The organism is Arthrobacter arabinosi, from assembly GCF_054511115.1.
Genome location: NZ_JBTNDF010000002.1, coordinates 1 through 56,103, shown reverse-complemented (window position 1 = coordinate 56,103; position 56,103 = coordinate 1). Strand labels below are relative to the sequence as shown.

The 56,103-nt window shown below is 67.8% G+C and carries 57 protein-coding genes and 1 pseudogene (1 of these 58 only partly in view); 39 read left to right on the top strand and 19 right to left on the bottom strand.

Annotated elements, in window-relative coordinates:
- The 4 genes from ACX80P_RS04480 to ACX80P_RS04465 form a co-directional block, all read left to right on the top strand.
- Nucleotides 1-76, top strand: the 3' end of a protein-coding gene (locus ACX80P_RS04480; RefSeq protein ID WP_459276855.1) for a CG2302 family histidine operon protein. Its footprint begins 80 nt before the window's first position; only the last 76 of its 156 coding nucleotides appear in the window; the start codon falls outside the window, past its left edge; its stop codon occupies nucleotides 74-76.
- Between the two features lie 92 nt (nucleotides 77-168).
- Complete coding sequence (gene priA, locus ACX80P_RS04475; protein ID WP_459276854.1) at nucleotides 169-927, top strand: bifunctional 1-(5-phosphoribosyl)-5-((5-phosphoribosylamino)methylideneamino)imidazole-4-carboxamide isomerase/phosphoribosylanthranilate isomerase PriA; 759 nt, start codon at nucleotides 169-171, stop codon at nucleotides 925-927.
- Entirely contained in the window at nucleotides 924-1,778 is an 855-nt protein-coding gene (locus tag ACX80P_RS04470) for an SseB family protein (protein ID WP_459276853.1), read from the top strand. Before priA ends, ACX80P_RS04470 begins: the two co-directional genes overlap by 4 nt.
- Nucleotides 1,779-1,805: 27 nt before the next feature.
- The gene (locus ACX80P_RS04465; protein WP_459276852.1) at nucleotides 1,806-3,107 is read left to right on the top strand and encodes an MFS transporter; all 1,302 of its coding nucleotides are present in this window, start codon (nucleotides 1,806-1,808) and stop codon (nucleotides 3,105-3,107) included.
- A 95-nt stretch (nucleotides 3,108-3,202) separates the two neighbouring features.
- Here the strand turns inward: ACX80P_RS04465 and ACX80P_RS04460 are convergent, their stop codons facing one another.
- Complete coding sequence (locus tag ACX80P_RS04460) at nucleotides 3,203-3,655, bottom strand: DUF1844 domain-containing protein (protein ID WP_459276851.1); 453 nt, start codon at nucleotides 3,653-3,655, stop codon at nucleotides 3,203-3,205.
- Nucleotides 3,656-3,988: 333 nt separating this feature from the next.
- Between ACX80P_RS04460 and infC the strand changes: the two genes are divergently transcribed.
- The 4 genes from infC (at nucleotide 3,989) to ACX80P_RS04440 (ending at nucleotide 6,826) form a co-directional block, all read left to right on the top strand.
- Nucleotides 3,989-5,059: a translation initiation factor IF-3 gene (infC, locus tag ACX80P_RS04455; protein WP_459276850.1), complete on the top strand. Its 1,071-nt coding sequence runs from the start codon at nucleotides 3,989-3,991 to the stop codon at nucleotides 5,057-5,059.
- Nucleotides 5,060-5,161: 102 nt separating this feature from the next.
- A complete protein-coding gene (rpmI, locus tag ACX80P_RS04450) occupies nucleotides 5,162-5,356 on the top strand; it encodes a 50S ribosomal protein L35 (RefSeq protein WP_459276849.1) in 195 nt (64 codons plus the stop codon).
- Nucleotides 5,357-5,446: 90 nt separating this feature from the next.
- On the top strand, nucleotides 5,447-5,836 hold the full coding sequence (rplT, locus tag ACX80P_RS04445) for a 50S ribosomal protein L20 (protein ID WP_043447574.1): 390 nt from the start codon (nucleotides 5,447-5,449) through the stop codon (nucleotides 5,834-5,836).
- 45 nt (nucleotides 5,837-5,881) lie between these two features.
- Entirely contained in the window at nucleotides 5,882-6,826 is a 945-nt protein-coding gene (locus ACX80P_RS04440; protein WP_459277488.1) for a TrmH family RNA methyltransferase, read from the top strand.
- On the opposite strand, the gene ACX80P_RS04435 is transcribed toward ACX80P_RS04440, so the two are convergent.
- Complete coding sequence (locus tag ACX80P_RS04435; protein WP_459276848.1) at nucleotides 6,800-8,080, bottom strand: MFS transporter; 1,281 nt, start codon at nucleotides 8,078-8,080, stop codon at nucleotides 6,800-6,802. The two genes, ACX80P_RS04440 and ACX80P_RS04435, sit on opposite strands and share 27 nt — an antisense overlap.
- Here ACX80P_RS04435 and ACX80P_RS04430 point away from each other — a divergent pair.
- Nucleotides 8,079-8,330 (top strand): hypothetical protein, encoded by a 252-nt coding sequence (locus tag ACX80P_RS04430; RefSeq protein ID WP_459276847.1) that lies wholly within the window; start codon nucleotides 8,079-8,081, stop codon nucleotides 8,328-8,330. The genes ACX80P_RS04435 and ACX80P_RS04430 overlap by 2 nt on opposite strands.
- Entirely contained in the window at nucleotides 8,327-8,782 is a 456-nt protein-coding gene (locus tag ACX80P_RS04425; protein ID WP_459276846.1) for a (deoxy)nucleoside triphosphate pyrophosphohydrolase, read from the top strand. Before ACX80P_RS04430 ends, ACX80P_RS04425 begins: the two co-directional genes overlap by 4 nt.
- An 89-nt stretch (nucleotides 8,783-8,871) precedes the next feature.
- Here ACX80P_RS04425 and ACX80P_RS04420 read toward each other — a convergent pair whose 3' ends face one another.
- The gene (locus ACX80P_RS04420; RefSeq protein WP_459276845.1) at nucleotides 8,872-9,930 is read right to left on the bottom strand and encodes an Rv2578c family radical SAM protein; all 1,059 of its coding nucleotides are present in this window, start codon (nucleotides 9,928-9,930) and stop codon (nucleotides 8,872-8,874) included.
- Between the two features lie 67 nt (nucleotides 9,931-9,997).
- Between ACX80P_RS04420 and pcp the strand changes: the two genes are divergently transcribed.
- Nucleotides 9,998-10,636 (top strand): pyroglutamyl-peptidase I, encoded by a 639-nt coding sequence (pcp, locus tag ACX80P_RS04415; RefSeq protein WP_459276844.1) that lies wholly within the window; start codon nucleotides 9,998-10,000, stop codon nucleotides 10,634-10,636.
- A 6-nt stretch (nucleotides 10,637-10,642) separates the two neighbouring features.
- On the opposite strand, the gene ACX80P_RS04410 is transcribed toward pcp, so the two are convergent.
- Nucleotides 10,643-11,137, bottom strand: a complete 495-nt coding sequence (locus ACX80P_RS04410) for an eCIS core domain-containing protein (RefSeq protein WP_459276843.1) — start codon at nucleotides 11,135-11,137, stop codon at nucleotides 10,643-10,645.
- A gap of 159 nt (nucleotides 11,138-11,296) precedes the next feature.
- Here ACX80P_RS04410 and pheS point away from each other — a divergent pair, with 159 nt between their 5' ends.
- The 4 genes from pheS to ACX80P_RS04390 all read left to right on the top strand — a co-directional run bounded on the left by pheS (nucleotide 11,297) and on the right by ACX80P_RS04390 (nucleotide 19,068).
- Complete coding sequence (gene pheS / locus ACX80P_RS04405) at nucleotides 11,297-12,379, top strand: phenylalanine--tRNA ligase subunit alpha (RefSeq protein WP_459276842.1); 1,083 nt, start codon at nucleotides 11,297-11,299, stop codon at nucleotides 12,377-12,379.
- On the top strand, nucleotides 12,380-14,923 hold the full coding sequence (pheT, locus tag ACX80P_RS04400; protein WP_459276841.1) for a phenylalanine--tRNA ligase subunit beta: 2,544 nt from the start codon (nucleotides 12,380-12,382) through the stop codon (nucleotides 14,921-14,923).
- 1,197 nt (nucleotides 14,924-16,120) lie between these two features.
- Nucleotides 16,121-18,010, top strand: a complete 1,890-nt coding sequence (locus ACX80P_RS04395; RefSeq protein ID WP_459276840.1) for a hypothetical protein — start codon at nucleotides 16,121-16,123, stop codon at nucleotides 18,008-18,010.
- Between the two features lie 299 nt (nucleotides 18,011-18,309).
- A complete protein-coding gene (locus ACX80P_RS04390; protein ID WP_459276839.1) occupies nucleotides 18,310-19,068 on the top strand; it encodes a phosphotransferase in 759 nt (252 codons plus the stop codon).
- Nucleotides 19,069-19,109: 41 nt separating this feature from the next.
- Here ACX80P_RS04390 and ACX80P_RS04385 read toward each other — a convergent pair whose 3' ends face one another.
- Complete coding sequence (locus tag ACX80P_RS04385; RefSeq protein ID WP_459276838.1) at nucleotides 19,110-19,721, bottom strand: hypothetical protein; 612 nt, start codon at nucleotides 19,719-19,721, stop codon at nucleotides 19,110-19,112.
- A 57-nt stretch (nucleotides 19,722-19,778) separates the two neighbouring features.
- Nucleotides 19,779-20,105 (bottom strand): hypothetical protein, encoded by a 327-nt coding sequence (locus ACX80P_RS04380; protein ID WP_459276837.1) that lies wholly within the window; start codon nucleotides 20,103-20,105, stop codon nucleotides 19,779-19,781.
- A gap of 60 nt (nucleotides 20,106-20,165) precedes the next feature.
- On the opposite strand from ACX80P_RS04380, the gene ACX80P_RS04375 reads away from it, so the two are divergent.
- A complete protein-coding gene (locus tag ACX80P_RS04375; protein WP_459276836.1) occupies nucleotides 20,166-20,444 on the top strand; it encodes a DUF7336 domain-containing protein in 279 nt (92 codons plus the stop codon).
- Nucleotides 20,445-20,525: 81 nt separating this feature from the next.
- On the opposite strand, the gene ACX80P_RS04370 is transcribed toward ACX80P_RS04375, so the two are convergent.
- From ACX80P_RS04370 to ACX80P_RS04350, 5 genes and pseudogenes are all read right to left on the bottom strand, one after another.
- Entirely contained in the window at nucleotides 20,526-20,843 is a 318-nt protein-coding gene (locus ACX80P_RS04370) for a hypothetical protein (RefSeq protein ID WP_459276835.1), read from the bottom strand.
- Nucleotides 20,844-21,175: 332 nt separating this feature from the next.
- Entirely contained in the window at nucleotides 21,176-21,475 is a 300-nt protein-coding gene (locus ACX80P_RS04365; protein ID WP_459276834.1) for a hypothetical protein, read from the bottom strand.
- A 632-nt stretch (nucleotides 21,476-22,107) separates the two neighbouring features.
- Nucleotides 22,108-23,220 (bottom strand): annotated as a pseudogene (locus ACX80P_RS04360) (IS3 family transposase).
- A 379-nt stretch (nucleotides 23,221-23,599) separates the two neighbouring features.
- A complete protein-coding gene (locus ACX80P_RS04355) occupies nucleotides 23,600-24,109 on the bottom strand; it encodes a P-loop nucleotide/nucleoside kinase family protein (RefSeq protein WP_459276833.1) in 510 nt (169 codons plus the stop codon).
- 108 nt (nucleotides 24,110-24,217) lie between these two features.
- The gene (locus tag ACX80P_RS04350; protein ID WP_459276832.1) at nucleotides 24,218-24,706 is read right to left on the bottom strand and encodes a hypothetical protein; all 489 of its coding nucleotides are present in this window, start codon (nucleotides 24,704-24,706) and stop codon (nucleotides 24,218-24,220) included.
- Between the two features lie 1,394 nt (nucleotides 24,707-26,100).
- Between ACX80P_RS04350 and ACX80P_RS04345 the strand changes: the two genes are divergently transcribed.
- Together ACX80P_RS04345 and ACX80P_RS04340 are read left to right on the top strand one after the other, a co-directional pair.
- Nucleotides 26,101-26,304 carry a hypothetical protein gene (locus ACX80P_RS04345; RefSeq protein WP_459276831.1) on the top strand — a complete coding sequence of 68 codons (204 nt, stop codon included), beginning with the start codon at nucleotides 26,101-26,103 and terminating at the stop codon, nucleotides 26,302-26,304.
- Between the two features lie 53 nt (nucleotides 26,305-26,357).
- Entirely contained in the window at nucleotides 26,358-26,558 is a 201-nt protein-coding gene (locus ACX80P_RS04340) for a hypothetical protein (RefSeq protein WP_459276830.1), read from the top strand.
- Nucleotides 26,559-26,667: 109 nt separating this feature from the next.
- Here the strand turns inward: ACX80P_RS04340 and ACX80P_RS04335 are convergent, their stop codons facing one another.
- Both ACX80P_RS04335 and ACX80P_RS04330 read right to left on the bottom strand, forming a co-directional pair.
- A complete protein-coding gene (locus ACX80P_RS04335) occupies nucleotides 26,668-26,916 on the bottom strand; it encodes a hypothetical protein (RefSeq protein WP_459276829.1) in 249 nt (82 codons plus the stop codon).
- Between the two features lie 28 nt (nucleotides 26,917-26,944).
- Nucleotides 26,945-27,136, bottom strand: coding sequence for a hypothetical protein (locus tag ACX80P_RS04330; protein ID WP_459276828.1), 192 nt, complete (start codon nucleotides 27,134-27,136; stop codon nucleotides 26,945-26,947).
- Between the two features lie 468 nt (nucleotides 27,137-27,604).
- Here ACX80P_RS04330 and ACX80P_RS04325 point away from each other — a divergent pair, with 468 nt between their 5' ends.
- The 4 genes from ACX80P_RS04325 (at nucleotide 27,605) to ACX80P_RS04310 (ending at nucleotide 30,610) form a co-directional block, all read left to right on the top strand.
- Nucleotides 27,605-27,958: a hypothetical protein gene (locus ACX80P_RS04325; protein WP_459276827.1), complete on the top strand. Its 354-nt coding sequence runs from the start codon at nucleotides 27,605-27,607 to the stop codon at nucleotides 27,956-27,958.
- Nucleotides 27,959-28,460: 502 nt separating this feature from the next.
- A complete protein-coding gene (locus ACX80P_RS04320; RefSeq protein WP_459276826.1) occupies nucleotides 28,461-29,378 on the top strand; it encodes a pyridoxal-phosphate dependent enzyme in 918 nt (305 codons plus the stop codon).
- Between the two features lie 109 nt (nucleotides 29,379-29,487).
- Nucleotides 29,488-30,075: a GNAT family N-acetyltransferase gene (locus tag ACX80P_RS04315; RefSeq protein WP_459276825.1), complete on the top strand. Its 588-nt coding sequence runs from the start codon at nucleotides 29,488-29,490 to the stop codon at nucleotides 30,073-30,075.
- A 343-nt stretch (nucleotides 30,076-30,418) separates the two neighbouring features.
- Nucleotides 30,419-30,610, top strand: coding sequence for a hypothetical protein (locus ACX80P_RS04310; protein WP_459276824.1), 192 nt, complete (start codon nucleotides 30,419-30,421; stop codon nucleotides 30,608-30,610).
- Nucleotides 30,611-30,743: 133 nt separating this feature from the next.
- Here ACX80P_RS04310 and ACX80P_RS04305 read toward each other — a convergent pair whose 3' ends face one another.
- Nucleotides 30,744-31,709 (bottom strand): quinone oxidoreductase family protein, encoded by a 966-nt coding sequence (locus tag ACX80P_RS04305; RefSeq protein ID WP_459276823.1) that lies wholly within the window; start codon nucleotides 31,707-31,709, stop codon nucleotides 30,744-30,746.
- 885 nt (nucleotides 31,710-32,594) lie between these two features.
- Between ACX80P_RS04305 and ACX80P_RS04300 the strand changes: the two genes are divergently transcribed.
- The 3 genes from ACX80P_RS04300 (at nucleotide 32,595) to ACX80P_RS04290 (ending at nucleotide 33,482) form a co-directional block, all read left to right on the top strand.
- Nucleotides 32,595-32,750, top strand: a complete 156-nt coding sequence (locus ACX80P_RS04300) for a hypothetical protein (RefSeq protein WP_459276822.1) — start codon at nucleotides 32,595-32,597, stop codon at nucleotides 32,748-32,750.
- A gap of 170 nt (nucleotides 32,751-32,920) precedes the next feature.
- The gene (locus ACX80P_RS04295; RefSeq protein WP_459276821.1) at nucleotides 32,921-33,322 is read left to right on the top strand and encodes a VOC family protein; all 402 of its coding nucleotides are present in this window, start codon (nucleotides 32,921-32,923) and stop codon (nucleotides 33,320-33,322) included.
- Between the two features lie 31 nt (nucleotides 33,323-33,353).
- The gene (locus ACX80P_RS04290) at nucleotides 33,354-33,482 is read left to right on the top strand and encodes a hypothetical protein (RefSeq protein WP_459276820.1); all 129 of its coding nucleotides are present in this window, start codon (nucleotides 33,354-33,356) and stop codon (nucleotides 33,480-33,482) included.
- Nucleotides 33,483-33,506: 24 nt separating this feature from the next.
- Here the strand turns inward: ACX80P_RS04290 and ACX80P_RS04285 are convergent, their stop codons facing one another.
- The gene (locus ACX80P_RS04285) at nucleotides 33,507-34,475 is read right to left on the bottom strand and encodes a bactofilin family protein (protein ID WP_459276819.1); all 969 of its coding nucleotides are present in this window, start codon (nucleotides 34,473-34,475) and stop codon (nucleotides 33,507-33,509) included.
- Complete coding sequence (locus tag ACX80P_RS04280; RefSeq protein ID WP_459276818.1) at nucleotides 34,472-35,800, bottom strand: hypothetical protein; 1,329 nt, start codon at nucleotides 35,798-35,800, stop codon at nucleotides 34,472-34,474. The genes ACX80P_RS04285 and ACX80P_RS04280 overlap by 4 nt, the downstream gene beginning before the upstream one ends.
- 172 nt (nucleotides 35,801-35,972) lie before the next feature.
- Between ACX80P_RS04280 and argC the strand changes: the two genes are divergently transcribed.
- The 9 genes from argC (at nucleotide 35,973) to ACX80P_RS04235 (ending at nucleotide 45,643) form a co-directional block, all read left to right on the top strand.
- On the top strand, nucleotides 35,973-37,004 hold the full coding sequence (argC, locus tag ACX80P_RS04275) for an N-acetyl-gamma-glutamyl-phosphate reductase (protein ID WP_459276817.1): 1,032 nt from the start codon (nucleotides 35,973-35,975) through the stop codon (nucleotides 37,002-37,004).
- Nucleotides 37,001-38,170, top strand: a complete 1,170-nt coding sequence (gene argJ / locus ACX80P_RS04270) for a bifunctional glutamate N-acetyltransferase/amino-acid acetyltransferase ArgJ (RefSeq protein ID WP_459276816.1) — start codon at nucleotides 37,001-37,003, stop codon at nucleotides 38,168-38,170. Before argC ends, argJ begins: the two co-directional genes overlap by 4 nt.
- Nucleotides 38,171-38,181: 11 nt before the next feature.
- Entirely contained in the window at nucleotides 38,182-39,162 is a 981-nt protein-coding gene (gene argB, locus ACX80P_RS04265; protein ID WP_459276815.1) for an acetylglutamate kinase, read from the top strand.
- On the top strand, nucleotides 39,159-40,439 hold the full coding sequence (locus ACX80P_RS04260; RefSeq protein WP_459276814.1) for an acetylornithine transaminase: 1,281 nt from the start codon (nucleotides 39,159-39,161) through the stop codon (nucleotides 40,437-40,439). Before argB ends, ACX80P_RS04260 begins: the two co-directional genes overlap by 4 nt.
- On the top strand, nucleotides 40,436-41,401 hold the full coding sequence (gene argF / locus ACX80P_RS04255) for an ornithine carbamoyltransferase (protein WP_459276813.1): 966 nt from the start codon (nucleotides 40,436-40,438) through the stop codon (nucleotides 41,399-41,401). Before ACX80P_RS04260 ends, argF begins: the two co-directional genes overlap by 4 nt.
- Complete coding sequence (locus ACX80P_RS04250; protein ID WP_459276812.1) at nucleotides 41,398-41,937, top strand: arginine repressor; 540 nt, start codon at nucleotides 41,398-41,400, stop codon at nucleotides 41,935-41,937. Before argF ends, ACX80P_RS04250 begins: the two co-directional genes overlap by 4 nt.
- A gap of 96 nt (nucleotides 41,938-42,033) precedes the next feature.
- Complete coding sequence (locus tag ACX80P_RS04245) at nucleotides 42,034-43,236, top strand: argininosuccinate synthase (protein WP_459276811.1); 1,203 nt, start codon at nucleotides 42,034-42,036, stop codon at nucleotides 43,234-43,236.
- Complete coding sequence (argH, locus tag ACX80P_RS04240) at nucleotides 43,236-44,672, top strand: argininosuccinate lyase (RefSeq protein WP_459276810.1); 1,437 nt, start codon at nucleotides 43,236-43,238, stop codon at nucleotides 44,670-44,672. The genes ACX80P_RS04245 and argH overlap by 1 nt, the downstream gene beginning before the upstream one ends.
- Before the next feature lie 293 nt (nucleotides 44,673-44,965).
- Nucleotides 44,966-45,643, top strand: a complete 678-nt coding sequence (locus tag ACX80P_RS04235) for an NADPH-dependent F420 reductase (RefSeq protein WP_459276809.1) — start codon at nucleotides 44,966-44,968, stop codon at nucleotides 45,641-45,643.
- A gap of 31 nt (nucleotides 45,644-45,674) precedes the next feature.
- Here the strand turns inward: ACX80P_RS04235 and ACX80P_RS04230 are convergent, their stop codons facing one another.
- On the bottom strand, nucleotides 45,675-46,571 hold the full coding sequence (locus tag ACX80P_RS04230) for a class I SAM-dependent methyltransferase (protein WP_459276808.1): 897 nt from the start codon (nucleotides 46,569-46,571) through the stop codon (nucleotides 45,675-45,677).
- Between the two features lie 116 nt (nucleotides 46,572-46,687).
- On the opposite strand from ACX80P_RS04230, the gene ACX80P_RS04225 reads away from it, so the two are divergent.
- Complete coding sequence (locus ACX80P_RS04225; RefSeq protein ID WP_459276807.1) at nucleotides 46,688-48,595, top strand: ABC transporter ATP-binding protein; 1,908 nt, start codon at nucleotides 46,688-46,690, stop codon at nucleotides 48,593-48,595.
- A gap of 16 nt (nucleotides 48,596-48,611) precedes the next feature.
- Here ACX80P_RS04225 and ACX80P_RS04220 read toward each other — a convergent pair whose 3' ends face one another.
- Together ACX80P_RS04220 and ACX80P_RS04215 are read right to left on the bottom strand one after the other, a co-directional pair.
- Nucleotides 48,612-49,148 (bottom strand): methylated-DNA--[protein]-cysteine S-methyltransferase, encoded by a 537-nt coding sequence (locus ACX80P_RS04220; protein WP_459276806.1) that lies wholly within the window; start codon nucleotides 49,146-49,148, stop codon nucleotides 48,612-48,614.
- A 46-nt stretch (nucleotides 49,149-49,194) separates the two neighbouring features.
- Nucleotides 49,195-50,706, bottom strand: coding sequence for an AlkA N-terminal domain-containing protein (locus tag ACX80P_RS04215; protein WP_459276805.1), 1,512 nt, complete (start codon nucleotides 50,704-50,706; stop codon nucleotides 49,195-49,197).
- Between the two features lie 92 nt (nucleotides 50,707-50,798).
- Here ACX80P_RS04215 and ACX80P_RS04210 point away from each other — a divergent pair, with 92 nt between their 5' ends.
- From ACX80P_RS04210 to tyrS, 4 genes are read left to right on the top strand one after another with little or no spacing between them, the layout of a single operon-like run.
- The gene (locus ACX80P_RS04210) at nucleotides 50,799-51,443 is read left to right on the top strand and encodes a DNA-3-methyladenine glycosylase (RefSeq protein WP_459276804.1); all 645 of its coding nucleotides are present in this window, start codon (nucleotides 50,799-50,801) and stop codon (nucleotides 51,441-51,443) included.
- Nucleotides 51,444-51,454: 11 nt separating this feature from the next.
- The gene (locus ACX80P_RS04205; protein WP_459277487.1) at nucleotides 51,455-52,021 is read left to right on the top strand and encodes an adenine phosphoribosyltransferase; all 567 of its coding nucleotides are present in this window, start codon (nucleotides 51,455-51,457) and stop codon (nucleotides 52,019-52,021) included.
- Nucleotides 52,022-52,072: 51 nt separating this feature from the next.
- Nucleotides 52,073-54,325 (top strand): HelD family protein, encoded by a 2,253-nt coding sequence (locus ACX80P_RS04200; RefSeq protein WP_459276803.1) that lies wholly within the window; start codon nucleotides 52,073-52,075, stop codon nucleotides 54,323-54,325.
- Nucleotides 54,326-54,337: 12 nt separating this feature from the next.
- The gene (gene tyrS / locus ACX80P_RS04195; RefSeq protein WP_459276802.1) at nucleotides 54,338-55,660 is read left to right on the top strand and encodes a tyrosine--tRNA ligase; all 1,323 of its coding nucleotides are present in this window, start codon (nucleotides 54,338-54,340) and stop codon (nucleotides 55,658-55,660) included.
- Nucleotides 55,661-56,103 lie beyond the last annotated feature (443 nt).

The following is a 56,103-nucleotide window of genomic DNA, read 5'->3' as shown; positions in this document are numbered from 1 at the left end:
CTGGGTGTGGATCGCCTTCCTCGCCCTCGCCGGACTGTCGCTCGTGGCCGCCTACCTGTTCACGCTGACCGACTGAACCGGCGCGGTCAGCCCCCTCCGCCTCTCCCACCGCCTCTCCACCGCTCCTCCACCGCGGCCCCGCCGCCCGTACGAAAGCAGCCAGCAGACATGAGCCCCTTCGCCGAATCTCCCACCCTCGAGCTCCTTCCTGCCGTCGACGTCGCCGACGGCCAGGCCGTCCGCCTGGTGCAGGGCGAGGCGGGCAGCGAGACCGGCTACGGGGACCCCGTGGACGCCGCCCGCGCCTGGCAGGACGCCGGCGCCGAGTGGGTGCACCTCGTGGACCTCGACGCCGCCTTCGGTCGCGGATCCAACAGGGACCTGCTCGAGCGCGTGGTGAAGGACCTCGACATCAAGGTGGAACTCTCCGGGGGCATCCGCGACGACGCGTCGCTGGAGGCGGCCCTGGAGCTCGGCGCGACGCGCGTCAACCTGGGCACCGCGGCGCTCGAGAACCCCGAATGGACGGAGCGGGTGATCGCCCGCTACGGGGACGCCATCGCCGTCGGGCTCGATGTCCGCGGGACGACGCTCGCGGCACGCGGCTGGACGGAGGAGGGTGGCGACCTGTGGGAGGTCCTCCAGCGCCTCGAGGACGCCGGCTGCGCACGTTACGTCGTCACGGACGTGACGAAGGACGGCACGCTCAGGGGACCGAACCTCGAACTCCTGAAGGACGTGCTGGCGAAGACCACCCGCCCCGTCGTCGCCTCCGGGGGCATCTCCAGCCTCGACGACATCGCCGCCCTCCGCGAACTCGTTCCCCTCGGGCTCGAGGGCGCGATCGTCGGAAAGGCCCTCTACGCCGGGGCGTTCACCCTGCCGCAGGCCCTGGACGTGGCAGGACTGCCCGCCTGGGACGCGTGAGCGGCCGGCAGCTCCCCGCCCACATCGCGGCGGCCCTCGCCGGCAACACGGCGGATTCCGCCGGGCAGCCCTGGGCCGGCCGCGACCTCTCCGGCCCGGAGAACCCGCTGCACGCGTTCGACGACGACGACGGCGCGGGCGACCCCCGGCTCGCTGCGGCCCTGACCGGGCTCCTCGCACCCGCGGGCGGGCCCGGCGATGCCGAGCGGGCGGTCTTCGGAGCCCTGGCGACGGCCAGGGTGTTCATCCCGATCGTCGCCCGGCTCAGCGAACCGGGGGACGCCCCCACCGGCCTGCACTCCGACAAGGAGGCCGAGATGGCGCTCGTCACCCTCACGGGGCCGGACGGCCGCACGGCCCTGCCGGTCTTCTCCTCCACCGCGGCCCTGGCCCGCTGGCACGAGGACGCGCGTCCCGTTGCCGCCTACGCGTCGCGGGCCGCCCTCGCCGCTGCTGCCGACGGGGCGCAGCTGATGGTGCTCGACCCGGGGGCCGACCTCACGTTCGTGCTCCGGCGTCCTGCCGTCTGGGCCCTCGCCCAGCAGGTCCCCTGGACGCCGTCCTACGAGGACCCCGCGGTCGCGTCGCTCGTCGAGCAGGCGGTTCGCCGGCAGGAGGACATCCTCGCGGTCGGGCTGCGGCCCGCGGGCGGGGTGCTGACCCGGACGGCCGGCGGTAGCATTGCCTCCGGTGGGGGACCGGGCCCCGAGCTCCGGATGGACCTGCAGCTCCGCCCGGGCCTGTCCCCCGAGGAGGTGCGCGACGTCGTCGACTCCTTCCGCGGGACGCTCCTGGGCCTCACCGACTTCGTGGAACGCGTCGACTCGCTCGACATCAAACTCACCCGCTGACCGCGTCGTCGGCCAGAAAGACGAAAAGTGAACTTCGCCGTATACCGCGACCTGCTGCGCATGCGCCCCGTCCGGACACTGCTCCTCGTCGGGATGATCGCCCGCTTCCCGCACTCGGCGGCCGGGGTGCTGCTCACCCTGCACGTCGTCCAGACCCTCGACCGCGGCTACGCGGAGGCGGGCGCCGTCGCCGCCGTCGTCACGATCGGTATCGCCGTCGGCGCCCCATGGCGCGGCAGGCGGATCGACAGTGCCGGGCTGCGCCGCGCCCTCGTCCCCTCGATCGTCGCCGAGGCCGTCATCTGGTCGGTCGCCCCCCACCTGTCCTACCAGTGGCTGCTCGTCGCGGCGCTGGTCGGCGGACTCTTCACCCTGCCGGCGTTCTCCGTGATCCGCCAGGCGCTCGGCGTCCTCGTGGACGGGGACCGGCGGCGCACCGCCTTCACCCTCGACGCCATCTCCACCGAGGTCATCTTCATGGCCGGTCCCGCGGTGGGGGTCGTCCTGGCCACCCAGGTGTCCACGGTGCTGGGCCTGACGCTGGTCGGGATCGCCACCGCCTCGGCGGGCCTGTTCCTCCTGTGGTTCAACCCGCCCACGCGGTCGGACCAGCTGCCGGACGCCGTCACGGTCGCCGCCTCTGCGCCGGCCGGGATCAACGAGGCCGCGGCCGACCTGATCGGCGCCCGGAACGCCGGCTCCGAGGAGCACCACGCCGGTTCGCTGCTGCGCAGGGGAGTGCGGAAGGTCTTCCCTTGGTTCACCGTGCCGCTGGCGATGGTCATGGTCACCGCCGCGGGGGCGGGGCTCGTCCTCTCGGGATCGGAGGTGGGCATCGTCGCCGCACTCGAACACGCCGGCAACGAGGGCCAGCTCGGCCTCGTGTTCGTGGCATGGTGCGCGGCCTCGGTGGTCGGCGGCCTCCTCTACGGAGCGCTGCACCGGCCGGTCCCGCCGTCGCTGCTCCTGCTCGGCATGGCGCTGCTGACCCTCCCCATGGGATTCGCCGAGACCACGCTGTCGCTGGCCCTGCTGTCCATCCCGGCGGGCCTGCTCTGCGCACCGGTCCTCTCCGCCGCCTCCGAGAAGGTCGCCGACCTCGTCACGGAGGAGCGCCGCGGTGAGGCGATGGGCTGGTACGGTTCGGCGCTGACGTCCGGCGTCGCGCTCGGCGCGCCGATCGCCGGGGTCCTCATCGACGCCGTCGGGCCGTGGGGCGGCTTCACCGCCGTGGGCGTCGTGGCGGCGCTCGTCGGGGTCGCCGGGTTCATGGCTCGCGACCTGGGCACCCGGCCGACGGCGGCGGACCGGGCTCGCGCCTCGCGCTAGGCGCCCGGCCGGCGCCCTGCCTCCGTGATACGAAGACGGCCCGCACCCGGGAGGGTGCGGGCCGTCGTCCGTCCTGACGGTTGGGGCCGACGGTGTCAGTTGACGGGGCCCGTGTACTTCTCCCCGGGGCCCTGGCCGGGCGCATCCGGGATGATCGAGGCCTCCCGGAAAGCGAGCTGCAGCGAGCGGAGCCCGTCCCGCAACGGCCCCGCGTGCTGGGACCCGATCTCCGGGGCTGCTGCCGTGACGAAGCCGGCCAGCGCGGTGATCAGCTTCCGCGCCTCGTCGAGGTCCTTCAGCTGGTCCGCGTTCTCCTCGTGTCCGAGTCCGCACTTCACGGCGGCCGCGCTCATGAGGTGCACCGCCGAGGTCACGATGACCTCCACGGCCGCCACCTCCGAGATGTCCCGCATCTGCTGCCGGACGCCCTCCTCGGCCTCGTCCGGCCTACTGTGGCCGTGGTCCTGCTCCTCGGAGAAGCTGCGGCGGGAGACCCCGGCCGGTCCTCCGGCGGGGGTCTGCTGCGGGTTGTCGTGTGGCGTGTCCATACTGGTAAGCTTGGCATAGACCAACCGGTCGCCGTTAGCTGCTGTGCTCTTCGAGCAGGCTCGGCGCCGGTCTGCAAGCGGAGTCCTCTCCCACCCGCGTTTGCCTGGTGCGACCTCAGGTCGCATTGCAGGTAGCCGGGTTCCTGGTCGGTACTGTCACTGATCGTGCAGGAGGCTCAGGCTTCCGCCGATCACCGACGACCGGTCACCGAGGCCTCCGATTGCGCATGCGATGGGAGGCCTTCTTTCGTCCGCAGGCGGTTTCAGCTCGAGAATCCACAGGAGTCACACATTAGCGAGCCAAGAATCAACGATCGTATCCGCGTTCCCGAGGTGCGGTTGGTCGGACCTGCCGGCGAACAGGTAGGGATCGTCCGTATCGAGGACGCGCTCCGACTTGCCGCCGAGTCCGACCTCGATCTGGTCGAGGTGGCACCGCAGGCAAAGCCTCCGGTCGCCAAGCTCATGGATTTTGGTAAGTACAAGTACGAAGCGGCCGTCAAGGCCCGCGAGGCGCGGAAGAACCAGACCAACACGGTCCTGAAGGAGATCCGCTTCCGCCTCAAGATCGACACGCACGACTACGAGACCAAGCGCGGGCACGCCATGCGCTTCCTCGGTGCCGGTGACAAGGTCAAGGCCATGATCCAGTTCCGCGGACGCGAGCAGCAGCGGCCCGAGATGGGCATCCGTCTGCTCCAGAAGTTCGCGGACGACGTCGCCGAGGTCGGCATCGTCGAATCCTCACCCCGGATCGACGGACGCAACATGGTGATGGTGATCGGCCCCACGAAGAACAAGGCCGAAGCCAAGGCCGAAGCGCGCCGGGAGACCCAGCGCGCGGAGGCGAAGGCCGCGAACGAGGTCGCGAAGTCGGGTGGCGAGGTCCAGCGGGTCGACACCTCCGGGTCCAGCGGCGCACCGCTCACGCAGTCCCTCGCGGATCTGCTGCCCGAGGGCTTCGAGATCAGGACCGAGCCCGAGGCTCCCGTCCAGGCTGCTCCTGTCCAGGAAGCCCCTGCCGCTGCCGAGGCCGCTCCGGCGACCACCGAGGCTCCGGCCGCACCGGTGCGCCAGGCCCCGCCCGTCCGTCAGGCCGCCCCGGTCCGCCAGGCCGCCCCGGCCCGCACGTCGTCGGCCCCCCGGTCGACGTCGTCCAGGCCCGCCGCCGAGCGACCCGCGCCCTCCCGTTCCTCGGCGCCCGCGCCGACGACGGCGGAAGCCAGCCCGGCTCCCCGCCCGGCGGCGGCGCCTGCGCCGAAGCCGGCAGCAGCGGCTCCCAAGCCGGCCGCCGCCATGCCGAAGCCCGGCGCGCCGAGGCCGACGGCGACCCCCAAGCCAGCCGGCAGAACGGCTCCGACCAAGAGCCCGACCAGCCGCCCCAAGCCCGGAAGCACGGACTAGGGCTCCGGCCCTGTCCTTCGGGCACGTTCGAAACCAGCAGGCACCCTCGGGTGCCGAACGCCCGGTGCACCCGCCCCGGCTATCCAAAGGAGATCGGTTCCCATGCCGAAGATGAAGACCCACAGTGGCGCCAAGAAGCGCTTCAAGCTGACCGGCAGCGGCAAGCTCAAGCGCCAGCAGGCCAACCGCCGCCACTACCTCGAGCACAAGTCCTCGACCGTGACGCGGCGCCTCGCGAGCGACCAGATCGTCGCGAAGGCCGACACCAAGACCATCAAGAAGATGCTGGGCATCTAACCACCCACCCTCCCCGGGAAAGCGCCGGCACCCACGGTGCAGCGCTCACGGCCCTCGCCGTGACCGGAGACGAACCAAAGGAGTACGCACGTGGCACGTGTGAAACGGGCAGTCAATGCCCACAAGAAGCGTCGGGTCATCCTCGAGCGCGCCAAGGGCTACCGCGGCCAGCGTTCGCGCCTGTACCGCAAGGCGAAGGAGCAGCTGCTCCACTCGTTCGTCTACAGCTACGGTGACCGCCGCAAGCGCAAGGGCGACTTCCGTCGCCTGTGGATCCAGCGCATCAACGCTGCGTCCCGCGCCAACGGCCTGACCTACAACCGCCTGATCCAGGGCCTCAAGGCCGCCGAGATCCAGGTCGACCGCCGCATGCTCGCCGATCTTGCCGTCACCGACGGTGCGGCCTTCGCGGCCCTCGTGCAGATCGCCAAGGACGCCCTGCCGGCGGACACCTCGGCACCGCTCAAGGCTTCGGCCTAGGCGTATCGGATGTTGCGGGCCCTCGGGCCCGCACACCGGGACATCATGACCGTGAACGGACGCCCCCAGGCGCCACTGATGACCAACACCCACGCTGACCGGGTGAAGGAGGTGGCACGCCTGGCCGGGCGTCCGTCGCGGTTAAGGCGGCGGGAGTTCCTGGCGGAAGGCCCGCAGGCCGTCCGGGAGGCCCTGCGCCTGCATCTCGCGCGCCACGAGGCAGGGGAGGGGGGCGTCGTCGTCGACGTGTACGCCACGGCGGAGGCGCTCGAACGCCACACGGACGTCGCGGAGCTGGCAGGGCAGGACGGCGTCCCGGCCGTGAGGCTCGCCACCGCCGACGTCCTCGCGGCCATGTCCTCGACCGTCACGCCCCAGGGTTTCATCGCGGTGTGCCGGTTCGTGGACGTCCCTCTCGACGCCGTGCTCTCCTCCGCGCCGCGCCTCGTCGCCGTCCTCGTGGAGGTGCGCGACCCGGGGAATGCGGGCACCATCATCCGGGCGGCGGACTCCGCGGGCGCCGGCGCCGTGATCCTGACCGGCGCGAGCGTGGACCCCTACAACCCGAAGACCGTCCGGTCCACGGTCGGTTCGCTCTTCCACCTGCCGCTCGTGCTCGGCGTCGAACTCGAGGGGCTTCCGGACCGCCTCCGGGCCGCCGGCATGACCGTCCTCGCCGCCGACGGCTATGGCAGCACCAGCCTCGACGACCTGCAGGACGCCAGCGCGCAGCGCAGTCTCGCTGCCTCGTCCTCGCCGCAGGACGCGCACGCGGACGCCGTCGGCCCGGATGGCCGTGAGCCGGTGCGCCTCGAGGACGCCGGTGCCTGGCTCTTCGGCAACGAGGCCCAGGGCCTGCCGGAGGACGTCACCGCCGCCGCGGACGCGCGGGTCGCGGTGCCCATCTACGGCAGCGCGGAGTCCCTCAACGTCGGAACCGCCGCCACGGTCTGCCTGTACGCCTCAGCCCGCGCGCAGCGGACCCGCTGACCCCGCCCGCCCGGCCGACTCGGTCGTCCCGTCGCCGCGCCCGGCCCCGCCATCGGTCCTCCTGCGCCGGTCCATCGCGCCGCTGAGCAGGGCGACGCCGAGCCCCAGGATCGCCAGGCCCGCCCCCACCAGGGCGGGCGCCGTGAAGCCCCAGCCCGCAGCGATCACGGCACCGCCCAGTGCCGCGCCCAGCGCGTTCGCCAGGTTCAGCGACGAGTGGTTCATGGAGGACGCGAGCGACGGCGCCCCCGGCGAGACATCCAGCAGGCGCGCCTGCAGCGGCGGGATGAGCGCCGACCCGCTCGTCCCGACCAGGAAGACGAAGAGACAGGCGGTCCAGGGGAGGGTCGCCGCGAAAGGGAACAGCAGGAGGACCACCGCGATGACACCCATGACGCCGTAGATGCTGCCCATGATGGAACGGTCCGCGAGGCGCCCGCCGACGACGTTCCCGACCACCATGCCCAGGCCGTACAGGGCGACGACGAGCGGCAGGAGCGACGCGCTGACGCCCGCCACCTCGGTCATGGTCGGCGCGATGTACGAGTAGACCGCGAAGAAGCCGCCGAAGCCCACGATCCCGATGAGCAGGGTCATCCAGAGCTGCGGGCGGCGCAGGGCCCCGAGCTCCTTGCGGATGCTCGCCCCGGGCCGCACCGGGACGTCCGGGACGAAGGTGCGGACCAGGACGAGCGTCACCGCGCCGATGAGGCCCACGAGCAGGAACATGGAGCGCCAGCCGAACTGCTGGCCGAGCCAGGTGGCGAACGGGACGCCCACCACGTTGGCGATGCTCAGGCCCAGCATGACCATGGAGATGGCCCGCCCCCGACGCGCGGGGTCCGCGAGGGACGCGGCGAGGACGGCGGCGACACCGAAGTACGCGCCGTGCGGGAGGCCGGAGAGGAACCGCGAAGCCAGCATCCAGCCGAAACCGGACGCGAAGAAGGAGGACAGGTTGGCGAGCGTGATGAGCAGCATGAGCGCCAGGGCGACGGTGCGCTGCGGTTTCTTCGCCCCCAGGGTGGCGAGGACCGGCGCGCCCACCACGACGCCGAGGGCGTACGCGGAGATCACGTGCCCGCCCTGCGCGTAGTCCACGCCGAGATCCGCCCGCATCTCCTCCAGCAGGCCCATGATGGTGAACTCGGTGGTGCCGATCGCGAACCCGCCCACCGCGAGAGACCCGATGGCCAGGAAGAGCGGTCGGCCGGTCAGCCGGTTCGATGGCGAAGGGGGAGGGGAGGCAGTCATGGGGGTCCTTGCGGCTGGATCGGGAACGGGAGGATCGGCCGCCGGGACTCCTCCGAGGAGTGCGGAGTGGGACGGCGACACGGACGCCGTCGTCCCTTCAAGCGTAGGCGACGACGCCGCACCACCGGCGAAGAACAACCCCGGTGGACCACGGGAGGAGAGGTGGCTGGCGATCGCCGGCTACCGAATGCACCAGGCGGCCTCGGGCACGTCTCCGGCGCGCGCCGTCGTCGATAGAATCGCCGGGTGACGCAACCCTCTCCGCCCCAGCTCCTCCAGATCGTGGGGGCGGCCGTCGTCGACTCCCTCGAGCAGCCCACCCGCCTGCTCGTCGCCCGCCGCTCGGCGCCACCGCAGTTCGCCGGGATGTGGGAGTTCCCCGGCGGGAAGGTGGAGGCGGGGGAGCACTGCGAGGACGCCCTGCTGCGGGAGCTCGACGAGGAGCTGGGCGTCACCGCGATGCTCGGCGCCGAGATCACCGGCCCGGGACCGCAGGGATGGCCGCTCAACGAACGCGCAGCGATGCGCGTCTGGCTGGCGGAGGTCACCGTCGGGGAGGCGAAGCCGCTGCAGGACCACGACGACCTGCGCTGGTTGCCGCTCCACCCCGGCGACGAGCTCGACGACCTGCCATGGATCCCCGCCGATCGTCCCATCCTCACCGCGCTGCGATCAGTCACGGCTCCCCGCCCGGCCCGCTGACACGACAGCCCTCTGAAGGCTCACCACTGACGGGTCGGGCCTTCGTCAACCCGGCCGGCCTGCGACAACCCGGCCCTGAAGCCCGTGCCTCAGAACAGCGCGGCCTGCCCCGGATCCGGCACCGGGGCGGTGGACGAAGGCGCGGCGGTTGCTCCGACCGGTCCCTCCGCGGACAGGTTGCGGAAGAAGCCGGCGCCCGCCACCAGGCCGTGCTTCCGGCGGAAGATCCGGATCCGTCCGGAGAGCCAGTCCCGGTACTCCTTCGACGCGTAGCTGCCGCCGCGGTACAGGTCCTCGTAGCGCGGGACGAGCCGCGGGTGGTGCGCGGCGAGCCACTGCATGAACCACTCGCGGGAGCCGGGCCGCAGGTGCAGGGGACCCGCCGTCACGCCCGTCGCGCCGGCCGCGGCCAGGGCGCCGAACAGCTGGTCGAGCGACTCGTCGCCGTCGGTGAGCCAGGGGAGGACCGGCATGGCCATGACACCGCACGGCAGGCCGGCCTCACGGAGCCGGGAGACGAGCGCGAGCCGGGCCTTCGGGGCCGGCGTCCCGGGTTCGATCGCCTCCGCGAGTACCGGGTCCACCAGCGCCAGGGAAATCCCCATCCCGATCCCTACCGACTGCGACGCCGCCTTCAGGAGCGGGATGTCACGTGCGAGCAGCGTCCCCTTGGTCAGGATCGAGAACGGGGTCCCCGAGTCCGCGAGCGCCGAGATGATGCCCGGCATGAGTCTGTAGCGTCCCTCGGCCCGCTGGTACGGGTCCGTGTTGGTGCCCAGGGCCACGTGCTCGCGTCCCCAGGAGGGCCTGCCCAGCTCGCGGGCGAGAACCTCCGCCGCATTGATCTTGACGACCAGCTGCGCGTCGAAATCGAGGCCGGTGTCGAGGTTCAGGTAGCTGTGGGTCTTCCGCGCGAAGCAGTACACGCAGGCATGGGAGCAGCCGCGGAACGGATTGACGGTCCAGGAGAAGGGCATCGACGAGGTGGGCGGGACGCGGTTGAGCACCGATTTCGCCGCGACCTCGTGGAAGGTGATCCCGGCGAAGTCGGGCGTCCGCACGGTCCTGACCAGCCCGGCGAGCGGCACCAGCGGCTGCTCGGCCATCGCACCGCCGTCGTCCGTGATCTTCTGCCCTTCCCATCGCATGCACCCATTAGAACACGTGTACTAATATCCCGTCACCGGGGATTCCGGGGGCGTCTAGGCTGGGGGCATGATCCTGCTGACAGGCTTCGAACCCTTCGGGGGAGAATCGACCAACCCGTCCTGGCAGGCCGCGCAGCGCGCCGCCGAACTGCTCGGCGGGCAGGGTCTGGAGGCCGTCGCCGTCCAGGTGCCGTGCGTCTTCGGCCGGAGCATCGAGGTGCTGGAGGGCGCCCTCGGGCAGTACGACCCCGGGATCGTCCTGTGCGTCGGGCAGGCCGGCGGGCGCGAGCGGATCTCGCTGGAACGCGTGGCCATCAACGTCGACGACGCCCGCATCCCCGACAACGCCGGGCTCCAGCCCATCGACGAACCCGTGGTGGCGGGCGGTCCGGCAGCGTACTTCAGCACCCTGCCGGTCAAGGCGTGCGCTGAGGCCGTGGCCGGGCTGGGCATCCCCGCCGAGGTCTCGCAGACGGCCGGCACCTACGTGTGCAACCACCTCTTCTACGGCCTCATGGACCTGCTGGCGGATCGGCAGGGGACCCGCGGCGGGTTCATCCATGTGCCCTACTCGACCGGGCAGGCGGACGCCCACGGGCAGCCGGGCCTCGCGGTCGAGGCGATGGCCGAGGCCCTCGTCGCGATCGCGGCGACGACGGCGACCACCGGCGTCGACGCGCGGATCACGGCCGGCGCGGAGCACTGACCGGCGTCATCGCCGGCCGGGCAGACGGCCAGCCGCGGCGGCCACAGCGCCGACCGAGGCTCTGACCGACACCCTGACCACCGCCCCGAGCGGACGCGTCGGCCCCTCCCGATAGCCGCCGTCGCGCAGTCCTGCCCCGCGTTCGAAGAGGTTGCGCGAGGCCGGATCGCCCGTCCGCAGGAGCGAATAGCCAGCGGCCACCACGTACGCCGGAAGGAAGGGCAGGCCGAGGCACGCCGCGTACTGGCGGGTGTGGCGCGCCTCGTGCTCGAGGAGCCGCAGGAACGCCGCCGGAGCCCTGGAGGGTGCGGTGCCTCGCAGCAGGACCACGCTGCCCACCGTGAATGCCCGTGCCTTCGGCAGGCGACGGCGGTAGCCCTCCGCGAGCAGGATGCCGTACGGTCCGCGCGAGACGCGGCAGCCGGAGAGAGCCGCCACGGCCAGGCCGCACGGTGTCGACAGGTTGATCCAGTTGAGGAACGGCACGAGCCTCCGGTTCATGCCGCCATCGTACGAGGTGTTGCTCCTCCGCCGAACCCGTCGCCTAGACTTGAGACGCCGGTGCGCCCCGCTGCGTCCCGGCGTTTTCCTGTCCACGGCGTGGTCCGTCCGAGCGAACGGCCCGCCGCACGTCCTCGAGAGTGCAAGGTACGCAACCCCATGGCCGAAACCCCAGAGCACGCCGGGCCCACCGCCCGCGATGCCCAGGTCCCCGATCCGCTGGACGCCGCGTCGGTCGCCGCCGTCGTCGACGCCGCGCTCGCCGACATCGCCTCCGCGGCCGACCTCGACGCCCTCAAGGCCGTGCGGATCGCGCACACCGGCGAGAAGTCGCTGCTGAGCCTCGCGAACCGGGGCATCGGAGCCCTGCCGAAGGACCAGAAGTCGGCAGCGGGCAAGAACATCGGCCCGGCCCGCGGGCGGATCAACCAGGCGCTCGCCGCCCGCACCGTGGAGCTCGAGGCCGAGCGCGACGCGCGCATCCTCGTCGAGGAGGCCGTGGACGTCACCGCCGCCCCGCGCCGCCGCCGGACCGGCGCGCGGCACCCCCTGTCGACTCTGCAGGAACGCGTCAGCGACGTCTTCGTGGGCATGGGCTGGGAGATCGCCGAAGGACCCGAGCTCGAGTCGGAATGGTTCAACTTCGACGCCCTGAACTTCAAGCCCGATCACCCGGCACGCGAGATGCAGGACACGTTCTTCGTCGAGCCGCCCGAGGCCCACCTGGTGCTGCGCACGCACACCTCGCCGGTCCAGGCCCGCTCGATGCTCGAGCGCGACCTGCCGATCTACGTCCTGTGCCCGGGCAAGGTGTTCCGCACCGACGAGCTCGACGCCACCCACACCCCGGTGTTCCACCAGTTCGAGGGCCTCGCCATCGACAAGGGCCTCACCATGGCGGACCTCGTGGGCACGCTCGAGCACTTCACGCAGCAGCTCTTCGGCGACGACGCCAAGGTGCGCCTGCGCCCCAACTACTTCCCCTTCACGGAGCCGAGCGCGGAGCTCGACATCTGGCACCCGGGCGCCAAGGGCGGCCCGCGCTGGATCGAGTGGGGCGGCTGCGGCATGGTCAATCCCAACGTCCTGCGCGCCACCGGCATCGACCCGGAGGTCTACTCCGGGTTCGCCTTCGGCATGGGGATCGAGCGGGCGCTCATGTTCCGCAACGAGGTCATCGACATGCGGGACATGATCGAGGGCGACGTACGTTTCAGCGAACACTTCGGGATGGAGATCTAGGTGAGAATCCCACTGTCCTGGCTGCGCGAGTACGCAGCCGTGCCTGCGGACGCGACCGCGGAAGACGTGATGGCCGAACTGGTGAAAGTGGGCCTGGAGGAAGAGGACGTCCACCGTCCCACGGACGAGCTGACCGGCCCGATCGTGGTCGGCGAGGTCCTCAGCCTCGTCAAGGAACCGCAGTCCAACGGCAAGACGATCAACTGGTGCGAGGTGCGCGTGGTGCCCGAGGGCGCCGAGCAGACCCTGACGGGCGACGGCATCGACCCGTCGGGCGTGCAGGGCATCGTGTGTGGCGCCCACAACTTCGACATCGGTGACAAGGTGGTCGTCACGCTGCCCGGCGCCGTCCTGCCCGGCGACTTCCGCATCAGCCCCCGCAAGACGTACGGGCACGTGTCCGCAGGCATGATCGCGTCCGTCCGTGAACTCGGCATCGGGGACGACCACGACGGCATCCTCGTGCTGTCGACCCTCGGACTCGACCCCGAGGTCGGTACCGACGCCATGGAACTGCTCGGCCTGTACGACCAGGCCGCCGAGATCAACGTGACCCCCGACCGCGGGTACTGCTTCTCCATCCGGGGCACCGCGCGCGAGTACGCACACGCCACCGGGACGGCCTTCACCGATCCGGCCGCCGCCGTCGTCGTGCCGCCCGCTTCGGGCACCGGCTACCCGGTGCGGCTCGAGGACGCCTCTCCCGTCTACGGCATGCCCGGCTGCGACCGCTTCGTGGCGCGGACCGTCCGCGGTGTCGACCCCACGCGTCCCACGCCGCCGTGGATGTCCGCCCGGCTGCGCCTCGCCGGTATCCGCTCCATCTCGCTCGTCGTCGACATCTCCAACTACGTGATGCTCGAACTCGGTCAGCCCCTGCACTTCTACGATCTCGACACGCTGTCGGGCGACATCGTGGTGCGCCGCGCCGCCCCGGGCGAGACCCTGCGGACCCTCGACGATCGGGAGCGCGCGCTCGACGCCGAGGACCTCCTCATCACCGATGACACGGGTCCCATCGGCATCGCAGGCGTCATGGGCGGCGCCTCCACGGAGGTCTCGGCGGGCACGGCGAACGTGCTCATCGAGTCCGCACACTTCGACGCCGTCAGCATCGGCCGGTCCCGGCGCCGCCACCGGCTGCCCTCCGAGGCGTCCAAGCGCTTCGAGCGCGGCGTGGACTGGCACGTGGCGGACATCGCCGCGCAGCGCGCGGTCGAACTCCTCCTCGAGCTCGCCGGCGGAACCGTCGACGACGCCGTCACCGATGTCGGGCGAGCACCGGAACCGCGGGTCATCGAACTCGCGGCCGACTTCCCCGCCCGCCTCATCGGACGCGACTTCAGCGGCGAGGAGATCCGCGGCACGCTCACGGACCTCGGTGCGACCGTCGAGGAGGCCGGCGGCGGCTACCGCGTCACCGTGCCCAGCTGGCGCAGCGACCTCGAGACGCGCGAGGACCTGACCGAGGAGATCATCCGGCTCCTCGGCTACGACACGATTCCGTCGTCCCTGCCGGTCGCGCCGCCCGGCCGCGGCCTGACGCGCGTGCAGCAGCAGCGCCGCCGTCTCCTGAACGCCCTCGCGGCGGCGGGACTCACGGAGGTGCTCTCCTACCCGTTCGTCAGCGAGGCGTCGAACGCCGTGTTCGGCACGCCGGACGAGGGCAAGGTTCCCGCGTCGGTGAAACTTGCTAATCCGCTCAGCGCCGAACGCGGCTTCCTCCGCCGGTCGATCCTGCCCGGCCTCGTCGAGCTGGCGAAGCGGAACACCTCGCGGGGTTTCCGCGACCTCGCCCTGTTCGAGGCGGGATCGGTCTTCCTGCCCGAGGGAGACCTCGGCTCAGAGTCCATCCCGCCGCTGGGTATCAGGCCCGACGACGACGTCCTCGACGCGCTGTACGCCGGGATACCGGACCAGCCGCTGATGGTCGCCGCGCTCTTCACGGGGCACGAGACGGCGCCGTCGGCGGGTGTCACCCCGCGGGCGTGGGACTGGGCGGACGCGGTCGACGTCGTGCAGCTCATGGCACAGGTCACCGGAGTCGACGTCGTCGTCCGGCAGGGAAGCCACCAGGCGTTCCACCCCGGTCGCACCGCGGAGTTCACGCTGCGCAGCGGGGAGCTGCTGGGCTACGCGGGTGAGCTGCACCCCCAGCTGATCGCCGCACAGGACCTGCCGCCGCGCACGGTGGCCCTGGAGATCACCGCGGACCTGCTGTTCGAGGCCGCGGCCGATGTGATCGTCGCGCGATCACTGTCCACGTACCCGCCGGCCACGCAGGACGTCGCGCTCGTCGTCGAATCCTCCGTGGTCGCGGGTGACGTGCTCGAGACCCTCCGTGAGGGCGCCGGTGAGCTCCTCGAGGACGTCGCCTTGTTCGACGTCTACATGGGACAGGGCATCCCCGAGGGGCGGAAGTCCCTGGCCTTCGCGCTGCGCTTCCGGGCTCCGGACCGGACCCTGACGGCGGACGAGGCCAGTGCTGCCCGTGATGCCGCCGTGGCCCTCGCGGCCGAGCGGCACGGCGCCGTGCAGCGCTGACTCCTGCAGCACATCGACAGGCGGAAGGACCGTTCCCTGCGTGGGGGCGGGCCTTCCCCTGTCTGACGGACGGATGAACGGACGGGTCTCGGTCTCAGTCTCCGTCGCAGCGGATGCGCCACTGCCGGTCGGTTCCACGGCGATGTCGCAGGCATCAGGCATTGAACCCACCGGCTACTCGAGTGTGTGACAACGGATTCCGCCCCCGGGTGCAGGCAGCGAAGGCTTCGCGGAATCATCGCAGAGCGCAGTCTGTGCCGATGTGGCCGTCGCCGACATGGACGCGCTTGTTGAGGACTCCGAGGGTTCGGGGTCCGTCGCTGTGGGCTCCGGACTCTTGTTGAGTGGTCGAAACCCGGGTATCCGCTGAGCATGCCGGCTCTGTAACGCTCAGGGCACCTTCACCGGGCAATTTCTCGGGCGGGTCTTACGGGAATGACGGCAATCGGTGTTCATCGGGGCTTTTCCTCATTGCTCAGATCGGCGAGGAGCGTCCCGGTGGGCGACCCCCTTATGACATGTGTCTTCCTGGAGCATCTGCTCCCACGACCGACTTCAACAGCCGAGTTCATGCGTAGGAACGAAGTGCTGATAGGAGCAGTGACGGGCAACGAAGTTCAACACTGCGGTCTTAGCTAAAGCGCCTAAAGCAGAAGTAGTATCGCTGACATGAGCAAAAAGTGGCCTCGTAATAGGTACACCGGACCGGGAGGCGGGCTTAGCAGCGGCCCGGGCGGTGGACTCGACAAGCACAACGGTGGCGGCGCCGACAGGTACAACCGCGGTGGGCTCGACGGGTAACATTGGTGGCGGGCTCGACAGGTACAACGGTGGCGGGTTGGATACTTATCTAATGGCGGCTTATATAACGGTCCATTGGCTGACCCCTATATGGCCAACACCCCTCCCATGCACATCTTCATTCTGGAGCTCAGATCTCGTGGTTACGACGCGGAAGCGGACGTTATTGCAAGGCGCACGGACTGGACCTCTAACTGGCGTTCCTCAACGGACGAAAGTTTGAGACTGCGTGAAGTAGGGGCGGCTTTTGCCGCTGGAACTCGAATCGAACGATGGGTCAGTGGTCAGTGGTCAGAGGTCAGAGGAAGAGTGCGAGTTCACATCGCCGTCGTACGCGCCTGCAACGGAGACCGAGTATGCGCACGCAAGAACACCAACAGATAAGCGGCGAACCCCATGAACATTGAGCTTCAGGCCGTCACCCAAATAATAGATATGGTCTCCAGCTGTCCCCATCTAGAACCTTATCTAGACTGGGGGGATAGAACCCCGTTTACCGATGGACACATTGACATTCATTCGTCACTGGAAACGCATGCTAACTCAAACTTTGTGGGACGCGTCGGAGTTCAAGTTAAAGGTAGGAAGTTCGAGGGAGCGTTAAAATACCTCCCGCGTAGCTTCTCAATCAAGAAAGTTGACCTCGAAGGATACCTAAAGACTCACGGTGTTCTCTACTTTGTTGTTCACATAAATCCAAAAACGGGCAAAAGACACCCGACTTATATTTTGCTAAATCCGTACAAGATTCAGTTGCTTATCAAAGAGATGGGTAAGCGGAAGTCAGTTTCGATACCGACAAAGCCTCTGCCTTCCGATTCGTCTAAAATAGAGAAGATTGTTCAGCTCGCTTTACAAACCACAAACGAAAATCCTAATGCCCGAATCGACTATACCCAGCTAAGCGATCTGAGTAGGATTACGCTCTACACCGATGGAGAACTGAACTTAGACGCTCCCATAACCCTGAATCACAGAAACTACGATTTCAGCCTCGTTATCGAAACCACGGGCGGGGCATCGGTGTACGTCGATCAGGTCTTTACAATCGTCCCGGAAGAATATGTCAGCAAGCCGACCGACCTGATTGTCGCTAGTGGCGACTTTAAATTTTCCCACCCAACCCGGCGCCGAGTTAACGATCGAACTTTCGAGCTTCAACTCAGTGAAGGGCTAAAAATCCAGCTATCTGGCCCGGACGGTACCTCTCCCGCGCCGGCCAACGGCACCTCTCCCGCGCCGGCTAACGGTGGCTCTCCCGCGTCGGCCAACGGTGGCTCTCCTGCGCTGGATTTGCTCTCCTCTGGCACTGTTTCGTTAGTCATGGCCCCCACGCTGCGTGAACGATTCAATGACTTGGGGTTCTACCTTGCATGCATGGAAACAGCGGTCTTCAAAGTAAACGGTACTGAAAGCAAATTCGAGGTCAACTCAGACTCTGACCTTAAGGATTTACAAGAACACTTTGAATACCTCAAGACTTTAGTGACCCTATTTGATGAATTGGGGGTAAACTCAAATCTGATTGAAATGGATGCCCTAGACGACAAGCGACGGCGTCAGATTGTCGGCCTATACGACGTAATGATCCAGGGAAGAGACATCAGTAGCGCCCATCATGAAATGGGGCGAATTGCACAACCAGTAGGAAATTGGCACCTTCAACTCATCGTCTTACCAAATGGTGAGGGAGAAAAATGGATGTGCAACGATTTGTTCGACCCAAAGCTACAGCAACAATTTGCATTAAGTTTCGAGGATGACGAAGGTGAAGCTGAGTTCACAAGAGTAACTCCATACGACTTCATGGAGACCGAACAACTTCCATTCATCCTTAATTTGCACCTCGACGGTTTAGTCGAGGCATACAGCAACGTGTTTGAATATAACGGCGCTGGCTCTCGTGCTAATGCTACGGTGCTCAAGCTTATTCATGCCGCCGATGTTGTTTACCTGCGGAAGACTGAGTTTTTAGATGCAGCTTCTGCACTCAATGAGTGGTTGCTGTCAAAGGAAGGAGATCGCTCGCATCATCTGATAAACCGGTGGCAGATTGCCGTCAGGGAAGAAAAAGTCACTCAGGATGACCGATTTGGGATCCGGTCCCTGAGGGACAAAGCGATCAAGCATGAGGTGGACATGCCGCTTCTTGTAGAGACTTCCTGCGCAATTCTCCTCGGTGATGCGGAAGAGTTTGCCTACTGCACCAGTCGTTTAGATGAGGATCAGCTAACCGAAATCCAAAAATGGCCTATTTGGACGCTGCGCCCTGTAAAAGAGTCATAATCCCCTAGACCTGCATCTACAGCTCTACCGGGGTACAGGTGGGGGTAGTTGATCCCGCGGCCGGCGTCTGGTCGGGATCTCGCGGTGCTCGACGCCGTCCGTTGTGGTTTGGTGCTCAATACGATTCCTTTCAAGCACAAAACCAGTCGAATTGAGCTTAAGGCCAGTCAAACAGATTGGCTTGTGGTGTACCCAGTGGCAGAGCTAACCGTCTACCAGCGCCCATAAGCCGATGGTTCTGCGGGTCGACCGTTCAGGCCGCAGAACCATGGTTCTGCGGGCACCGTTAGCATCAAAAAATGGATGACGAGCAGAAACTCGAAGGCGGCAACGTCAATGATGGTGTCGTGCGCATCGGGTCGACGGTCCGCAAGCCGTGGACGGCGTCGACACCTGATGTTCTCGAATTCATGAGGGTTGTCAGGGAAGCCGGCGTCGATGTTCCAGCAGTCCTCGGCCAGGATGAGCAGGGCCGGCAAGTCACCGAGTTTATACCCGGGCGACTGGCCCTCGAATCGGATCCACTCACGCCTGCGGAGCTTCATCGGGTCGGTGCGCTGGTCCGCGCGATCCACGAAGCAAGCGAGTCCTTCGTTCCCTCACCTGGCGCGCGATGGACCACAGCTTTTCAGGCACCCGGAAGTGACCTGATCTGCCACAACGACCTTGCACCCTGGAATCTCATCATTGGTGAACGGTGGACCTTCATCGACTGGAACGCCGCCGCACCGAGTACTCGCTTGTGGGACCTCGCCTACGCCGCTCAAGCCTTCACCCTTTCGGACCCCCGTCAGGCTCCAGAGGAAGCCGGCCGACACCTCGCAGCGTTTGTCGATGGATACGGCGCGGGCCAGTCACTGCGGGAACAACTACCAGCAGCCATGCACCAGCGCGCCGCAGCGATGCACCACCTCCTGCAGTCCTCCTATGATTCCGGGGTGGAACCGTGGGGCTCGATGTATGTCGACGGCCACGGGGACCACTGGCGCACCGCAACCCACTACGTGCAACTACATCAGGATTCCTGGTCAAAAGCCCTTCATACAGCGAGCCGCTAAGGGATCCCTAACCGGGCACTCCGCCGTTCAGGACTTCCCAGCTAGTGGGCGCGTGAGACCCTTGCGCGTACATCCTTGCGGTCCGTGAACTCTGCTGATGGAGCGGGTCCAGCAATCGCGGCGAGACCTTCGAGGTAGTGATCCCCGATCCTGGCAACGGTGATACTCCGCCGAGCATAACCTTGTGGAGCGTCGTGCCAGGTTGCATCCGGCCGGACCTCCCACAGATAGAGATACCGGCGGGTCAACTCGTTCGGAACACCTATCCACACGGCGTCGTACTTCTTATCTCGTTCGATCGAGAACAGGACACCTGGGGCGAGGAAGGACTTGAGCATGCCCGAGGTCGTATCTAGATCGGGTATTGGTCGACCCGAGGGGACACCTGGTGGCCATTCCGGTCGAGTCTTGGCGAACTGCTGCTCGAAGGACCGGTCGGGTCGCACGCGTGAGATCTCGCGGAGACGGACAGCTGCATACCCGTCGAAGAACCCTCCATCCATCGTCTGCGCGAGTAGCACCCACTTCCGGCCTACCGCGACGACGAAGCCGTCAACTCTCTGACCGGGACGTGATCGGCGGCCGAGGCGCACCATGAACTGCTCCTGCTGCGCGGTCAGCAATCGTGATCGGGTCTTCTCAATAGTGGGCACAGCTCATTGTGTCCGACGACCGCGTATACGGATCGATATGAGGACATCGTCCAGGCATCACGCCTCGAAATTCAGAGAGTTCAAACTCGCGCAGAAGGGGATCATTTGCTCAGAACCGACAACCTCGCTCAAGGGTTCTTGGAACCAGGTCACCCAGATAGCGTCTACTTCGTCGCTACGCACGGATCCGTTCTTGAGCAGCAGACTCACGATGGGGGCTGCCTCGAGCTCGTACTCATCCTGGGGCGCACCCTCTGCCGTGCCGGGTTGCAGCCCATAGGGATCCACGTCGTTGAGCAACGCCAGCACTGACGTGACCGCATCTTTCCATCTTCGCGTGCCCGATCGCATCTCTACAGGATGCACCAGCGGTGCCTCGCTCAACGATCCTGCTCTGGGACGTCTAAAGGGTCCATGAGTCGTTGCGGCTGAGAAACTGCCTCCATGGACGTTTACATGGTGTGGCACATTCATCACGCAAAGTGGCTCCACGGTTCTCCTACCGAGCATTTCGGTGACGATGGTCAGATCCTGCTCGATGGGCAGTCTGGCGACGACACGAAGATGCTCGGTGTCTACGCATCTCAGGAGGAGGCTCAGGCGCGAATCGATCGAGCACAGACCCAGCCTGGGTTCGAGGACGAACCAGAATGCTTCTTTATCGACGCTGCGACTCTTGGGGAGGACTTGTGGACTGACGGCTACGTGACCGTCCCGGATTAGACCCAGTTGACCTCCCGCTTATCGATCCATTACCGGGCGCTAGGTCCAGGCTCACGCGTGTCCTTCGTGGGTAGCTCCCATTTAGAACGGGGCGAACCCAACGAAGAGGGAGAGAAACAGGGCAGAGAGGAGCCAAATGAACCCCAGGCCCGCGAACAGAAGGCTTCCCTGTGGTGAACGGTCTTTGAGCACCGTCTGCGGCTTCACGCACAGGTAGATGAGGACAAGGAAGGGAGCGAAGAGTAGAGCCGCCGCGGCAGCCCTGAAGATCTGGGCGCCGGCAGCGACCTCTAGTGCGAAACCCTGTTGGATTTTGATCCAGAACCAGGCCACGAGAAGGCTGGCGAACAGGACCGTCGCCGTTAGTGCCGCAGGCTTGGCGGTATTGACTTCTCTCATGATGCTTCCCTTAGGTTCTCCACACATCGCGGTCTCACCTAGAACCTACTGGGAAATGACCTGACGACGAGAATGCACGCCGGGTCCGGTGGAGGATGGGTCACCGGCCGGCGCAAGTGCGACAGTGGGACGACTGCGCTTCCACTTGTATCCGGAAGAGTTCCGCCGCGACGTCGTGTCCGTCGCGCGAAAGCACAGAGTCCCGCTGGCTGGATAACACTCTCACGAGCGCTGGACCGAGATGTGCTCTCACGCTCCCACGGGCCGCAGCAAATAGGATCCACTCCTCGAAGCACCACCCGGCGGTAAGCCGCAGGGCCACACGTCCTGGCTTAGCGGTAGTCAAGCACCTCCCAGCACAGCGCTTCGATCATTGAATGATCGTTAAATCCTGGGTGTGTCTGGCGTAAAGAGGCCATGTTGGGTTCGTGGCGCCCTGACGAAATGTCCATATTGATGGCCTCTCTAATGAGGGCGTCGGTACGCGCTATCGCCTCCTCAATGACTTCGTGCGAGTGCATGTCGCCTAGAGCCTCCTCAAGGCTGATCGGACCCAAACCGTACTGTCCGACATGTCTCGAGAATTTACGATTGAAACTATGTAGAGCGAACACCCCATCGAGAGCGCTCATGTCTCGGGCCTTTTGGATGAGCGTGAGCCGTCTGGCCCGTACCCCCACCCGGTATTCTTCGATTCGGATCAAGGCTTCGTCGAGCTCGGCCTCATAGCGCTCGGCGGAAAATCCCGGAACCGTGCAACCGATCTGTTCGACTGCGCCAGCACGGTCCGTTTTACCCTCGAGTAATCGGGTGACCCGGAACGTAGCGGCTTGGCGTAACCGTTGTTCTCGGTGCTCGGATGTCTCCTCTGGCCTGGGACGCTTAAGCCGTGGCGGAGGGTCTTCCCTGGGCATCGTGACCAGTCCTATATGCACATGCCGTCGTCGACGACCAACGAAGTGACCAACCCCGACACATAGGAAAACCCCGCCAGGTATCCAAGACAGCTGCCCGGTCAATAAGTAAAGCACTGCCCCACCTAGCACGCCGAGGAGTAAACCCTTCTGCGTTGGGTGCAGAAGACGCCAAGCGCCTCGCCGGATAAGCCGTCGTAAGGAAACCATCGAGTCAGCCAAGCTCATAGGTGCAAGCAATTAGCAAGGATGTGACCTCACGTAGGGGAACAGATGAATATACACGTTCTAAAGGTGCCGATCTCAGTGTGCCGTTCGGGTCTGCTGCACCGATAGGTGACAGGTTCTAGTCACGCAGCCAGGGCGGCTGGCGTGTTCATAATGGTCTCGCACTCGATCGGCGTCAAACGTCCTAATCGTGCCTGCCGACGGCGCCGGTGGTAGGTCCGCTCGATCCAGGTCACGATCGCGATGCGTAGGTGCTCGCGGGTGGTCCAGGAACGCTGGTCCAGGACGTTCTTCTGCAGCAAGCTGAAGAATGACTCCATCGCCGGGTTGTCGCCGCAGGACGCGACTCTGCCCATCGACCCGACCATGCGGTGGCGGGTCAGGGCACGCAGGAACTTTCTGCTCCGGAATCGCGATCCACGGTCGCTGTGAACCACGCAGCCGGCGACATCACCACGACGAGCGACCGCATTCTCGAGCGCCCTAACTGCGAGCTTCGACCTCATCCGCGAGTCGATGGAGTAACCCACGATCCGGTTCGAGAACACGTCCTTGACCGCGCAGAGGTCATCATGGACCGGCGGGCCTGGTTTCTTCCCGTTCTTCCCGCGCTTCTTTCCGAATGAGCTCCACCAACCATTGGCCGCGCAGATCCGCCACGCAGTCCGGGCAGCCATCGGTTCGCCGGCATCCCGGGCCTCGTCGGCGAGCAGCCGGTGGCCGAATTCCGGGTCATCCCCGTGAGCGTGGAAGAGTGCGTTCGCGCGATACGCCTCAACGATCTCGCTAGCTCTGATCGGAGCAGCCAGCCACCGGTAGTAGGGCTGGCGGGAGAGCTTGGACCCGGCACGTCACCGTCACGGGTATCCCGGCGACGGCGAGCTCAGTCACGAGCGGGTAGAGCCTTTTCCCGGCAGGTTCGCCTGCGACAAGTACGCTGCCGCCCGCCGCAGGACTTCGTTCTCCTGCTCCAACAGTCGAACCCGCTTGTGCAGCTCACGATTCTCCGCCGTCTCACTGCGAGCCTGACCAGGCTTAGCGGCATCATCGGCCTCGGCCTGGCGAAGCCACTTCGTAAGCGTCATCGGATGAACGCCGAAATCTCGAGCAATCTGCTCGATGGTCACTCCGGGCTCGCGATGCCTTGCCACGCGAACGACATCGTCGCGGAATTCCTCAGGGTAGGGCTTGGGCCCAGCAACATCCTTCCAGGCCCACCTTCCGGCAAGCCAGATCAGATGTCACCTATCGGTGCAGCAGACCCTTGATCGGTTCTTCATCGGTATGCAGTTGATCCTCAACGTCGTGTCGATCGGCCTTGCCGTGACGCTTCCTGTACTGACGGACTTTGAAGGTCAACCGTGGCTCGCCTACGTCGCCGCGATCCTTGTGACCGCAGCTTTGCTCATGTATCCCGCCCAGCTACCGGCGTGGCGAAAAGTAGCTCCCTCTACGCGAGGAAGACGGTCAGTTCAGGCGCCAGATCTACGACGAACGCGATGGCCCTACCAGACTCTCTTTTCACTCGGATACCTGGCCCTTCTCATCTACTCGTTCCCACTCGCCATGATGTATGCAGGCTGAGTTCGTAAGTGGATCCGTTCACGGGACGGTTCACGAGACGATGATCGGGATTCCTTCATCGTTCGTCGGTTCTTCGAAGAGCTCAGTGAACTGACGTATTTGAGCAGCAGTCAGTGGATGCACCCAGGGAGCATTCAGCGCTACTCTTTTCTCTGCTTGCTCCACGGCTACTTCTACTGATCCGCGTATGTAGTGCAGGCACATTGAGTACCCCGCCTGAACAGCCCGGTCTCTCCAGAAGGCACGTCGTTGTCGATTCCACTGGTTCCAGTCCAGAATCACGTCAGAACCGGTACGCAGGACCTGCAGAGCTACTTCCCACATCAGGTCCTTACACTCCTCGGCTTTACGGCCGTATTCGTCGCTGTCAAAGGCAAGATCAGGAAAGCAGCGCAGCATCCACTCATCCAAAGTGAAACGCACTGCGGGAATCTCGTCCTCGAGTTCACGTGCGAGTGTCGTCTTTCCAGCTCCGTTTAGGCCGCAGAGAAGGTGGACGACGGGCACGGGCAAGGGGTGAGGGATGCTGTGGTCTTCCATGTACAAAGCCTCGCAGACGGTCTCATCTAAAGGATCCTGCGCGCACAGTCGTTCGTGGAGCGTAAGCAGTGTCCCGGTCAGCGATCGCGTTGAGAGGGCGGTCTGTATCTACCTCGTTGTCAGGGACATTGATACGGAGCCGACTGAAACCAAGAGGCACAGGATGCAGATGCAGTAAATGCCGAGATTCCTATTCTCCGGCAGTATGACTTTCTTCCGTGGCAATAGCCAAAGAACAAGCACGAAGAGAGCCAGAGAGAGGAACAGCACCAGTGCCATTGATTGGACCAGGGCGGCGAACCCTATGGCCACGAAAACAACAAGAGAAGTCACAGTACACAGCGTTCTAAGACGCTCCAATTGTTGGTCCCCGGTTTTGCCGTACAGCAACCAACGACCAATCTGCAGAATTGACGCCACCATGATGCCGGCAACAACAGGCGATGAAAAACGTTCGGCCGGCGGAGCGCTGGACCCCTCGGGAGACGGACTTGGAAACACCAACCGCACCAAACCGGCCACTACCCCAAACGCGACCGGCCCGAGGAAGGTTACCCAGAAGGTCACACGAGCTTTCGCTGCGCTCTGATCATTCACAGGGTGAACGGTAGCCGAACGGACCCAAAACTTCCCAAGGGACGCCTTAGACCCACCCGAGAAAGGGCGCGTTGAAGGATCGCGCAACGGACACGGACCGAATGACTTCATCCTTAGCCTGCGAGCAGTTAGGTTCGTGGTGAACCACGGGGGCAGCATGAAGCAAAGACACTGGCTGATAGTTTTCATTATCGCTGTTGGATTCATCGCGTTGATCTGGTTCGGCCTTGTCTTCCAGCCCTTCGCGTTGGCACAAAAGTACGGCACCCTGAGCAAGCTGTGCCTGTTCGAGCACCTTCCAATCGGCGCCCCGTATGCCTTGAATGAGAACCCCCACCAACAGCGGAGTACGTTCACTTTCCCCCTGGTCTTGAGTGCACCTTCCTGATGGAGGACGGGACTTCGCGAACCCTGCTGTTCTCAGAGTCTGCGCGAATCCTGGTCACTCCCATAGTCCTTGCCATCGGAGTCGTTAGTGTTCTGTTCCTCTACGGACGCGCGATGAGAGCTTCACCGTAAGGGGATCGGCTTGCGGACTACTCAGACGCGTCACGTAGGCTCCAGCTGTCGGCTGAGCGCCGACGACGTCAACGTTTGAGATGGAGGAGGTGTCCAATATGGCAGCAAGTAAGCGACTTGGTCGGGTTCTTCTCGTGGTGGGCGCAACAGCCCTCCTAGTTTTCGCCGTTCTAAGCGCTCTCGCCCGGAACTGGCAGCAATTCTGGTTCAGCTTAATTTTTGCGGGCATGGCGATGGTGATCCTCACCGTGAGCATGCAACAACGCGCCAACGATGACTCGAGCCGCTCGTAGGTCGATCGGCCTACGGGTGTGTTCTGGCTTAGCTTTGGATGACCGCCGCCGAACACGTCGCCATCATTAGTCTTGGAGTCCTGCGTGGACCAGCCGTGGCCGACTGAGGGTGGCGCCCAGGGACAGCCGGTGGCTTTCGACGCGGCACCTGCGCGTGCGGCCTCTGCACGGGCCCGCACGGAGGCTTCTGCAGCCCCGGCCGATGAGGCGGCCTGCGCTGATTGCGCCGCGGTGAGGGCAGCGGGCGCCGTGACCATCCCGGTCGGAGAACCCGGGGCTCAGCCCCGCCTTCCAGGGCAATGGTGACGGCGTAGGATGCGAGTCATGACGATGGGGGAGAAGTCATGCGGGGTCCGACGATGATCGAGATCCTCGGACTGATAGCGCGAGTCGCATTTGGAGTGCTATTCGAGGTGGTGTGGTTCTGGGATCCTTCGGGTCGTCGGAAGTACCGCGACTACCTCCAGGCAGTCCCCTCTTGTTGGACACCTCTGTCCAAGCGCGAGTGGAAGGCAGCGGGCAAGCCCGAGCGCCCCGAGGACGTCCCGCCGCCAAGTCGAAGCACCGAGGTGAGGTAGGCGTATGGAGGAGTACGTGCCGATCGGCTTTTTCATCTTCTCGATCGCGCTTGTCAACGCCGGCCTCGCAGAGCAGAAGGGCCGATCCCGATGGATATGGTTCCTGCTTTCGTTGATCCTTGGCCCGCTGGCCACGGCGATGATCGTCATCTGGCCGGTGCCGCAGCGGTCTCGTTCGCTTGTGAGCGTCGAGGCGAAGGACCGTTGAGGTCGAGGATCCGCTTCCAAACTGCCCCCCGCCGCGGTACCACGGTGATTGGTATGCCGATGAATACGTGGCTGGCGGCCATCGTTCTTCTTCTCATCAATGCTGTCGGAGGTCTGGGCTTCTTCTTCTTCTCCCTCCCTGAGCGATCAGAGTGGGGCGACATGACCACCGGAATCATCTGCGCCATCGTGGCGGCACTCTTGATCCTCAACTACAAGAGAACTTACGGTTCAACAGCGCACGCGCCTGGGTGAAGCCGTCGAGGAGTTTACGTCCGCCAAGGAATTCTCTACTGGGGCAGGGAGGCTTGTTGGTCCACGGCATGTTGAGCGTAGAGCGACAGGGCCGCGGTCGTCGTGGCTGCTAGGACCGCGTGCCCTTGTCGTTGGGGTGCAGTTGGACCTCTTCGGGGTAGAGGTACGGCAAGTAGTCGTCTGCAAAAACGCCGCGCTGCCCTCTAATGAACGGCAAGCCAGTCTCCTTGGCGCATTCGTAGTGCAAGTCGAAGAGGCGTCGGCCCTTCGGCGGCGAGACGCCCCGCCATCCGGTACCGATACTGTCTCCGTAGATCCCCAGCTTGATGGCCTCCGGCTCACGCCAACCGTCAGTCATTGCCAGGACCGTCCCGCAAACGGATCGGTCAGCGGGCAGGGATGTCGCCTTCGGAGTCGTTCCACCTACCGGCCAGGATCTGCATCGTGAACCGCCGGTCATCCACGGAGGCTTCCTTGCCGGTGTACTCGGCGTCCATCACGTCGTCGAGGATGAGGGTGAGTTGGGGGTGCAGGAAGAGATAGATCATTCCCTGGATGAAGATCAGTGGTACTCCCACCAGGACGACAATGATCAGGTCTTCCCTACGCCGCCTCAGTATGCAGGAACTGGTCCTAAGATCACCGCGTGGATCCCTTTGAGCTCACGGTCGAGCATGAAGTGTTCCGCGTCAGTGAGAGACGACAGCCCGGCGGGGCTTTGTCCTATGACTTCGCGTGGCTCAACGGACCAGCCGAGGGAACGTATGGCTTCAGCGTCCGGCGGCTCACGTCCGGGGCGGGAGGAATCACCTCGGACGATGCAGTCCGCATGACGCGAGGGGAGCTCGTGACGGAAGTCCGTGGGTTCGTCAAGAAAGCGTACGGACCGGGAGGGATCGGTGAGACCTGGCCAGATCATGTCCCTGCCCGCGACCGCCGGTCACCGCCCGCTGATACGGTTCGAACACCGGCATCACGAATCGGCCGCAGAGACGCTCTGCGGCGGTCCTGATGCTGTTCAGCCGCACCATCACACAGGGGTATCCATGACCAGCAAGAAGACAGTTCGGCCAGGACTGGTGCTCAGCGTGGTCGGAGGAATCGTTCTCGTCGCCTCTGCCGTTCTTCTCGTCTCGGGCATCGACGCGCTCAACGCCGTCACCTACCGGGAATCCGCTGATTCTGTCTTTGGCGCGTACCTGCTGATCGGCATCGGCGCTGTCGCCTTCCTCGCCGCTGGCGCCCTCCTTGCTGTCGGCCGCCGTCGCCATGCCGCAGACATGAAACGCCCTCGGACCTACGCAGACCAGCACGATGATCACACCCTGACAACCGAAGACCGTCCCACCAACCCTCACGACACCAAAGCACGCGAGTACCCCATCGGCTACTGGGGCTAGCCGCTCGCCACGAGCCCTGATGTCTCGCCTTCCGATGGATTCCGCGGGAGAAAGGGCTCTGCAGCACACTGCTACAGCCCCAAGGGGTACGTCCCGGCTGGCTCTGCGGCACGGGCTGAAAGCGCACTTCGCGAAATCTGAGACCAGTCGCACTCCTCTGGAGTAGAGACCACCTGCGCAAACTCGTTGCAACCAGCTTGGAGTGCCATAAGAGGGTCCTCGAGCGGGACGTAGCTCGCCAGCTCGCGGCCGCTCGATCACCGCCTAATAGGCACGCTCATTTGCATCAGCGCTGGTGTTGCCTGGTTTGAAAAGCGTGACGTCCCCGGGTTCCCTGTCCGAAGCTCCGGTTACGAATTGAGTTCGGGCGGCAGGCGCCACCATAAGGAGCTGCGGCAGTTGGCGCGAGTCTGTCCGCTTCCGCCCCCACCAGCGCGTTCGACGCCACCTCCCGCCTTCTCGTACACAGGGGTCAAGGGAGCAGCTCAGATATGATCGCGTGATGAATTCCGCTGTCTCGTTCTTCTCGCGGCCGACACCGATCGACTCCGCACCTCGGCTCGCGCGGGCAATCGGGCTCGACGCGCACCGGCTGATGATCAAGCGGGACGACCTCATCGGTCTCGGTGGTGGCGGTAACAAGGTCCGAAAGCTCGAGGTCACGATGAGTGCTGCATTGGCGGCCGGAGTCAGCACAGTCGTCACGACCGGCGCACCTCAGAGCAACCACGCTCGTCTAACTGCTGCCGCTGCAGCGCGATGCGGACTTCGAAGCGTTCTCGTGCTGGAGGGTGAGGCGCCGTCCCACCTGCGAGGAAATCTTCTGCTCGACGAGCTCTTTGGAGCCGAGGTCGTGTTCGCCGGGAATCGCGAAGCAGCAACGGTTGCTGCCGAACAGGCCTCTTTACTCGGCGCCTTCCTGATTCCCTTCGGCGGCACCAGTGCGGAGAGCGCGGTCGCCTACCAGCGGGCTGGAGAAGAGCTACTGAGCCAAGTTCCGGACCTCGGGGTTGTCGTTGTCGCGGTGGGATCCGGCGGAACAATGGCGGGCCTGGCTGCAGCCCTCGGTACCTCTCAAGTGCTCGGGGTGGCCACCGGGGCGGTAGCCGATGCACATGCCACGGTGAGCTCGCTTGTGACCGAGATGGGAGTGTCAGCGGAAGGCCTGCGCATCGATGATTCGCAGATCGGTGACGGCTATCAATATCTGACGACGGCAGTCCGGCAGGCAATGACATTAGCGGCCCGCACCGAGGGGCTCGTTCTCGACCCCACCTATACCGGTCGCGCGATGGCTGGACTGATCGCAGCGGCAATGACAGATGCGACTCCTCCTGGCCGTGTGGTGTTCCTCCACACCGGTGGTCTTCCCGGGCTGTTCGGTCATCCTGACCTGCACGACGGAGGTATCACGGGCTGAATGCGCTCGAAGCCTCGTGTGATGAGGGGGCGCAGCTCCATCCGCTCACGTACACAAACCGCTTTGCTGGATGCCGTAGCCGGTTTGACGAGGGACATAGGGTTGGCGGGTGGACTTCGCGATAACACCCGTACTGAAGGCCAGCGCCGTAGTGCTCGAGCCGTTGCAGCTTGCCCACAGCGATGACCTCGCCGAGGCAGTTGCTGTAGGAGACCTGTGGCGGACCTGGTACACGCACATCCCCTCACCGGGGACGATGAGCGATGAAATCATGCGCCGACTCGCTCTGCAGGGTCAAGGGCGGATGGCTCCATGGGCTGTCATCGATGCCACGACCGGCCGAGCAGTTGGGATGACGACGTACTGCAACCTCGACGCGGCGAACCGCCGCCTCGAGATCGGGTCGACGTGGCTCGGTCAGGAGGCGCAGCAGACCGGCATCAACACAGCCGCCAAGATGCTGCTCCTCACCCGTGCGTTCGAGGAGCTTGGGTGTATCGCTGTCGAATTCCGCGTGCACTGGCACAACCGTCAGTCACGAGCAGCCGTCGAACGTCTCGGGGCGAAGCAGGACGGAGTGCTGCGCAAGCACACGATCTTTGAGAACGGCACCATCCGCGACACCGTTGTCTACTCGATCATCGACGACGAATGGCCGACCGTGAAGTTCGCTCTCAACGAGCGGATGAGCCGGTAGGAACTCACCCGCACAGGGATCCTCCAGCGGGCCGGACGGTCATTGCACGAGAGTAATGTGACGGATTCGGGGGAGTGGGTGCCAGTTTCCAAGGAGCTTTCCGCGCCCCTGGTTTGCGGTTAGCTTCTGACGTCCCGTACTGAGGTTGGGCTGGGCGTCACTGTGAGCAGTTGTAGTGGAATCATCAACGTCCCAGGCACTTCCGCTCGAAGGTACATGGAACGGAGACGTCTTTCAGGGAGGCGTCGGCGCGTATACGGTTCGCGTTTCCTTCACTGAAAGCGCGGACGGAATCGAGGCACTGGCCGAATACCCGGAGCTCGGGTGCGGAGGGCCCTGGGTGATGGACGACGTATCTCAGAACACGTATCTGTTCACCGCATCGCTGACCTTCGGCACGGGTTCTTGTCTCGATAAGGTCCAGATCCACGTCGACGCCATCGATGCAAACATGGTGAAGTACGAGGTCTCGTCGCCCTCCAGGGCCAGCGCGATCCTGACCAGGGATGCCGAACCGGACCTCGAACGCACCTGAGGCCTCACGTTGTCCAAGCTCAGGTGTCCGGTCATTTCAGCCGGCTACTACCGTGCGATCGACCGGCAAGTATCGTCGGACCATGGAATCCCGATCCACCATCTTCAACAGGGCTTCCTGACGATATGCGGGCTCAGGGAACGAGCAGCACCTTGCCCGTGGTGCGCCGGGCCTGCAGGTCCTCATGCGCTCGGGCGGCGTCGACGAGTGCGTACCGTGCACCGATGCGCACGTCGAGCTGGCCCGCAGCAACAGCGCCGAAGAGTTCCTCCGAACGCCACCTGCGCTCCTCGGGGGAGAGCAGGTGATGGGCGAGAGTGGGCCGGGTGACGAAGAGCGAGCCACCGCTGTTGAGGCGCTGCAGCTCCAGCGGGGGCACTGCGCCGGAGGCCGCCCCGAAGAGCACAAGGGTGCCGCGGATCCGCAGCGAGCGCAGCGAGTCGTCGAACGTCGCCCTGCCCACGCCGTCGAAGACGACGTCCACCCCGACGCCGTCCGTCAGGGTCCTCACGGCGTCGGCGAATCCCTCGTAGCGCAGCACCTCGTCGGCGCCGGCACCACGCGCGAGGTCTTCCTTCTCCGGCGTCGAGACCGTGGTGATCACGCGGGCTCCCTTCGCCTTGAGCAGCTGGATCAGCAGCAGGCCCACGCCGCCCGCACCCGCATGGACGAGCACGGTGTGATCGGGCTGGACGGGGAAGGTGGAGTTGATCAGGTAGTGGGCGGTCATGCCCTGCAGGGGGAGTGCGGCCGCGGTCTCCAGGTCCACCCCCTCCGGAACCGGAAGCGCCCGGTCCGCGTCCACGAGTGCGTACTCCGCGTAGGTGCCCGTCCCCTCGGCGAACGCGACGCGGTCGCCGGCGGAGAAGCCCGTCGTGTCATCGCCGAGCGCCTCCACCGTTCCGGCCGCCTCGGCGCCAGGGGTGAACGGGTGGTCGACGGCGTAGGCACCGCTGCGCTGGTAGGTCTCGATGAAGTTCACCCCGGCGGCGGCGACCTTCACGAGCAGCTGGCCCGGGCCGGGGGTGGGGCGGTCCACGGTCGCGAGGGTGAGGACGTCCGGGCCTCCGGGCTCGGAGACGACGATGGCAGAAGGCATGGTGGTTCCTTTCAGTGGCGTTCCCTCATGCTATTCCGTGCTGGCCCGGGCGAGTCCGGGCACGGCATCAGACCGGAGCTGCGAACAGCAGGAGTGGTGCAAGGACGCACCCGAGCACTGCGAGGGCGATGACAGTCCCCAGCAGGACCTGCTCCCGCTGTGCTGCAATCGCGCCAGGCAGTGTGACCGGCGGACGGATCCGGAATTCCCAGTCGGCTGCTTCACGGTGGAGCGGGGCGCCTCCACTCTCTTCTCCGTCGGCTATCGAGCCGCTGAGACGATTCCCCTGGTGCGGCAATGGTTCGGACGTGCACCCAGTGGAAGGCTGCCACCACCTCGGGACGAGCGCCCGGACCGAACAGCAGGAGTCCGTTGCGTTCGCCGCCCACGTGACCAGTCGCGGAAGGCCCGCATGTCGCGAGCCGACGACTGCGAGCACTCCCGGCAACCGGTCCCCACGAGGCATAGGCACCGCTGATGGTGGGGCAATGCGCTCCGCAGCTTCAGGAGTTCGGCCCGCAGGAGGGTGCTGTCGATGTCGGTGGGCGAGATCCCGAAGGCGTCCATATCCCGCGTGCCGCCGCGGCGACGATTTCCTCGGGGCTGGGTCGCCTCCGCAAGAGATACCGCGCGAAACGCATACTCATGAAGTGGCAGGCGTCGAGCGCGTCTGCGTACGCGTCGACCCCGGAGTAGCCCATGGATGGGTGATGTGGGCCGAGGTCCTGCGGAGCTGAACCGTGGCGAGCGATGCTGCGACGTCCAGCAGCAGGAACACGCTCTCCACCCCGTACTCGAGGAAGCCCGACTCGGCGAGACTCGCGTCCGCAGGTAAGCCCAGTGCGTCCCTACCCCCTGCACGGACCGGTCGAGGAACGCCAACGCGTGCCCGAGCTTCTGTTGCCCTTCTGCGCCGACCGCGGCGTCCTCGCGAGCCGCAGTACCCAGCCGTTCCACCGCGGACGCGCGCTCCACGTGGTCGTCCCCATACATTCGAGCCTCGTCCCCCCGACGTCGGACCCGGCGATTCCCGCCATGTGATCCGAAGGCACATCGTACTGGGCGGGAGCATCCCGTTCCGCCCGGACACCGCAGGGCCCATGCCGGGGAACGCGCCGTCGACCCGCCCTGCGACCGGCATGCCCGCCGTCCCCGACGTATCGTTCACAGCAGGATCGGATCTGCCCCGCCGAACGTCAGGAATGTCCACCATGGCCGCACCCCTCGTCTACCTCAGCTTCCCCGGAACCGCACGGGAGGCTCTGGGCTTCTACGCAGACGTCTTCGGCGGTGAGCTGACCCTGCACTCCTATGAGGAGTTCGGCCGCACCGACGGCCCGCCCGAGGCCGTGGCCCATGGTGTGCTGGACGGCGTCGTCGCCCTCGCGGGGTCGGACGCGGCAGCAGGCGAGCAGACCGTCCGGTTCGAGGGCATCATGCTGTCCTTGCTGGGGACCGCCGAGCCAGCGATCCTCCACGCGTGGTTCGACAGGCTGTCCGACGGCGGATCGGTGACCGACCCGCTGGCCCTGAAGCCATGGGGCGCCTCCGACGGCCAGGTCACCGACCGGCACGGCCTGCGCTGGCTGATCGGGTACGAGCCCCAGGCCTGACGATCCGCCCGTCCGTGACGAAAGGACCCCCATGCCGCAGTTCGCCGTCCTCATCTATGCCGAGGCCGCGGTCGCGATCGCCCCCCGGAGGCCGGCGGTCCGCTCCGGTACGGTCGGCGACGGGGTCCGCCCCGTCCACAGCGGGGGCATCACCACCTGACGCAGGGCGATCGGCTGCTCCCGGTCACGGATCAGGGAGCGGGTCGTCCATGCCGTCATCCGGTGGGGTGTAACGGCGCAGGCCGAACCCGGTGAGGACGACCGCCCCATTGGCCACCACGCCCGCCACGGCTGCGGCCAGGACACCAACCACTGGAACCATGCCCAGGATGTGCAGGGCTGCAACGAGGGCGGCCGTCCCGAGTGCAGCAGCCCGCGGCGCCGACCATTCCCTGCCTGTTCGACGCGCGATGTGTCCGCTCACCCCCATACCCAGACCGATGCCTCCGTAGACGAGGGTGACCCCGAACAGGATCAGCACGACACCGGCCAGGGGAATCAGGACAAGGGTGAACGCCATCGCCACGACCAGGGGCAGGACCGTGATGAACACCAGTGTGCCGAGTGCGCCGCTGACGAGCGGGAACCCGGTCGCTGCCCCTGCGATGCGACGCATCGGGCGCGGCGCCAGACGGCACAGCGTCCAGGCGAGGGCCGCCGCCACCACGACGGAGAGCAGGGCCCCCAGCGCCCACTCGCCGGGAGAGGCCGGCGAGGACGTCGAACCGAGCACTCCCGCAGGCGTCGGCTCCTCCACGACCCGGCCCAGCACCACTGAGTCCGGGCCTCGGACCAGGTCCCCGCCGGAGACGTTCAGGTCACCCGTGATCACTGCGCCGTTCGCGAGAGTCACAGTGCCGCCGAGGACGAGGACATTCCCGATGACCTTCCCCTGCAGCCTGACCTCGCCTCCAAGGACCGTGACCGATCCGTCGTGCTCGGCGCCGGGCCCGAGTGCCATCGAACCACCGGCGATCACCGTGTCCCCGACCAGTGACTCACTGTTGCCGAGCACGTGGCCGCCCTGGGTGATCAGTGTGTACGAGTAGCGTCCGGGCTCGTCCTGAGGGAAGCACCCGGTGACCAGGGCCGCGATCACCGCCCCGAGAAGGAGCAACACCAATGACCGGACGGTCCCGCGTGCGCTTGTCATCCCTGGTCCCCTCCCGGTGCACGCGGGCGACGAGTGGGAAGGACCAGCAGGACCAGGACGACGCAGAACAGGACAATGCTGATCGCGGACACGACCCGCAGGTGCTCGGAGAAGGGCATGTCCCCAGCGCGCCATGCCAGCGCGAGGGAGGTGCTGAGGAAGGTGGCCAGCCATCCGGAGACGCCCACGCCCAGGGCGGTGTTCCGCGCGATCGTCGCCGGCGTCGAGAAGTCGGACCACAGGGCGAAGTTCAGGACGGTGTAGATACTCACGGCGACCGCGTAGAGCAGCGGCACCCCGAGGGTCGCGGGCACCTCCGGGGTGGTCAGCGCGTGAAGGACGTAGCTGATCTGGGCCAGCGCGAAGAGCCCGAAGACCCACACCAGCAGAGCCCGCAGCCCCAGCGCCGGATACAGGATCCCTGCGAGCACGGCCGCGAGGACGTGCGTGAGGCCGATGGCCCACAGGGTGCCCGGATCGGCGGAGTGCCAGGCAGAACCGGTGTAGACGGGCGTGTCGACGATGCGCAGGAACCCCAGGCTGTCCACGAAGTACACGCCGAACATCAACACCAGCGCCGCCGTGAAGCTGCTGCCCGGCCACCCCGTGAGTCCCGGTCTGTCCCGCACGAAACGGCCGACCCCATACCGGGGGAGCCGGTACTGCCGGGACAGTGCTGCGACCACCGGCAGCCCGGAAAAAGCCAGGACCACGAGACCCGCAGCACCCGGAACCATCAGCCACAGGAGCTGGGCGGAGAACTGCTCGATCCGCCAGTCCGAGGAGAACACGGCCGCGGGCAGGAACGCCGTCGAGGTCACCACTGCGGCGACGGTGCCCCGGCGTCGCACGGGGACCAGGTCGCACGTGAGCCCGAACAGGGACGGCACCCCGCAGCCCAGCGCGACGGAGGCGGTCACCACCCAACCGATCAACGCGGCTTCGTCGCGGATCCCGGGTGCCAGGGCGGTGAGCACGGTCTGGAGCACCACGACGACGGAGAGCAGTCGGAGTTTGACCACGAAATCCCCGCTCCACCGGCGCCGGTGCATCACCGTGCCGGTGGCCAGCGCCACGAGCAGCGTCAGCCCCGCCAGCAGGGTCAGGATGCGGGCAACACGATCCTCCGGGAGCCCGACGACCCGTGTACCGAGGTCCGTCAGCCCCAGCTGCACGAAGGTCAGGTTGTAGAAGTAACCCGCAGAAGCCGCACCCACGAACAGGAGGAGACCGAAGCGGGCAGTCCACTCCGCGCTTCGCTCCTGCGCACTGACCGCGCGATTCCGGTGGGCTGTCTGCGATCCTCCGCGCCGCGCCTCGGTCACCGGCCGCCCCCTTCGCACCGCTCGGCCGGCCCCGGGTGCGCAGACCCAGGACCACCTTCCCGCGTTCGGACATTGATGCGTATCTTAGCTCCGCGTCGCCGGCGGAGGAGGCCTCGCCGGGCAAATGCATAACTATGTATGGCTATGCATGATGTTGTTGTAGGCTGGGCGCATGACGTTCACCGCAGCCGTGTCAGGCGCCAGTGGCTACGCCGGGGGAGAGCTCCTGCGGCTCCTCGCCAACCATCCCGACATCGAGGTCGGGGCGATCACGGCCCACAGCAACGCCGGGGTGCGCCTCGGCGACGTCCAGCCCCATCTGCATTCCCTCGCCGACCGGGTGCTGCAGGAGACGACCCCCGAGGTGCTCACCGGACACGACGTCGTCTTCCTCGCACTGCCGCATGGTGCCAGCGCCGAGGTCGCCGCCCGGTTGCCCGCGGACACGCTGGTGATCGACGCCGGCGCCGACCACCGCCTGCAGGACCCCGCCGCCTGGACGAAGTTCTACGGCTCGGCGCACGCCGGCACCTGGCCCTACGGACTGCCCGAACTGCCGGGCCACCGGGCCGGCCTCGTCGGAGCCCGCCGGATCGCCGTCCCCGGCTGCTACCCCACGAGCGTCCTCCTCGCCCTCACCCCGGGCTTCGCCGCAGGGCTCCTCGAGCCCGACGACGTCGTCATCGTGTCGGCGTCCGGCACCTCCGGTGCGGGCAAGGCCGCCAAGCCCAACCTCCTCGGATCCGAGGTCATGGGTGGCATGAGCCCGTACGGCGTCGGCGGCGGGCACCGACACACCCCCGAGATGGAACAGGGACTCGGCCGCGCGGCCGGCGAGCGCGTCTCCCTGTCCTTCACGCCCACCCTCGCCCCCATGGCGCGCGGCATCCTGACCACCGCGACGGCCAGGGTGAAGCCCGACGTCGGGTACGCGCAGCTGCGCCAGGCGTGGGACGGAGCCTACGCGACGGAGCCCTTCGTGCGGGTGCTGCCCGAGGGCCAGTGGCCCACCACCAAGGCCGTGCTCGGCTCGAACTACGCGAACCTGCAGCTCGCCTTCGACGACCACGCCGGCCGCGTGATCGTGAGCTGCGTGATCGACAATCTCACCAAGGGGACCGCCGGCGGCGCCGTGCAGTCCATGAACATCGCCCTCGGACTCGACGAGACCGCGGGCCTGACCATCCAGGGGATCGCACCGTGAGTATCACCTACCCGGGCGGGTTCCGTGCCGCGGGCGTCGCCGCCGGCCTCAAGAGCACCGGCAAGCCCGACGTCGCCCTCGTTGTCAACGACGGGCCCCTCCACCACGCGGCCGCGGTGTTCACCTCCAACCGCGTGGCGGCCGCGCCCGTGCTCTGGTCCCGGCAGGTCGTCTCGGACGGCCGCGTCGACGCCGTCGTCCTGAATTCCGGCGGCGCCAACGCCTGCACCGGCTCCGAGGGCTTCCGGAACACCCACCGGACGGCGGAGGTCACGGCCGAGCTCCTCGGGGTCTCCGCGACCGACGTCTTCGTCTGCTCCACCGGCCTGATCGGTGAACAGCTCCCGATGGATCGTCTGCTCGCCGGGGTCACCGATGCAGCCGGGTCGCTCGGCCGGGGCGGCGGTCCCACTGCTGCCGAGGCGATCATGACCACGGACACCGTGGCCAAGGAGGCCCGCTACCCGGCCACGGCCGACGCCGCGAGCGAGGGCTACGCGATCGGCGGGATGGCCAAGGGAGCCGGCATGCTGGCACCCGGCCTGGCCACGATGCTCGTGGTCCTGACCACCGATGCCGCACTCGACGCCGCCGCCCTGGACGCAGCCCTGCGGGAGGCGACCCGCGTGAGCTTCGACCGCACCGACGCGGACGGCTGCATGTCGACGAACGACACCGTGGTGCTGCTCGCCTCCGGAGCGGCCGGCGTCGCACCGGACCAGGCGCAGTTCACCGCGGCCCTCACGCAGGTCTGCCTCGACCTCGCGGCCCAGCTCATCGAGGACGCCGAGGGCGCGAGCCACACCATCGCGGTCACCACCGTGAACGCCGCCACCGAGCGCGATGCCGAGGTGGTCAGCCGCGCCGTCGCGCGGTCCAACCTGTTCAAGACGGCCATCTTCGGCAATGATCCGAACTGGGGCCGGGTCCTCGCAGCCGTGGGCACGACCGACGCCGTCTTCGAACCGGACGCGTTGAACGTCTCGATGAACGGTGTGCAGATCTGCCGGAACGGCGGCATCGGGGATCCTCGCGACCTCGTGGACCTCACCGGCCGGGACGTGACCGTCGAGATCGACCTCGCCGCCGGGGCCGCGAGCGCCACCATCTGGACCAACGACCTCACGCACGAGTACGTGCACGAGAACTCGGCCTACTCGAGCTGACGGGAGACCCCATGACGAGCAGCGACACGAGCATGAACCCGACGACGCCGTCGGCCTCCACCCTGAAGGCCCAGGACAAGGCCGCCACCCTGGTGGAGGCGCTGCCGTGGATCCAGCGCTTCGCCGGTACCACGATGGTCATCAAGTACGGCGGCAACGCCATGGTGAACGAGGAGATGCGCCGGGCCTTCGCCGAGGACGTCGTCTTCCTGCACCACGTCGGCATCCATCCCGTGGTCGTGCACGGCGGCGGCCCCCAGATCAACGCGATGCTGCAGAAGCTCGGCATCGAGTCCGAGTTCAAGGGAGGCCTGCGCGTGACGACCCCCGAGGCCATGGACGTGGTCCGCATGGTCCTCACCGGCCAGGTGGGCCGCGAGCTCGTGGGCCTCATCAACTCCCACGGTCCGTACGCCGTCGGCCTGTCCGGCGAGGACGGCGGCCTGCTCCGCGCGGTACGCACCGGCACCGTCGTCGACGGCGAGACCGTGGACCTCGGGCTCGTCGGGGACGTGACCGCGGTGCATCCCGGCGCCATCCTCGACATCCTCGAGGCCGGGCGCATCCCGGTGATCTCGACCGTCGCCCCCGAGTACGCCGCCGACGGCGAGGCGATGCAGCAGGTGCTCAACGTGAACGCCGATTCCGCCGCCGCCGCGCTGGCCGCCGCCCTCGGTGCGTCGAAGCTCGTGATCCTCACGGATGTCGAGGGGCTCTACGCCGCCTGGCCGGACCGCAGTTCGCTCATCTCCTCCCTGACCGTGAGCGAGCTCCGCGAGCTGTTGCCCGGCCTCGAATCCGGCATGATCCCGAAGATGGCCGCGTGCCTGCAGGCCGTCGAGGCCGGCGTGGAGCGCGCGCACATCGTCGACGGCCGACTGGCCCACTCGATGCTGCTCGAGACCTTCACCACCGCGGGCATCGGCACCCAGGTGATCCCCGACGGCACCGCGGCCCCGACGCACCCAGCGACCCCGAAGAGGCCGGCATGAACGACACCGCCACGAACGACACCCCCTCGACGGCCGTCGACCTGCTCACGGGCGGGGACTCGGGCGCCGACTGGCTGGCCCGCTACGGCTCCTCCCTGATGGGCGTCTTCGGCACGCCCCAGCGCGTGCTGGTGCGCGGATCGGGGTGCTTCGTGTGGGACGCCGACGGTGCGCAGTACCTCGACCTCCTCGGCGGCATCGCGGTCAACGCGCTCGGCCACGCCCACCCCTTCGTCACCTCGGTCATCGCGAGCCAGCTCGCCACCCTCGGCCACATCTCCAACTTCTTCACGAGTCCCACGCAGGTGGCGCTCGCCGAGAAACTGCTGGCCCTCGCCGACGCGCCCGCCGGGTCCCGCGTGTTCTTCACCAACTCGGGCGCGGAAGCACTCGAGGCCGCCGTCAAACTCGCACGCCGCAACAGCACCCCGGGGCGGCAGCGCATCCTCGCCCTGGACGGCGCCTTCCACGGCCGTACCATGGGGGCGCTCGCCCTGACATCCAAGAAGGCCTACCGTGAACCGTTCGAGCCCCTGCCCGGCGGCGTGGAGCACATCCCGTTCGACGACATCGACGCGCTCCGCAACGCCATCGACTTCTCCGTGGCGGCGCTGGTCCTCGAACCCATCCAGGGTGAAGCCGGCGTCAGGCCGCTCTCACCCGACTACCTGAGTGCCGCACGGCAGCTGACACGCGAACACGGGGCTCTGCTCATCCTCGACGAGGTGCAGTCCGGCGTCGCGCGGACGGGTCGCTGGTTCGCCCATCAGGAGGTGGACGGCGTCGTACCCGATGCCATGACGCTCGCCAAGGGCCTCGGCGGCGGCTTCCCGATCGGGGCGCTGGTCACCTTCGGCGAGCACGTCTCCACACTGATCGGCGCGGGCCAGCACGGCACCACCTTCGGCGGTAATCCCGTGGCCACAGCGGCGGGACTGGCCACACTGCACGTCCTCGAAACGACCGGCGCCCTGCAGCACGCCTCCGAGGTCGGCTCCTTCCTCGCCTCGCGCCTCGTCGCGACGGAGGGCGTCACGGCGGTGCGCAGCCGGGGCCTGCTCATCGGGTTCGACGTCGACGGCGAGTACGCGCCGGCAGCGGTCCAGGCGGCGCTCGCCGCGGGATTCATCATCAACGCGACGGGGCCGTCCACCCTCCGGCTCGCGCCGCCGCTCATCCTCACCCTCGGGCAGGCCGCGACGTTCCTCGACGCCCTGCCCGCCATCCTCACCACAGCCCGCACCGCCCACGCCGCACACCGGGAGGCAACCCCATGACGCGCCACTTCCTCGTCGACACGGATCTCTCACCCGCCGAGCAGACCGAGGTGCTCGACCTCGCCGTCGAACTCAAGGCGAACCCCTACGCCCACGCGCCGTTCGCGGGGGAGGGCGCGGGCCGCAAGACCGTCGCCGTGATCTTCGACAAGACCTCCACCCGCACCCGGGTGTCCTTCGCCGCGGGGGTGGCGGACCTCGGCGGGGTGCCGCTGATCATCGGTGCGGGGGACTCCCAACTCGGGCACAAGGAATCGATCACCGACACCGCGAAGGTCCTGGAACGGATGGTCGCGACCATCGTCTGGCGCACCTACGCCCAGGCCGGACTCGAGGAGATGGCCGCGGCGTCCAGCGTCCCCGTCATCAACGCCCTCTCGGACGACTACCACCCGTGCCAGTTGCTGGCGGACCTGCTCACCATCCGCGAGCACAAGGGCACGCTCGCCGGACTGACGATGACGTACCTGGGGGACAGTGCCAACAACATGGCCAATTCCTACCTCCTCGCCGGCGTCACAGCCGGCATGCACGTCCGGGTCGCCGGACCCGAGGGTTACCTCCCCGATCCGGCCGTCGTGGCCGCGGCCGAGGAGCGGGCCGCCGCAACGGGCGGGTCCGTCCTCGTCACCACGGACGCGGCCGCGGCCCTTGCCGGAGCCGACGTCGTGGCCACCGACACCTGGGTGTCCATGGGCCAGGAGGACGAGAAGGCGGCGCGCCAGGAGCTGTTCCGCTCCTACGCCGTCGACGCCGCCGCGATGGCGCAGGCCGCACCGGACGCCGTCGTGCTCCACTGCCTGCCCGCCTACCGCGGGTACGAGATCGCAGCGGACGTCATCGACGGTCCGCAGTCGCTCGTCTGGGACGAGGCGGAGAATCGGCTGCACGCCCAGAAGGCGCTCATGACGTGGCTCGTGCAGCGGTCCGCTCTGCCGGACGGGCAGGGGAGCAGCTCGTGACCGTGCAGCGCGACTCGGCCCGCCTGACCACGAAGACCGCCCGGCACGCGCGGATCACGGACCTCCTGACCGCGCAGTCCGTGCGCTCGCAGGTTGAGCTGGCCACGCTGCTCGCCGCGGACGGCGTGCAGGTCAACCAGGGGACACTGTCACGCGATCTCGTGGAGCTCGGCGTCGTGCGGGTCCGCGGAGCCGAGGGCGCCCTGATCTACGCGGTACCCGTGGAGGGCGGCGGCCGCCACGCCCGCAGCGGCGTGTCCCAGGAGAGCCTCGACGCGCGGCTCGCGAAGCTGTGCAACGAGCTGCTGGTGACGGCGGAGGCTTCCGGGAACATCGTCATCCTGCGGACGCCGCCGGGGGCCGCGAACTTCCTCGCCCTGGCCATCGACCACTCGGTGATGCCCTCCATCCTCGGGACCATCGCGGGAGACGACACCGTGATGCTCGTCAGCCGGGACCCCGACGGCGGGGCGGCCATCGCCGAACGCTTCCTCGGACTCGCGCAGGAACCACAGGGGCCCGCCGACCCGTCCTGACCCGGCCGCGCCTGGCTCTGTGCCTGCCGCGGCATGACACCCTTGAGACCTACCCACCCACGGGCGCTTGCCCGGACAATCGAAGGAGCACTTCCCGTGACCGAACGCATCGTCCTCGCCTACTCCGGCGGACTCGACACCTCCGTCGCCATCGGCTGGATCGCCGAAGCCACCGGTGCCGAGGTGATCGCCGTGGCCGTCGACGTCGGACAGGGCGGCGAATCCCTCGAGACCATCCGCCAGCGCGCACTCGGCTGCGGTGCCGTCGAAGCCTACGTGGCCGACGCCCGTGAGGAGTTCGCCACCGACTACTGCATGCCGGCCCTCAAGGCCAACGCGCTCTACATGGACGCCTACCCCCTGGTCTCCGCGCTGTCCCGGCCCGTGATCGTCAAGCACCTGGTGGCCGCGGCCCGCCAGTTCGGCGCGACCACGGTGTCCCACGGCTGCACCGGCAAGGGCAACGACCAGGTGCGCTTCGAGGTCGGCATCCAGACCCTCGGCCCCGACCTGAAGTGCATCGCGCCCGTCCGCGACCTCGCCCTCACCCGCGACAAGGCCATCGCCTTCGCCGAGGAGAAGGGCCTGCCGATCGAGACCACCAAGAAGAACCCGTTCTCCATCGACCAGAACGTCTGGGGCCGTGCCGTCGAGACCGGCTTCCTCGAGGACATCTGGAACGGACCCACCAAGGACGTCTACGACTACACCGAGTCGCCCGAGTTCCCGCCCGCCGTGGACGAGGTCATCATCTCCTTCAAGGAGGGCATCCCGGTCGCGATCGACGGCAACGCGGTGACGCCGCTGCAGGCCATCGAGGAACTGAACCGCCGCGCCGGTGCGCAGGGCATCGGCCGCATCGACATCGTCGAGGACCGGCTCGTCGGCATCAAGAGCCGCGAGATCTACGAGGCCCCGGGAGCGATGGCCCTCATTGCCGCGCACCGCGAGCTCGAGAACGTCACGGTCGAGCGTGAGCTCGCCCGCTTCAAGAAGACCGTCGGCCAGCGCTGGACCGAACTGGTGTACGACGGCCAGTGGTTCTCCCCGCTGAAGCGCTCGCTCGACACCTTCATCGACGACACCCAGCAGTACGTCACGGGTGACATCCGTATGAACCTCCACGGAGGCCGTGCGACCGTCACGGGCCGCCGCTCCGACGTCGCACTGTACGACTTCAACCTCGCCACCTACGACTCCGGGGACACCTTCGACCAGTCGATGGCGCGCGGCTTCATCGAGATCTTCGGCCTGTCCTCCAAGGTGGCCTCGGGCCGGGACCAGCGGGCGGGCGCCTGATGGCTCCAGAGAGTTCGGTGCGCTCGGGGACGAACGAGGGATCGCTGTGGGGCGGCCGGTTCGCCGGCGGCCCCGCCGACGCCCTGGCCGCGCTCAGCAAGTCGACGCACTTCGACTGGCGCCTGGCGGTCTACGACATCGAGGGTTCCCGCGCCCACGCCCGCGTGCTCCACCGCGCGGGCCTGCTCGACGACGGCGAGCTCGCCGGCATGATCGACGCCCTCGACCGTCTCGACGCCGACGTGCGGTCCGGTGCCTACGCGCCGGCGCAGAGCGACGAGGACGTGCACGGCTCACTGGAGCGCGGCCTCATCGAGCGCGCTGGACCGGCGCTGGGCGGCAAGCTGCGTGCCGGCCGGTCCCGCAACGACCAGGTGGCGACGCTCGGGCGTATGTACCTCCGGGACCACGCCCGGATCATCGCCCGTGGCGTCCTCGCGACGATCGGTGCCCTCGTCGACCAGGCCGAGGCGCACCTCGAGGTGCCGATGCCGGGGCGCACCCACCTGCAGCACGCGCAGCCCGTGCTGCTGAGCCACCACCTGCTGGCCCACGCGTGGGCGCTGCTGCGGGACGTGCAGCGGCTGCAGGACTGGGACCGGCGTGCCGGGGTCTCGCCCTACGGATCGGGGGCCCTCGCCGGTTCCTCTCTGGGCCTCGACCCGGAGGCCGTCGCGGCGGATCTCGGCTTCTTCTCCGCGACACACAACTCGATCGACGGGACGTCGTCACGGGACGTCTACGCGGAGTTCGCCTGGGTGTCGGCGATGATCGGCGTCGACCTCTCCCGCGTGAGCGAGGAGATCATCGTGTGGGCCACGAAGGAGTTCTCGTTCGTCACGCTCGACGACGCCTTCTCGACCGGCTCGTCGATCATGCCGCAGAAGAAGAACCCCGACGTCGCCGAGCTGGCGCGCGGCAAGGCCGGGCGGCTGATCGGCGACCTGACAGGTCTTCTCGCGACGCTGAAGGGACTGCCCCTGGCGTACAACCGTGACCTGCAGGAGGACAAGGAGCCGGTGTTCGACGCCGTCGACACCCTCGAGGTCCTGCTGCCGGCGGTCTCCGGCATGATCGCGACGCTCGTCTTCAACACCGCGCGCATGGCGGAGCTCGCGCCGCAGGGATTCGCCCTCGCGACCGACATCGCCGAGTGGCTCGTGCGGCAGGGCGTGCCGTTCCGCGAGGCGCACGAACTCTCGGGTGCCGCCGTCCGCGTCGCCGAGCAGCGCGGCGTGGAACTGTGGGACCTGACGGACGAGGAGTTCGCGGGGATCTCCGCGCACCTGGTGCCCGCGGTGCGCGAGGTGCTCACGGTGGAAGGATCGCTCGCCAGCCGGGACGCTCAGGGTGGGACGGCTCCGGCCGCCGTCCGCCGCCAGCTCACCGCACTGCGCGCCGAGCTCGACGGTGTCGAGGCGTACGCCGCAGGCTGACCGCCCACGCCCGAGTGCGGTGCGGCTCCTGCTCGGGGCCGCACCGCGGGTCCCGCCCGGAGCCCACGGGCCGGACCCGCCAGCCGGGAGCCCGTTACCCGGAATCTGTCCCGGAGGGGAGCATCATGCGGCACGGGCCGACCGAGGCTCGGATCAGGGCGGGCCGGTGGCAGTGCGCCTGTTCGTCGCGTCGCGGGCTCGACAGATGGTCGGATCCGTCACAGACTGTCGAGAACGATCCGTCGGATCGCGGTCGTGGCACGACTCGAACGAACCCTGGAGGAGATCACGCCATGAGAATCGCCATCCTCGGAACCGGCTCCGTCGGGCGCACGTTGGCCGCGCGGCTCATCGAACTGGGGCACGACGTCACCCTCGGCACCCGTGACGCCCAGGCCACGCTCGCCCGCATCGACGTCGACGCCCTGGGCAACGCCCCGTTCGCCGACTGGGCGGCCGCGAACCCCGGCGTCGCCGTGCGCAACTTCGGTGACGCCGTCTCCGGGGCGGAGCTCGTCATCAACGCCACGAACGGCAGTGCGTCCCTGGACGCCCTGGCCCGGGTCGGGACGGAGGGCCTCGACGGCAAGGTCGTCCTCGATGTCGCCAACCCCCTCGACTTCAGCCGTGGCATGCCGCCGACCCTGCTCGTCAAGGACACGGACTCCCTCGGCGAGCGGATCCAGCGCGCCTTCCCCACCGCCCGCGTCGTGAAGTCCCTCAATGCCGTCACGGCAGACCTGATGGCCCATCCGGGGAAGCTGCCCGAGCCCGGCAGCGTCTTCGTCTCCGGGAACGACACCGACGCCAAGCACACTGTCACGGCACTGCTGCAGGAGTTCGGCCACCAGGACATCATCGACCTCGGTGACATCACCACCGCCCGAGGCACCGAGATGCTCCTGCCCGTCTGGCTCCGCCTCTACAGTGCGCTCGGCACCCCTGCCTTCAACTTCAAGATCGTCCGCTGAGTCCGGTGATCCCCCCCGGCGGGGGTCGCCTCTATCGCCCCACGGCGGGGCCGGTCTCCTGCTGCGTCGAGGTGCCCGGTTCGTGGGGGGTACCGTTCGCCTTCGACAGCGTGAAGATCCCATAACGCATCGCACCGGTGCGGTAGGCCAGGATGAGGCGGGGGACGCTCAGAAGGAAGACGCGGTTGCGTGCGCTGCGGGCGAGGCGGCGGGTCTCCCGATCAACGAGCAGGGTCCTCACCAGCCGTCGGGCGCAGATCGTCCAGGTGCGCGCGACGCGGCGGCTGACATCCTCATAGCCGACGATCGTGAAGCCCGCCGCCCGGGCCATCGCCTCATAGTCCTCGCGCGTGCCCATCGACGGCAGCCGCCCTTCCCGACAGATCGGCTCGAGCAGGTGGCGGACCTTCCAGGGGCCGGCATCGGTCTCGGCGAGCCACGCGCAGACGACGAAGCGGCCGCCGGGCGCCAGCACGCGATGCGCCTCGGCGAAGAATCGGGGCTTGTCGACCATGTGCTCGCTCGACTCGATCGCCCACGCCGCATGGGCCGAGGCATCGGCCAGCCCGTTGACGAGCCAGTCGCCGACCCGGATGTCCACGCCGGGTACGGGTTGCGCGGCGGCGTAGTGCGCCTGCTCGGCGGACAGGGTGAAGCCGGTGACGCGGACGCCGCGTGTCACCGCGAGCTGCCGTGCGGTGGAGCCGTACCCGCAACCGATGTCGACGCACGTGTCGCCGGGCGAAAGGCGCAGCCGGTCGCCGACAGTGTCGACCAGCGCCTCGACGGCCTCGGCAGGCGTCTCCCGGCCCGTCGACCACAGCCCGTGATGGACATGGTCCCCCCACACGCGACGATAGACCGGGTCGAGCTCGTCGTAGTGGTCGGCGACCGCGACGGCGTCCTGGGAAGTATCGGGGAGGATCACGCGGCCACCCTACAACGCCGCTCCTGCACATCCAACGCACCGGCCCCGCATACCTGCCCGCTACGCCCGCCGCGAAGTGCTTTGACACCCTCCACCGCCCGGCGCATCGTGTGAGCATGCAGCCCACCGCCCCGCGCGCCACGCTCCGGGAATTCTTCCCCTATCTGCGGGGGCATGTGCGTGTCCTCGCCCTGGTCGCCGTCGTCTCCCTCGTCTCGACGGGCCTCTCGATCGCGCAGCCGCTCATGGTGCAGCAACTCGTCAACGCCGTGTCCACGAGCCGCCCCGCCGCCGTCTTCGTCTGGTTCCTCGTCGCCATCACGCTCGGCGGGGCCGTCTTCGGGGCAGCGCAGTCCTACCTCCTCCAGCGGACCGCGGAATCCGTGGTTCTCGGCGTGCGCCGGTCCCTGGTGGGGCAGCTGCTCGCCCTGCCCGTGCGCGAGTTCGACCGTCGGCGTGTCGGCGACCTCATGTCCAGGGTCGGCTCCGACACCACCCTCATGCGCAGCGTCATCACCTCCGGCCTGTTCGAGATCGTCTCGTCCATTCTCATGTTCTGCGCGGCCGTCGTCCTGATGGTCCTCATCGACCCCCTGTTGTTCGGCATCACGCTGACCGCCGTCCTGGTCGGCGCGGGCGGCGTCGTGTTTCTCGGCCGACTCATTCGCAGGCGCAGCCGCGACGTCCAGGACGCCGTCGGCTCCATGACGGCCGCCGTCGAGCGTGGCCTCTCCGGCATCCGCACCATCAAGGCGTCGGTCGCCGAGGAACGCGAAGCCGCGGTGATCGACGTCGAGGCGACCACGGCCTTCGACGCCGGCATCGCCATGGCCCGCCTCCAGGCCGCCGTCCAGCCCATCATGTCCGTCTGCGTCCAGGGTGCATTCATCGTGGTCCTCGCCGTGGGCGGCATCCGGGTGGCCGCCGGCGAACTGCTGCTCGGCGACCTGATCGCCTTCATCCTCTACCTGTTCCTGCTCGTGATGCCCATCGGGTCCGCGATGAGCGCGTTCGTGCAGATCCAGTCCGGCCTCGCGGCGCTGGACCGCATCCAGGAGATCGCCCGGCTCGAGCCCGAACGGGCGGACGAGGAGCACGTCGTCGGGAGCACACTCCGAGCGGCCCCCTCGGGCCGCGGCAGCAGCATCGAACTACACGACGTCAGCTTCCGCTATGGCGACGACGACGGAGGGGACGCCGCGGATGTCGCGGACGGCACGCCGACGTCAGCGGACGGGTCCGTGTCGCCCGTGTCGCCCGTGTCGCCTGTGTCGCCCGTGTCGCCCGACGTGCCGGGCACCTCGGAGGGGCACCTGCAGGGCGGCACGGTCGGGCACCTGGTCCTCGACGGCGTCAGCTTCACCGTCCCCGCGGGCAGCAGGACGGCCCTCGTCGGGCCCTCGGGCGCCGGCAAGTCCACGGTTCTGGCCCTGCTGGAGCGGTTCTACGAACCGACGGCGGGCAGCATCCTCCTCGACGGCGTCGCCCTGCCCGGGATCCCGCGCTCCGACCTGCGCTCGCGCATCGGCCTCGTGGAGCAGGAGGCCCCCGTCCTCAGCGGGACCCTGGCCGACAATCTGCGGCTGGCGGCCCCGGCTGCCACCGACGACCAGCTCCGCCGTGTCCTCGCGGCCGTCGGCCTCGACGCGCTGGGGGACAGGTCGGACGACGGCCTGGACCTCAACCTGGGGGAGGACGGCATCCGGCTCTCGGGCGGTCAGCGGCAGCGCCTCGCATGGGCCCGCGTGATCCTCGCCGACCGACCCGTCCTGCTCATGGACGAGCCGACGTCGGCCGTGGATTCGCGGACCGAGCAGCTGCTCCAGCAGACGCTGGGGGAGGCCTCGCGGAACCGCACCGTCGTCGTCGTCGCCCACCGCCTGTCCACGGTGGCGGACTTCGACCAGATCGTCGTCCTCGACCAGGGGCGGGTCACCGGCGTCGGCACGCACGACGAGCTCCTGGAGAGCAGCGACCTGTACCGGGACATGGCGGCCCGGCAGCGACTGGTCGCCCACGCCTGAGACCCGGCGGGCCGGATCACACGGAGAGGCCGGCCTCACGGTCGAGGAGCCGCTGCTTGACCGGCAGCCCCCAGCGGAAGCCGCCCAGCGAGCCATCCGTCCTGATGATCCTGTGGCACGGGACGAACAGCGCGGCGGCGTTCTTCGCGCAGGCCCCCGCAGCAGCACGGACCGCGGCCGGGTTGCCCGCCCGGGCGGCGTACTCGAGGTAGGTGACCGGAGCCCCCGGGGCGATCGTGCGCAGGACGTCCCAGGCGTGGGCCCGGAACGGTCCGGAGGCCTGGCGCACCCGCACCGCAGCGATGGCCTCGACGTCGCCGTCGTAGTAGCGGGCCACGGCGTCGAGGACGGGTTGCATGGCCGACGCCGCCGGATCGAAGGCGGCCGCCCTGAGGCTGGGGTGGATCTGCGCGATCAGCTCGTCCGGCCCGGAGGTCCAGCCGGACGAGAGGACCGCCCCTTCCGCTTCGATCACGGTGAAGGGGCCGTCGGGCGTGTCGATGGTGGCTGTCGTGGCGCCCCGGAGGGCGGCGGGGGCGGGCGTTGCGCTCATGGCGGGCATCCGTTCGAGGGGAGGGTTCAGGGTACGTGGGGCACGGTCAGGCGGCATCATCGGACGTCAGGGCGGTCGGGGCGGCTGCGTTCCGCCACAGGTGCACTGTCGCGTAGGAGCGCCACGGCCGGACGGCGGCCATGGCCGCCTCGAGGGCCGCCGCGGACCCGGCGGGGGAACCGGGCGCGAGCCGTGCCCAGCCGGTGCGGACCGCGGCATCGCCCCGGAGATGGATGTCCGGGTGGCCGAGCACGCGCAGGGCGACGTAGTCGGCGGTCCAGGGTCCCACGCCGTCCAGCCGCAGCAGGTCGGCGCGCAGTTGCGCGGGGTGCGAGCCGATCCCGATCGCGAGATCACCGGATGCGAGCGCCCGTGCCGCCGCCCGCAGGGCATCGTTGCGGCGACGCGGTCCGCGCAGCAACGGGTCGGGCGCGGCGGCGAGGTCACCGCCGGAGGGGAAGAACCGGTCGAGTGCAGTGCCCGGCACCGCGACGGGAGGACCCGCAGCAGCGAGCCGGCCGAGGGCCGTCGTCGCCGCGGCGACCGTGACCTGCTGGCCCACGACCGCGCGGATGAGGGTCTCGTGGGGATCCAGAGACCCCGGGAGACGCAACCCCGGCGCAGCCGCGACCAGTCGGGTGAAGCGGGCGTCGCGCGACAGGGCGGCGTCGACCGCCACGGGGTCGGCGTCGAGGTCGAACAGCCTGCGGATACGGCTGAGCAGCGCGGGAAGATCCGCCAGCCCCGCCACCGACACCGTGACGGGCAGGGCGGCCCGACCGCCGCCCCGGGTCTCGACGGCGTCCGCCCTGAACCAGGCGGGCCCGGCCGGCAGGCGGAGCAGGCGCTCGTAGCTGGTCGCCGTCCCGACCTCCACACCGGCCACGGCGCGGGCGGCGAGGAAACGGAAGATCCCGTTGTCGTAGGGCAGCCGCGTAGGCAGGGAGAGCGAGATCCGGAGCGGCCCGCCGGGATCGGCCGTGGAGGGCCCCTGCGTCCCGGGCCGGGAGGCCTCCCGCAGCCGGCCCGGCGTGAGGTCGAACACCTGCCGGACGGTGTCGTTGAACTGCCGGATGCTCCCGAAGCCCGCAGCGAAGGCCACGTCGGCGAAGCGGAGCGTCGAGGCCGTGAGGAGGGTGCGGGCCGTCTGGGCTCGATGCGCCCGGGCCAGGGCGAGTGCCCCGGCGCCGAGCTCATCCTTCAGGATGCGGTTGAGCTGGCGGGGGGAGTACCCCAGGCGCGCCGCCAGGGCCGGAACGCCCGCGCGGTCCACCTCGCCGTCGGCTATGAGCCGCATGGCCCGGGCCGCCGCGTCGCTGCGCAGGTTCCACTCCGGGTCCCCCGGGACGGCCTCGGGCAGGCATCGCTTGCAGGCGCGGTACCCGGCGTCGTGCGCGGCGGCCGAGGTGCGGAAGAAGGTGACATTGGCGGGCTTCGGCGTCCGGGCAGGGCAGGAGGGCCGGCAATAGATGCCCGTGCTCGAGACAGCGGTCACGAACTGCCCGTCGAAGCGGGCGTCCCGGGCGTCGATCGCCCTGTACTGCTGCCAGAAGTCCATGCCGTCATCCTGCCAGTCGGCCGGGCACCGCACTAGCGGGATTCGGACACGGCGGTGGGAGGGGCGGGGGAGCCCTGGGTTACGGTCGGGGAGTGATCGAACAGGGCAGGACGGACCCGGACCCCCGCGCACGGCTCGGCGGCAGCGCCCTCGAGGTGGCGCCCTCGCTCCTCGGCGCGCACCTCACGCACAGCAGCGACGACGGCGACGTCACTGTCCGCGTCACGGAGGTCGAGGCCTACCTCGGCCCGGACGATCCGGGCTCCCACGCGTTCCGGGGCAGGACCGCGCGGAACGCGACGATGTTCGGGCCCGCCGGGCACCTCTACGTCTACTTCACCTACGGCATGCACTACTGCGCCAACATCGTGTGCGGGGACGAAGGGTGGGCCACGGGACTGCTCCTGCGGGCGGGAGAGATCGTCGACGGTGCGGACCTCGCCCGCGACCGGCGCTCGCATCCGGCGACCGACCTCGACCTCGCCCGGGGGCCCGCGCGTCTCGCGCAGGCGCTCGGCCTCGACCGCCGGAATGACGGCGCCGACGTGCTCGCGCACCCCTTCCGCCTGGTCCTGCCGGAGCAGCCTGCGCCGGCGGTCCTGCGCGGACCGCGCGTGGGCGTCAGCGGTGCCGCCGGAACGGAGGAGTATCCGTGGCGCTTCTGGCTGCCGGAGGAGCCCACGGTCTCCCGCTTCCGTCCGGGGAAGCCCCGTGCAGCCCGTAAGGTTGATCCGTGAATATCAGCGAAATGGACCTCGGCCCGGCGACCGTACCCGGCGCCACCGCACTGGCGCTGCAGGCGCGCGACGCCGTCGACCGCCTGTGCATGGTGGTCCCCGACTTCCCGTCACCCGGCATCATGTTCCGGGACCTCACACCGGTCTTCGCCGACGCCCGCGCCTTCCGCGCCGTCGTCGACGCGCTCGCCGAAGCCTTCGCGGACCAGTTCGACGCCGTCGCCGGGGTGGAGGCCCGCGGCTTCCTCCTCGCCGCGGCCGTCGGATACGCGACCGGCACCGGCGTCGTCACCGTCCGCAAGGCGGGCAAGCTGCCCCGCGCCGTGTACCGGGAGTCCTACGACCTCGAATACGGTCAAGCGTCCCTCGAGCTCCACCAGGCCGACCTGCCCGCCGGGACGCGCGTCCTCCTGCTCGACGACGTCCTCGCCACGGGGGGAACACTCGTCGCCGCGGGAGCGTTGCTCGAACAGGCCGGGGCCGTCGTCGTCGGGTGCGGCGTGGTCCTCGAGCTGGCCGACCTCGCCGGACGCGACGCCCTGAACGGCTTGCGGGTGCACGCGCTCGAAACCGTGTAGCGTCCACCACGCTAGAATTGACGGTCTGCGTTTCAAGGAAGGAACTGTCCGATGCACGAGACGTCCCAGGCCAAGGCCGAGCTGGAGCACGAGCGCGGCTACGTCGACGGCCTGTACCACCGTCTCGACGAACTCCGGGCGGAGAAGGCCGATCAGCTCGCCGAGGTCCGGCGCACCCAGGCGGCCGGATCCCACCAGAACAGGTCGGAGCGGGACGCCTTCGCCACGATGTACGAGGACCGCCTCGCCCAGCTCAATGCCGTCGACGACCGCCTCGTGTTCGGTCGCCTCGACCTGGACGACGGCGACAAGCGGTACATCGGCCGCATCGGACTGTCCGACGAGGACCTCCGGCAGCTCATGGTCGACTGGCGCGCACCCGAGGCCGGCACGTTCTACCAGGCCACGGCCTTCGAGCGCATGGGCGTCCGGCGCCGCCGCCACCTGATCCTCTCGCGCCGCGACGTCGTCGCGATCGAGGACGACGTCCTCGACGCGGACCTGCTCGGCGACGACGACTCGCTGCAGGGCGAGGGTGCCCTGCTCGCGGCACTGAATACGCGCCGCACCGGCCAGATGTCCGACATCGTGGGCACCATCCAGGCGGAGCAGGACCGCATCATCCGGGCACCTCTGCCCGGGGTCACCGTGGTCCAGGGGGGCCCGGGCACCGGCAAGACGGCCGTCGCGCTCCACCGCGCCGCCTACCTCCTCTACACGCACCGTGAGCGGCTGAAGTCGGCCGGCGTGTTGCTCGTGGGACCCACCGACGCCTTCATGAAGTACATCGAGCGCGTCCTGCCGTCCCTCGGTGAGACCGGCGTCGTCATGGCCGGCATCGGCACCCTGATGCCCGGCGTCGCGACGGTGGCGGAGACGGACGAGACCGCGGCAGCCGTCAAGGGCAGGATGGAGATGGCGCAGGTCCTTCGCACTGCCGTCGCCAACCGGGAGCGCGTCCCGTCGGAGAACAAGCGACTCAACGTCGAGGGCACCATGCTGACCCTCACCCCCCGCCAGGTGGCCCGCGCCCGCGAGCGGGCCCGGGCCACCGGGAAACCACACAACGAAGCGCGGATCACGTTCGTCAAGATCCTCCTCCGCGAGCTCACCGAGCAGCTGCTGGACAAGCTGGAGGAGTCCTCGGGCGGCGGCAACAACGCCGACCGCTCCTACCTCGCCGAGGACGTCCGCAGCTCCCGTGACGTGCGGATCGCGCTCAACCTGGCATGGATGCCTCTCACGCCGCAGAAGCTCGTGTCCGAACTCTTCGCCCGCCCCGAGCTGCTGCGCGCGGCGGCCCCCGGTCTGGGCGAGGACGAACTCGCCGCCCTGGCACGGCCTGCGGGTTCCCCGTGGACCGAAGCGGATGTACCCCTGCTCGACGAGGCCGCGGAACTGCTCGGCGACCTCGACCCGTCGGCCGGACGCGACACCGCGGCCCGTGAGCAGGAGCAGAAGCGCGACCTCGCCAACGCGGAGCGGGCCCTCGAGAACGTCAACGCCTCACTGGAGGACTCCGGGGTGGACGGTGTGCTGACCGCCGAGGACCTCGCGCGGCACAACGCGGTGACCGCCACGCGGCTCACGGCCGCCGAGCGCGCCTCCGGCGACCGCACCTGGGCCTACGGGCACATCGTGGTCGACGAGGCCCAGGAACTCTCCCCGATGCAGTGGCGCCTGCTGATGCGGCGCTGCCCGCTGAAGTCCTTCACGATCGTCGGTGACATCGCCCAGACCAGCTCGGCCGCCGGTTCGAGGTCCTGGCAGCAGGCCCTGGAACCGTTCGTCGGGGATCGTTGGCAGCTCGAGGAGCTGACCGTCAACTACCGCACGCCCGCGCAGATCGCCGAGGCCGCCGTGCGGATGGCGAACGCGGCGGGCCTCGTCGTGTCCGCGCCGAAGGCCGTGCGGGAGGGGCGGTTCCCGCCGGTGCTGGACACGGTGCGTGACGCCGTGGCCGCCCTGGTGCAGGCCATGTCCGAGGAGCTGGCCGCCATCGACGGCGGGCTCCTCGCCGTCATCGCTCCGGAACATCTGCTGCCCGCGGTCCGGAGCGCCCTGACGCCGGCGTACGGGGATCGCGTCGGCTCCGGTGCGGGAGGCCCGGGCCAGGACATCGTGGTGATGAGTCCGCGCGGGTCGAAGGGCCTGGAGTTCGACGGCGTCGTGATCCTCGAGCCGCAGGAGATGCTCGATTCCGCGACAGCCAGGGTCGGCGACCTGTACGTGGCGATGACCCGCCCGACGCAGCGCCTCCGTGTCATCTCCAGCGGCCGGATTCCCGCTGGTATAGCCGACTGATAATTTGGACTCGTGTCCTCGCAAACAGATATCCCGGTCAGTGGCCTCGCAGGCCAGCGCAACGATCCCTCCTTCGACGGCGTCCACGACGAGCTCGTTTGGCGTGGACTGATCCATGTCTCCACCGACGAGGGGGAGCTGAAGGAACTGCTGGGCGGACCGTCCATCACGTTCTACTGCGGCTTCGACCCCACGGCCCCGAGCCTGCACCTCGGCAACCTGGTGCAGCTCCTCCTGATGCGCCGCCTCCAGCTCGCAGGCCACCGTCCCCTCGGCCTGGTGGGCGGTTCCACCGGGCTGGTGGGCGATCCGCGGCCGACGGCGGAGCGCACCATGAACACCAAGGAGACCGTCGCCGAGTGGGTCGGTCACCTCGAGGGGCAGGTCCGCCGGTTCCTCGACTTCGAGGGCGACGGTGCGGCGCGGATCGTGAACAACCTGGACTGGACCGGGCCGATGAGCGTCATCGACTTCCTCCGGGACGTCGGGAAGTACTTCCGCGTCGGCACGATGATCAAGAAGGAGACGGTCGCCAAGCGACTGAACTCCGACGAGGGCATCAGCTACACCGAGTTCAGCTACCAGATCCTGCAGGGGATGGACTACCTGCAGCTGTTCCGCGACTACGGCTGCGTCCTGCAGACCGGCGGATCCGACCAGTGGGGCAACCTCACCAGCGGCACGGACCTCGTGCGGAAGGTGGAGGGCACGAGCGTCCACGCGATCGGGACGCCGCTGATCACGAACTCGGACGGCACCAAGTTCGGCAAGAGCGAAGGCAACGCCATCTGGCTCGACGCCGCGATGACCAGCCCCTACGCCATGTTCCAGTTCTGGCTGAACACCTCCGACGCCGATGTCTCGCAGCGGTTGCGCATCTTCAGCTTCCGCAGCCGCGCCGACATCGAGGCACTCGAGCGGGCGACGGAGGAGCGGCCGCACGAACGGGCCGCGCAGCGTGCGCTGGCCTACGACGTCACGGCCCTCGTGCACGGTGTCGACGCGACGGAGAAAGTGATCGCAGCGTCGGCAGCCCTCTTCGGGCAGGGCGACCTGGGGTCTCTGGACCTCGCGACCCTCCAGGCGGCGACGGCCGAACTCGCGTCCGTTCCGGTTCCCCGGGACGGGCTGGGCATCATCGAGCTGCTGGTCGCGTCCGGCCTGTCGGGGAGCAATTCCGCGGCCCGCCGCACGATCGGCGAGGGTGGCGCCTACGTGAACAACACGAAGATCACCGATGCCGACCACACCGTCGGCGAGGACGATCTGCTGCACGGCCGGTACCTCCTGGTGCGCAGGGGCAAGCGCAACCTGGCCATGGTCGACGTGGCCTGAGCCGACCCCCTCCTGCTTCGACGAGCCGGCACGCCCCACCAGGGGAGTGCCGGCTCGTCCGTCCGTGGGGTGCGGCCCGATTTGCCGCCGGGGCGGGGCGGCCGTATAGTTATGGAGTTGCCCCGGTGAGGGTGGCGATCCCCAACAAATTCCTGTGGCTGGTTCGTGCGCTGTTTTCGTGGTGTCGGATCGGGCGGGCATTTGTGGTGGGTTCGTTTCTTTTGTTGTTTTCTTTTGTTGGTGGTGTAGGCCACGGCGGGGGATTTGACAAGGGAAAAGAATGTGAAATAAGCTGTGATCATAACGGCGGAGGAAAGCGGGGCCGGTGGGCGTGTAAGCGTCCGGTTCCTGTGAGTAATCGTTTGTTCCTGTTGTTTGAGAACTCAATAGTGTGCCAAGTTTGTTGATACCGATTGTTTTTTGATTGGTTGAATTTGCTGGTT

Coding starts and splice junctions, on each gene's coding strand:
- priA (WP_459276854.1), top strand. CDS start 169: ATGAGCCCCTTCGCCGAATCTCCCACCCTCGAGCTCCTTCCTGCCGTC.
- ACX80P_RS04460 (WP_459276851.1), bottom strand. CDS start 3,655: ATGGACACGCCACACGACAACCCGCAGCAGACCCCCGCCGGAGGACCG.
- rpmI (WP_459276849.1), top strand. CDS start 5,162: ATGCCGAAGATGAAGACCCACAGTGGCGCCAAGAAGCGCTTCAAGCTG.
- ACX80P_RS04440 (WP_459277488.1), top strand. CDS start 5,882: ATGACCGTGAACGGACGCCCCCAGGCGCCACTGATGACCAACACCCAC.
- ACX80P_RS04430 (WP_459276847.1), top strand. CDS start 8,079: ATGGGGGTCCTTGCGGCTGGATCGGGAACGGGAGGATCGGCCGCCGGG.
- ACX80P_RS04435 (WP_459276848.1), bottom strand. CDS start 8,080: ATGACTGCCTCCCCTCCCCCTTCGCCATCGAACCGGCTGACCGGCCGA.
- ACX80P_RS04420 (WP_459276845.1), bottom strand. CDS start 9,930: ATGCGATGGGAAGGGCAGAAGATCACGGACGACGGCGGTGCGATGGCC.
- pcp (WP_459276844.1), top strand. CDS start 9,998: ATGATCCTGCTGACAGGCTTCGAACCCTTCGGGGGAGAATCGACCAAC.
- ACX80P_RS04410 (WP_459276843.1), bottom strand. CDS start 11,137: ATGAACCGGAGGCTCGTGCCGTTCCTCAACTGGATCAACCTGTCGACA.
- pheS (WP_459276842.1), top strand. CDS start 11,297: ATGGCCGAAACCCCAGAGCACGCCGGGCCCACCGCCCGCGATGCCCAG.
- ACX80P_RS04395 (WP_459276840.1), top strand. CDS start 16,121: ATGAACATTGAGCTTCAGGCCGTCACCCAAATAATAGATATGGTCTCC.
- ACX80P_RS04390 (WP_459276839.1), top strand. CDS start 18,310: ATGGATGACGAGCAGAAACTCGAAGGCGGCAACGTCAATGATGGTGTC.
- ACX80P_RS04375 (WP_459276836.1), top strand. CDS start 20,166: ATGGACGTTTACATGGTGTGGCACATTCATCACGCAAAGTGGCTCCAC.
- ACX80P_RS04370 (WP_459276835.1), bottom strand. CDS start 20,843: ATGAGAGAAGTCAATACCGCCAAGCCTGCGGCACTAACGGCGACGGTC.
- ACX80P_RS04365 (WP_459276834.1), bottom strand. CDS start 21,475: ATGAGCGCTCTCGATGGGGTGTTCGCTCTACATAGTTTCAATCGTAAA.
- ACX80P_RS04355 (WP_459276833.1), bottom strand. CDS start 24,109: ATGGAAGACCACAGCATCCCTCACCCCTTGCCCGTGCCCGTCGTCCAC.
- ACX80P_RS04345 (WP_459276831.1), top strand. CDS start 26,101: ATGGAGGAGTACGTGCCGATCGGCTTTTTCATCTTCTCGATCGCGCTT.
- ACX80P_RS04340 (WP_459276830.1), top strand. CDS start 26,358: ATGCCGATGAATACGTGGCTGGCGGCCATCGTTCTTCTTCTCATCAAT.
- ACX80P_RS04335 (WP_459276829.1), bottom strand. CDS start 26,916: ATGACTGACGGTTGGCGTGAGCCGGAGGCCATCAAGCTGGGGATCTAC.
- ACX80P_RS04325 (WP_459276827.1), top strand. CDS start 27,605: ATGACCAGCAAGAAGACAGTTCGGCCAGGACTGGTGCTCAGCGTGGTC.
- ACX80P_RS04320 (WP_459276826.1), top strand. CDS start 28,461: ATGAATTCCGCTGTCTCGTTCTTCTCGCGGCCGACACCGATCGACTCC.
- ACX80P_RS04310 (WP_459276824.1), top strand. CDS start 30,419: ATGGACGACGTATCTCAGAACACGTATCTGTTCACCGCATCGCTGACC.
- ACX80P_RS04305 (WP_459276823.1), bottom strand. CDS start 31,709: ATGCCTTCTGCCATCGTCGTCTCCGAGCCCGGAGGCCCGGACGTCCTC.
- ACX80P_RS04295 (WP_459276821.1), top strand. CDS start 32,921: ATGGCCGCACCCCTCGTCTACCTCAGCTTCCCCGGAACCGCACGGGAG.
- ACX80P_RS04290 (WP_459276820.1), top strand. CDS start 33,354: ATGCCGCAGTTCGCCGTCCTCATCTATGCCGAGGCCGCGGTCGCGATC.
- ACX80P_RS04285 (WP_459276819.1), bottom strand. CDS start 34,475: ATGACAAGCGCACGCGGGACCGTCCGGTCATTGGTGTTGCTCCTTCTC.
- argC (WP_459276817.1), top strand. CDS start 35,973: ATGACGTTCACCGCAGCCGTGTCAGGCGCCAGTGGCTACGCCGGGGGA.
- argB (WP_459276815.1), top strand. CDS start 38,182: ATGACGAGCAGCGACACGAGCATGAACCCGACGACGCCGTCGGCCTCC.
- ACX80P_RS04260 (WP_459276814.1), top strand. CDS start 39,159: ATGAACGACACCGCCACGAACGACACCCCCTCGACGGCCGTCGACCTG.
- argF (WP_459276813.1), top strand. CDS start 40,436: ATGACGCGCCACTTCCTCGTCGACACGGATCTCTCACCCGCCGAGCAG.
- argH (WP_459276810.1), top strand. CDS start 43,236: ATGGCTCCAGAGAGTTCGGTGCGCTCGGGGACGAACGAGGGATCGCTG.
- ACX80P_RS04235 (WP_459276809.1), top strand. CDS start 44,966: ATGAGAATCGCCATCCTCGGAACCGGCTCCGTCGGGCGCACGTTGGCC.
- ACX80P_RS04225 (WP_459276807.1), top strand. CDS start 46,688: ATGCAGCCCACCGCCCCGCGCGCCACGCTCCGGGAATTCTTCCCCTAT.
- ACX80P_RS04220 (WP_459276806.1), bottom strand. CDS start 49,148: ATGAGCGCAACGCCCGCCCCCGCCGCCCTCCGGGGCGCCACGACAGCC.
- ACX80P_RS04215 (WP_459276805.1), bottom strand. CDS start 50,706: ATGGACTTCTGGCAGCAGTACAGGGCGATCGACGCCCGGGACGCCCGC.
- ACX80P_RS04205 (WP_459277487.1), top strand. CDS start 51,455: ATGGACCTCGGCCCGGCGACCGTACCCGGCGCCACCGCACTGGCGCTG.
- ACX80P_RS04200 (WP_459276803.1), top strand. CDS start 52,073: ATGCACGAGACGTCCCAGGCCAAGGCCGAGCTGGAGCACGAGCGCGGC.